Origin of the sequence: Myroides sp. (assembly GCF_032073645.1) — a bacterium.
Taxonomy (GTDB): Bacteria; Bacteroidota; Bacteroidia; order Flavobacteriales; family Flavobacteriaceae; genus Flavobacterium; species Flavobacterium odoratimimum.
Genome location: NZ_DAMANB010000007.1, coordinates 113,923 through 161,568, shown reverse-complemented (window position 1 = coordinate 161,568; position 47,646 = coordinate 113,923). Strand labels below are relative to the sequence as shown.

General features: G+C 34.6%; 43 protein-coding genes (1 of these 43 only partly in view). 11 read left to right on the top strand and 32 right to left on the bottom strand.

Annotated features, from left to right (window positions below; translation table 11 throughout):
- Nucleotides 1-906 precede the first annotated feature (906 nt).
- The 25 genes from RT228_RS07725 to hutH are packed head-to-tail and all read right to left on the bottom strand — an operon-like array spanning nt 907 to nt 20,920.
- The gene (locus tag RT228_RS07725) at nt 907-1,500 is read right to left on the bottom strand and encodes a porin family protein (protein ID WP_006257933.1); all 594 of its coding nucleotides are present in this window, start codon (nt 1,498-1,500) and stop codon (nt 907-909) included.
- Nucleotides 1,501-1,532: 32 nt separating this feature from the next.
- On the bottom strand, nt 1,533-2,129 hold the full coding sequence (locus RT228_RS07720; protein ID WP_006260471.1) for a porin family protein: 597 nt from the start codon (nt 2,127-2,129) through the stop codon (nt 1,533-1,535).
- A 9-nt stretch (nt 2,130-2,138) separates the two neighbouring features.
- Nucleotides 2,139-2,765, bottom strand: a complete 627-nt coding sequence (locus tag RT228_RS07715; protein ID WP_006260472.1) for a hypothetical protein — start codon at nt 2,763-2,765, stop codon at nt 2,139-2,141.
- A complete protein-coding gene (locus RT228_RS07710; protein WP_006257930.1) occupies nt 2,743-3,372 on the bottom strand; it encodes an outer membrane lipoprotein carrier protein LolA in 630 nt (209 codons plus the stop codon). Before RT228_RS07710 ends, RT228_RS07715 begins: the two co-directional genes overlap by 23 nt.
- A 4-nt stretch (nt 3,373-3,376) precedes the next feature.
- On the bottom strand, nt 3,377-4,138 hold the full coding sequence (locus RT228_RS07705; protein WP_006260473.1) for a polysaccharide deacetylase family protein: 762 nt from the start codon (nt 4,136-4,138) through the stop codon (nt 3,377-3,379).
- Nucleotides 4,132-5,145 carry a beta-ketoacyl synthase N-terminal-like domain-containing protein gene (locus RT228_RS07700; protein ID WP_006260474.1) on the bottom strand — a complete coding sequence of 338 codons (1,014 nt, stop codon included), beginning with the start codon at nt 5,143-5,145 and terminating at the stop codon, nt 4,132-4,134. Before RT228_RS07700 ends, RT228_RS07705 begins: the two co-directional genes overlap by 7 nt.
- A gap of 3 nt (nt 5,146-5,148) precedes the next feature.
- Nucleotides 5,149-6,345 carry a beta-ketoacyl-[acyl-carrier-protein] synthase family protein gene (locus RT228_RS07695; RefSeq protein WP_006260475.1) on the bottom strand — a complete coding sequence of 399 codons (1,197 nt, stop codon included), beginning with the start codon at nt 6,343-6,345 and terminating at the stop codon, nt 5,149-5,151.
- Nucleotides 6,346-6,351: 6 nt separating this feature from the next.
- Nucleotides 6,352-6,609 carry a phosphopantetheine-binding protein gene (locus RT228_RS07690; RefSeq protein ID WP_006260476.1) on the bottom strand — a complete coding sequence of 86 codons (258 nt, stop codon included), beginning with the start codon at nt 6,607-6,609 and terminating at the stop codon, nt 6,352-6,354.
- A complete protein-coding gene (locus tag RT228_RS07685; protein WP_006260477.1) occupies nt 6,609-7,235 on the bottom strand; it encodes a hypothetical protein in 627 nt (208 codons plus the stop codon). Before RT228_RS07685 ends, RT228_RS07690 begins: the two co-directional genes overlap by 1 nt.
- 2 nt (nt 7,236-7,237) lie before the next feature.
- Nucleotides 7,238-8,362 (bottom strand): beta-ketoacyl synthase N-terminal-like domain-containing protein, encoded by a 1,125-nt coding sequence (locus RT228_RS07680; protein ID WP_006260478.1) that lies wholly within the window; start codon nt 8,360-8,362, stop codon nt 7,238-7,240.
- Between the two features lies 1 nt (nt 8,363).
- The gene (locus RT228_RS07675) at nt 8,364-8,810 is read right to left on the bottom strand and encodes an acyl-CoA thioesterase (RefSeq protein WP_006257923.1); all 447 of its coding nucleotides are present in this window, start codon (nt 8,808-8,810) and stop codon (nt 8,364-8,366) included.
- Nucleotides 8,785-10,050 (bottom strand): ABC transporter permease, encoded by a 1,266-nt coding sequence (locus RT228_RS07670; protein WP_082213976.1) that lies wholly within the window; start codon nt 10,048-10,050, stop codon nt 8,785-8,787. Before RT228_RS07670 ends, RT228_RS07675 begins: the two co-directional genes overlap by 26 nt.
- A gap of 7 nt (nt 10,051-10,057) precedes the next feature.
- Complete coding sequence (locus RT228_RS07665) at nt 10,058-10,810, bottom strand: ABC transporter ATP-binding protein (protein ID WP_006260480.1); 753 nt, start codon at nt 10,808-10,810, stop codon at nt 10,058-10,060.
- Nucleotides 10,810-11,805: a BtrH N-terminal domain-containing protein gene (locus tag RT228_RS07660; protein WP_006260481.1), complete on the bottom strand. Its 996-nt coding sequence runs from the start codon at nt 11,803-11,805 to the stop codon at nt 10,810-10,812. Before RT228_RS07660 ends, RT228_RS07665 begins: the two co-directional genes overlap by 1 nt.
- A gap of 3 nt (nt 11,806-11,808) precedes the next feature.
- Nucleotides 11,809-12,216 (bottom strand): hypothetical protein, encoded by a 408-nt coding sequence (locus RT228_RS07655; RefSeq protein ID WP_006260482.1) that lies wholly within the window; start codon nt 12,214-12,216, stop codon nt 11,809-11,811.
- Nucleotides 12,217-12,219: 3 nt separating this feature from the next.
- On the bottom strand, nt 12,220-12,678 hold the full coding sequence (locus RT228_RS07650; protein WP_006257918.1) for a hypothetical protein: 459 nt from the start codon (nt 12,676-12,678) through the stop codon (nt 12,220-12,222).
- Nucleotides 12,679-13,119, bottom strand: a complete 441-nt coding sequence (locus RT228_RS07645) for a hypothetical protein (protein WP_006257917.1) — start codon at nt 13,117-13,119, stop codon at nt 12,679-12,681.
- Nucleotides 13,120-14,253: a beta-ketoacyl-ACP synthase III gene (locus RT228_RS07640; protein WP_006257916.1), complete on the bottom strand. Its 1,134-nt coding sequence runs from the start codon at nt 14,251-14,253 to the stop codon at nt 13,120-13,122.
- Nucleotides 14,254-14,261: 8 nt separating this feature from the next.
- On the bottom strand, nt 14,262-15,167 hold the full coding sequence (locus tag RT228_RS07635) for a flavodoxin (RefSeq protein ID WP_006257915.1): 906 nt from the start codon (nt 15,165-15,167) through the stop codon (nt 14,262-14,264).
- A complete protein-coding gene (locus RT228_RS07630; protein WP_006257914.1) occupies nt 15,167-16,051 on the bottom strand; it encodes a lipid A biosynthesis acyltransferase in 885 nt (294 codons plus the stop codon). Before RT228_RS07630 ends, RT228_RS07635 begins: the two co-directional genes overlap by 1 nt.
- A 5-nt stretch (nt 16,052-16,056) precedes the next feature.
- Nucleotides 16,057-16,305, bottom strand: a complete 249-nt coding sequence (locus RT228_RS07625) for a phosphopantetheine-binding protein (RefSeq protein WP_006257913.1) — start codon at nt 16,303-16,305, stop codon at nt 16,057-16,059.
- A gap of 8 nt (nt 16,306-16,313) precedes the next feature.
- Entirely contained in the window at nt 16,314-17,534 is a 1,221-nt protein-coding gene (locus RT228_RS07620) for a beta-ketoacyl-[acyl-carrier-protein] synthase family protein (RefSeq protein WP_006260483.1), read from the bottom strand.
- Between the two features lie 3 nt (nt 17,535-17,537).
- The gene (gene fabG, locus RT228_RS07615; protein ID WP_006260484.1) at nt 17,538-18,269 is read right to left on the bottom strand and encodes a 3-oxoacyl-ACP reductase FabG; all 732 of its coding nucleotides are present in this window, start codon (nt 18,267-18,269) and stop codon (nt 17,538-17,540) included.
- 14 nt (nt 18,270-18,283) lie between these two features.
- Entirely contained in the window at nt 18,284-19,393 is a 1,110-nt protein-coding gene (locus RT228_RS07610; protein ID WP_006257910.1) for a WG repeat-containing protein, read from the bottom strand.
- A 9-nt stretch (nt 19,394-19,402) separates the two neighbouring features.
- On the bottom strand, nt 19,403-20,920 hold the full coding sequence (gene hutH, locus RT228_RS07605) for a histidine ammonia-lyase (protein WP_006257909.1): 1,518 nt from the start codon (nt 20,918-20,920) through the stop codon (nt 19,403-19,405).
- 116 nt (nt 20,921-21,036) lie between these two features.
- Between hutH and RT228_RS07600 the strand changes: the two genes are divergently transcribed.
- From RT228_RS07600 to RT228_RS07575, 6 genes are all read left to right on the top strand, one after another.
- A complete protein-coding gene (locus RT228_RS07600) occupies nt 21,037-22,287 on the top strand; it encodes an NAD(P)/FAD-dependent oxidoreductase (RefSeq protein ID WP_006257908.1) in 1,251 nt (416 codons plus the stop codon).
- Nucleotides 22,288-25,051: 2,764 nt separating this feature from the next.
- Entirely contained in the window at nt 25,052-25,471 is a 420-nt protein-coding gene (ybeY, locus tag RT228_RS07595; RefSeq protein WP_058699211.1) for an rRNA maturation RNase YbeY, read from the top strand.
- A gap of 42 nt (nt 25,472-25,513) precedes the next feature.
- Nucleotides 25,514-27,391, top strand: coding sequence for a tRNA uridine-5-carboxymethylaminomethyl(34) synthesis enzyme MnmG (mnmG, locus tag RT228_RS07590; RefSeq protein WP_313138583.1), 1,878 nt, complete (start codon nt 25,514-25,516; stop codon nt 27,389-27,391).
- Between the two features lie 888 nt (nt 27,392-28,279).
- The gene (locus RT228_RS07585) at nt 28,280-29,128 is read left to right on the top strand and encodes a class I SAM-dependent methyltransferase (protein WP_313138582.1); all 849 of its coding nucleotides are present in this window, start codon (nt 28,280-28,282) and stop codon (nt 29,126-29,128) included.
- A gap of 268 nt (nt 29,129-29,396) precedes the next feature.
- Nucleotides 29,397-29,987 carry an OmpH family outer membrane protein gene (locus RT228_RS07580; RefSeq protein ID WP_313138581.1) on the top strand — a complete coding sequence of 197 codons (591 nt, stop codon included), beginning with the start codon at nt 29,397-29,399 and terminating at the stop codon, nt 29,985-29,987.
- Nucleotides 29,988-30,080: 93 nt separating this feature from the next.
- Entirely contained in the window at nt 30,081-32,360 is a 2,280-nt protein-coding gene (locus tag RT228_RS07575) for a helix-turn-helix domain-containing protein (protein WP_313138580.1), read from the top strand.
- A 243-nt stretch (nt 32,361-32,603) separates the two neighbouring features.
- Here RT228_RS07575 and RT228_RS07570 read toward each other — a convergent pair whose 3' ends face one another.
- On the bottom strand, nt 32,604-33,752 hold the full coding sequence (locus RT228_RS07570; protein WP_006257901.1) for an ATP-binding protein: 1,149 nt from the start codon (nt 33,750-33,752) through the stop codon (nt 32,604-32,606).
- A gap of 522 nt (nt 33,753-34,274) precedes the next feature.
- On the opposite strand from RT228_RS07570, the gene RT228_RS07565 reads away from it, so the two are divergent.
- The 3 genes from RT228_RS07565 to RT228_RS07555 all read left to right on the top strand — a co-directional run bounded on the left by RT228_RS07565 (nt 34,275) and on the right by RT228_RS07555 (nt 38,048).
- Nucleotides 34,275-35,465, top strand: coding sequence for a phosphoglycerate kinase (locus tag RT228_RS07565; protein ID WP_313138579.1), 1,191 nt, complete (start codon nt 34,275-34,277; stop codon nt 35,463-35,465).
- Between the two features lie 55 nt (nt 35,466-35,520).
- Nucleotides 35,521-37,029 (top strand): lytic transglycosylase domain-containing protein, encoded by a 1,509-nt coding sequence (locus RT228_RS07560; protein ID WP_006262475.1) that lies wholly within the window; start codon nt 35,521-35,523, stop codon nt 37,027-37,029.
- Nucleotides 37,030-37,094: 65 nt separating this feature from the next.
- Nucleotides 37,095-38,048 carry a DUF4837 family protein gene (locus RT228_RS07555; protein ID WP_313138578.1) on the top strand — a complete coding sequence of 318 codons (954 nt, stop codon included), beginning with the start codon at nt 37,095-37,097 and terminating at the stop codon, nt 38,046-38,048.
- A gap of 43 nt (nt 38,049-38,091) precedes the next feature.
- Here RT228_RS07555 and RT228_RS07550 read toward each other — a convergent pair whose 3' ends face one another.
- The 6 genes from RT228_RS07550 to RT228_RS07525 all read right to left on the bottom strand — a co-directional run bounded on the left by RT228_RS07550 (nt 38,092) and on the right by RT228_RS07525 (nt 46,293).
- The gene (locus RT228_RS07550) at nt 38,092-40,074 is read right to left on the bottom strand and encodes a KUP/HAK/KT family potassium transporter (RefSeq protein WP_006262477.1); all 1,983 of its coding nucleotides are present in this window, start codon (nt 40,072-40,074) and stop codon (nt 38,092-38,094) included.
- A gap of 98 nt (nt 40,075-40,172) precedes the next feature.
- Nucleotides 40,173-41,042, bottom strand: a complete 870-nt coding sequence (locus RT228_RS07545) for a tyrosine-protein phosphatase (RefSeq protein ID WP_006262478.1) — start codon at nt 41,040-41,042, stop codon at nt 40,173-40,175.
- Between the two features lie 251 nt (nt 41,043-41,293).
- Nucleotides 41,294-41,695, bottom strand: coding sequence for a ribonuclease P protein component (gene rnpA, locus RT228_RS07540; protein WP_006262479.1), 402 nt, complete (start codon nt 41,693-41,695; stop codon nt 41,294-41,296).
- A gap of 70 nt (nt 41,696-41,765) precedes the next feature.
- A complete protein-coding gene (locus RT228_RS07535) occupies nt 41,766-43,688 on the bottom strand; it encodes a M1 family metallopeptidase (protein ID WP_313138577.1) in 1,923 nt (640 codons plus the stop codon).
- A gap of 54 nt (nt 43,689-43,742) precedes the next feature.
- A complete protein-coding gene (locus tag RT228_RS07530) occupies nt 43,743-45,356 on the bottom strand; it encodes a S8 family peptidase (RefSeq protein WP_041888222.1) in 1,614 nt (537 codons plus the stop codon).
- Between the two features lie 76 nt (nt 45,357-45,432).
- Nucleotides 45,433-46,293: an MBL fold metallo-hydrolase gene (locus tag RT228_RS07525; RefSeq protein WP_016649938.1), complete on the bottom strand. Its 861-nt coding sequence runs from the start codon at nt 46,291-46,293 to the stop codon at nt 45,433-45,435.
- Between the two features lie 402 nt (nt 46,294-46,695).
- Here RT228_RS07525 and RT228_RS07520 point away from each other — a divergent pair, with 402 nt between their 5' ends.
- Nucleotides 46,696-47,133, top strand: a complete 438-nt coding sequence (locus tag RT228_RS07520; RefSeq protein ID WP_313138575.1) for a hypothetical protein — start codon at nt 46,696-46,698, stop codon at nt 47,131-47,133.
- A gap of 447 nt (nt 47,134-47,580) precedes the next feature.
- Nucleotides 47,581-47,646: the beginning of a HesB/IscA family protein gene (locus RT228_RS07515; protein ID WP_006257890.1), read on the top strand. The gene runs 264 nt beyond the window's last position; only the first 66 of its 330 coding nucleotides appear in the window; its start codon is at nt 47,581-47,583; its stop codon lies off the right edge, out of view.

Here is a 47,646-nt window from a genome sequence, read left to right as displayed (position 1 = left end):
TAGCGACACAAATTTCTATAACCCTTCTTTATTTTACAAAAGTCAAGACGACTTCTATATTCTTCAGCAAATAACAATAAAATTTCCCTGCATATTAGGTTAATTTTTAATTATACACAAAAGAAATAAATATATAATAGAAATTCATTATATCACCTCTATTCATCCTTTCACCACTCCTATACAGAATATAACACATTAATTACAAAACGATTAACACACTAAAACTCCTCCTTTCAAAACAATACGTAGCTACTTCTCTACTGACTGCATCACCCAATATTCATCACAGAAATAACAACACTCCACAATGCAGACTAGAAACACAAAGGTAAAAAACAGACTAAAATTCATATTTCGCCCTAATTTCTCTATTTTTCCGAGTATACAAAATCGGGGTCGTCGGCTTGTGGTCGGCATATGATAGGCATTTGGTCGGCTTAAAAATATTGTTTTAAGCTGACCACATACCCAGCACTAGCCTAGCATACTGGAAACATAGTGAGCTAAACATATCGTATTTTACACCTATTGTATCTTAAATAGCACACATTGCACTACTTATCTGTAAATAAAAAGTAGGTAATCAAGAAAATTATATACTTAAAAAAGGGATAAAATTGACACGCTAAACTGTCTAGAAAGGAGGCAAACACTAAAATAATGTAATACTAGTATCTGTCTGAATAAAACGATTTTATGATCTGTTCTCCTAATTTTAGGATGTGATCCTCCCTTATACAATGTCACACTAGGCTTCCTAATACGAACGAAATTTCAAAAACTACAAATACTATTAGCTCTGTATATCGAGTAAATAATCATGAAAAAACAGCCATAAAAAAAGTCGATTAAACGCAATGTTATTGCGTTTAATCGACTTTGAATATATTTATATACTGTGTACTAGAACTTCAAATAGGCTCCTATCTGAAATGTATTATTACGCATATAATCCGAATCATCATATCGACTACTATAGTGATACTCATCAGCAGATGCATTAATACTCACTATACCAGGCATCCAGCGAGCTTCTATCCCGATGCGCTTGGTAATATCGATACCGATACCGAGGTTAAGTGTTAAGTCAATAGGAGTGACATTATACTTACTGCTATTTGTTGCTATAGCTAAACCAGGTCCTGCTTGTAAATTAATCTTACCAAAATAGAATTTATTAATCACGTTAATGTCTATGTAACTAAGTTTTAATTCATCTGCATCTCGCTGATACGGATCATAATGTGGATTATTATTTGTTCCTTTCACTCCTTGACGTGAGTATATCAGCTCAGGTTGTAATTCATAAAATCTAGCAAAACGAATAGGCAATTGTATCCCTGCGTAAAAATCAGTGCGATAATCTCCACCTATATTAGTTACATTACTAATACTCCAACCACCGCGTATACCGGGATTAAGTATCTTTCTTTTCTCTTTAGCATAAGACTGACTTACCCCCATGACTATTAAAAGTGTAAGTAATAGTTTTTTCATAATTATAGTGTGTTTATAGTAGCCAAAAGAGATTAGAATCTAAAGTAAGCTCCTACTTGAAGTATATTGTTGCGCATTTCGCCATTATCACTATCATAGTAATAATCATTAATACCAATCAGACCAGGCATCCAGCGAGCTTCTATCCCGATGCGCTTGGTAATATCAATACCGACACCTAAATTAATAGTTAGGTCTACTGGGGTCATTTCTGATACGTTATTATGAGCTTGGATGGCAATACCTGGTCCTACCTGAAGATTCAATCGACCAAAGTGAAACTTATTAATCACATTGATATCAATATACCCCATTTTTAAATCAACTGAACGACCATGTCCATTCTCATAATAGATTCTGTCAACGATATTATCTGCCCCTTGACGAGAGTACACTAATTCTGGTTGAAGCGAATAAAACTTAGCTAAGCGTATAGGAAGTTGCACCCCTACATAGAAGTTTGTACGGGAGTCCCCCCCAGAGTTTACAACACTGCTAAAGTTCCATCCTCCACGAACACCAGGCGTTAGTATTCTTTGTTTCTTTTGTGCATAAGACTGACTTATACCCATGATTAATAAAAGTGTAAGTAATAGTTTTTTCATAATTATAGTATCTGTGTGGTTCATACTTCTTATTTACTCATCAGTCATAGGGGTAAGTATTATACGCATCGGAAAATTGTAATGTTCTATCGATAAGATAGGCTTATCATTCTCTGATTGTACATAATTATATGATACTTTAGCTTTCTTCGGTGTACCATAGACTAGGCGAGAAACTCTGCCTAAGGCATTGTCCCAAAACACTACAGTCTCTAACTTATTATACCTTCCTAAGAAGACTGTATCGCCTTCTCTTAGACTAAGTTTCTTCACAGGTAACTGAACAGCAGTAAACAACTGAAAATCTTTAGCTAAGATATTTAATATTAGCTTCTTATTTATATCACTCATCACATAATTAACAGCATATTTATCCGAATAAATAGAAAAATCAAATAATGTGTTTCCAAAATCAGAAGTCATAACCACTCTGTGCTGATTCTCATCCATGCGCTTAACCACTAAGAGCCCACTTAGTTCGTGTTTAAACACTGTCATATTTGCCCTAAAGATGTGTTCTTCACCTAGGGTAGCAAAATAGTTATTCTCGATAACACTCTCCTGAGTAATAAAGCTATCTGTATAAATACCATCGAGCTTAATACTTTTACACGATACCGCTAAAAGGCTACACAGACTAATTAGTAAAACTCGAATCATTTAGTTTGATATTCGTTTTCTTATTCTTAAATACGATGCGTGTGTAGTCATCCGAAGGCTCCACTAACTTCACTTCAGATACAGTACTCTGCCCTTCATCGAAGTATAAAACGATTTGTGAGATATACTGAGATATATCTTTACTTAGAGGGATAAGCTTCGCTATACTGCGTTTATTATCTCTGAAATAAGAAATTTTAAACTCCTTTTCATCAAACATATTCCCACTGATACTGCCTACAATAAGGTTATTGATCTTAGCGAACTTCTTGTTATTTCCTATATCTACCTTGTTTTTCTTGCCTTGATCATTGATGCTTATTTTATTGTCTTTAAAGGCAATGCTGTACTCAAACGGCGTACTGTATTTCCACAGTAGCTTATTAGGCACTTGTAATAGCATTTCACCTTTTGACTCGATGTCTTTTGACATAAAGCTCATGTGCTTATACTGCGTAAAGTCTGTAGATAAGCTTGTTATTTCTTTGGTTTTAGAGACAACCTCTTTCTTAAATGAAGCAATCTCAGCTTGACTCATTGCTTTTTCTTGTGCCAATGAGACTGTTGTCATCACCAGTAAAAACAATGTACTTAATACCTTTTTCATACGTTTAATCATTTAATAATTGGTCTAGAGTGACCATCTCATATCCCTGTTTAGTCAGTTCGATAAGCAGTAGCTCTAGCGCCTGTACACTCTTATCTGTCGTATCGTGTAGTAAGATAATAGCTCCAGGTCTAATCTTGTGTTTTATACGTTCAAAAATACGTTGTTCTGTTTCAATAACGGTATCTAAAGACCGAATATTCCATCCTGCTATTTTATAAGTTGTTCTAGCCAAGGCTTTGGCGATATTAGGATTAGTCACCCCAAAAGGAGGTCTGTACCACCTCGGTCTAATACCGGTGGTATCTACTATCGTCTGTTCTGCTGTTATTATCTCTTGATAAACCTCATCTGCTGAGAGAAACCCCATACGTGTAGTGTGTGTCTGGGTATGGTTGCCAATAAGATGACCTTGTGCTAACACCTGTAGAAGAATGTCAGGATGCTGTGCTACTTGATTGCCAATGCAAAAGAAAGTTGCTTTTGCCTTATACTGTGTCAATAATTCAAGTACTTTAGGAGTGAATAGGGTAGGACCATCATCAAAGGTAAGGGCTATGCGCTTGCGCTTCTCCTGTTTTTGATGAGATACAGCCTTTGTAAACACGTTTAATCTCATATCAAATGCACCCCAAGCAAGTAAGCCTATCCAAAGCACTCCACCTAAGATAAACCACCAACTGCGAACTGAATCTGTAAAAATAAGAATAACAACTACTGTGGAATACAAGATTCCAAAGAAGTTGATACGTTTAAATCTCAGCATTTTCTAAGTAAAGTTAAACTGTGGTCTTTTCCGTCAAACTGATTATACACTAAAACATACGTTATCGACTTGGACTCACCTGTGCTAAATAGTTGTTGGTATTTAAGCATTTCGCAGGCATTTAAAAGACCAAATGCCGAAGCAGTATGATACTCTCCACTAAACTCTTTGAACGTCTCTACGGCGCTATTTGCACACGTAGTTTGCGCATGTAAGTAATAATCTCCATCGTTCGAAGTCAGATTACTACCCAGTACTAAAACGTCAATCTGCTCAGTAGTTAAGTTATTTCGAGACAAGAAGCTTTCGATAAAGTCTTGTACTGAATCTATTCTGTTGCAAATATCTGTGTCGACAATCTCCGCATAAGACTGCTCAGACTGCTGCTTATCTAATACTAAGAAAGTAGCTCCCTCCCCATAGTTAACCCCTTTAGAGAATATCTCTTCTGGTGTATTTATCTTCTTCGCCAATTGAAGAAATCTCATCGTAATATCTCCTATCTCATCTACACCTCCGATTAAAGCATTATTTAACTCACCTGACTGTATCTGTAAAATACCGTCCAAAAGAGCAGACTCAAAAGAAGTATTTTGATGTACATAAGTAAAGTTATATCCCATACACTGTAGCTGTAGAGCTATCTGCCCACCTACTGTATTATGGGTAGATTGAATAAACGAAGTAGGAGTAAGGTAACTCTCGTTGTTCTCTAACATCGTAGATAAAAACTTCTCAGAGTCTATCAGACACCCTAATCCTGTGCCAGTAATCACAGCATCAGGTATCGTTATATTAGCCTCTTCTAATGCGGTATGTGAAGCGAATATCCCCATCTTCACCCCCTTAGCCATACGTCTAATCATCCCAGCAGGGATAAGATCTCTATAAGAAGGTTGTTTCGCTAGATTAATACCCTGAGACACCTGTGTTAAAGATGTAGCTTTAAAGTTTCTAGATCCCTCTTGACAAGAGACAGACCCTAGTCCATTTACATACACTTTCATAGCTTAGATTTTAGAGAATATAACAGTCGAACAATTACCTCCAAAACCAAAAGAATTTGATAATACAGTATTAATCTCTTTGTGCATTAGAGTAGTCTGTGGTCTTATCGAAAGTTCTTCCATTGGAGTAACGAAGTTTTGGTTCGGAAATACTACACCATGTGTCATTGCAAGTATACTATATACCGATTCTATAGCTCCTGCTGCTGCAAGAGTATGCCCTGTATAGGGCTTTGTAGAGCTAAACATAGGCATATCATCTTCGAATATGCGTTGCATCGCTCTTCCTTCTGATAAATCGTTGTTCGGAGTAGCCGTGCCATGAGCATTGATATAGTCTATTTGTTTAGGAGATAGATTAGCCATTTTTAATGCCTTTTGCATCGCTAAGTAAGCACCTTCACCATTCTCTGATGAGGCTGTCTGATGGTATGCATCATTGGCATTAGCATATCCACTTACTACACCTAGTATAGTTCTACCGTCTGCTATAGCGATATCTTCACACTCTAGTACTAAATAAGCCGCAGCTTCTCCAAGATTTAATCCTTTTCGATTCTGATCAAATGGCGTATTGTATCCATCCGTAAGAATCATCAAAGTATTAAACCCATTGACTGTAAACTTAGACAATGCATCAGTACCTCCTACGATGACACGGTCTAGCTTACCAGCTTTGAGCAATCTAGATCCTTGCATAATCGCATTCGCAGCAGAAGAACACGCAGTACTAATCGTAGTCACTAATCCGTGAAGTCCTAAATAATCTGCTATCTTCTCTGTGGAATCTCCAGCACCCTGCGTATCAATATACTTTCTACTCTCTACTTTAGTCTCAAATTCGTGAAAGAACTTCTCTGTATAATCCATCCCCCCCACAGAAGTAGAAGATATCAATCCCGTCTTACGGTCATTGATATCTCGTATTCCTGCATTGGCAATAGCCTCTCTAGCTGCATACGCTCCTAGTAAAGCTGTGCGCGTATAATTATTATCACTGCTCAATCCTAATGCAGTAATTAATTCTTCAGTAGTCATTTTGACTTCACCTACTTTAATTACTCCACGGTGAATAGAATCGAATAAAGTCAGTTCATCTATACCAGATTGACCTGAAATAAGGGCATTGTAGTTCTCTTCGACAGTATTACCTATCGCAGAGATAATTCCCATACCTGTAATAACGATACGCTTCTGCATAGCAAATTATTTAGTTCTGTTAGCAGCAATATATGTTGCCATTGTTTCAACTGACTGGAAGATACTGCGTCCTTCTTTTGGATCACTTAACTTAATCCCGTAATCTTTGTCCATTAATACAATTAATTCCAAAGCATCAATAGAGTCTAACCCTAGACCATCACCAAATAGTGGATCGTTATCTTGGATATCTTCCACTGCAATATCTTCTAAGTTTAATACTTCAATGATTTTTCCTTTTAATTCAATCTTTAAATCTTTCATTATATCTTATATATTTCTTTAATATTCTCTTTTGTGTGTTCTATTTTTCCTTCTTGTTGAGGTTCTACGACATACCCAAAGAACTGATACGTTCCTTCTAAATACTCTACCCAAGCACAGACAACCTTCTTCGCTCTATTAGTCTCTAGTAAATACGATGCTTGTGCATACATCAAATCAATATCGAAACGAGGCGAAATAAAAAACGTGTTCTCTGACTGTAGTTTATGTCTTATACTAACCTCTGCCAAACATATATTAGCCAATGTATAGACAAATACGGCAGGGCTAGGATAGAAGTTATCTCTGTCAACTATAGTCTCACTGTGTTTCAAGTCTGTATCTAGACTAGAACTAGCATTGCTAAACAACAGTGCAATATCATGGGTCGGTTTTTCAAATACCTCATCCATCAATAAACATTCTGCTCCAATAAACGCTAGCTTACTCATCGGATCCATTTTGAAAAACTTCGAATAATCTATTTCATTTGCTTTATAATATGCCTTAACAAAGGCAGCAAAGTCACCTTTATCTCCAGTAAATACGACTTTATCATTAAGGCTAACTACTTCGTCTGATACAGTACACCATTTGCTGATGCTATATTTATATTGTTCAGTCATATTTAATTTCGTTTAGCAATTAATAAAGCAGTATTAGACCCCCCAAAACCAGACGCTGTCTTCAAGGCAATATTTAAAGGTAATGTACTCTTCGTCGTAATCATATTCAAGACTCTAGATACACCTGATACTTCATAACCTCTAGAGACAACCAATTGATTGTGCAGCATACTTTCTATCACCATCACAAGTTCTAACAGTCCTGCAGCTCCTAGTGTATGTCCAAAATACCCTTTCAGACTATGAATAGGTGTAGTAGCCAAAGCACATCTATCAAAAGCGATAGACTCCATCTCATCGTTATAGTTAGTCGCTGTACCATGAGCAGATACTAAATCAACTTGCTCAGCTGTAATACCCGCTTCTCGCAATGCTCCTTGTATACTTAGATACAGTCCTTCTCCTGTACGTGAAGGGCCTGATATATGGTTTGCATCTGCTATAGAAGCTTCTCCTATCACTTCGAATGCTACTGTGTGCTCCTTGTGCTCTGATGATAAATGTATCGCTGCTGTAGCTTCACCTAGTGTAACTCCTTTTCGAGTAACATCAAAAGGTCTACATGGCTCATCACTCATCGCCTGAAAACTATTGAAGCCAGATACTACAAATGGCGTTAATTCATCCCCTGCTAGAATATAAGCATCGTCGCATTCTCCCATCTGTATCATTCTCTTACCGACTGACACTGCCAAGATACCCGATACACAAGCATTACAAACGACAATAGGTAGTGTACTAAATCCAAACAAATCTGCTATGCGCTGTATCATCACATTGATATCTGCACCTGTAGCACCTGTATGAGCTAGGTCGCTAATATTACCTTTAGTCGTAGCTAGAATCAGCTGTGACTTAGCAGAAGGTTTTTTTTTGTCTATAATAGGCTTAAGTGCAAGGATAAGCATCTTCTCTAAGCGTGTATATACACCTGATATATTCAGCTTACTCCACTGTACTTCTATACTAGTATCCTCTATCTGACCTGCATAGATATCCTCTATAAAGCCAAGTTGTTTGACTTTCTTTATTCCTGATCGACCTTCTTGTATTCCTTGCCATGTTAATTGCTTATCAGCGCCTACACTACTCAGACAAGAAGTAGATGTGATATATACTTTCTTCATATTACAACAAACCTACTGTTCTTTTCCACTCCTCATAAAAAGCAGGCAACTGCAAAGACAAGTTCCCTTCTTTATCTAAAAATACCTGTACGGTTTCGCCTGTACAGACTATTTCATCCTTCTGATTAAATATCTTAAATCTGAATATAATCTTAGCCGCCTGTGTATTGATATAACTCGTTTCTATACGCAATACATCCCCATACTTTACTGTTAGCTTATGTGAACAAGATGAAGATACAATAGGTGTCACATACCCATTATCAATAGCGTCTAAGTACGATATCTTATACTTGCGACCGAATGCTTCTCGACCATCCTCAAAATAGGTTAGATAGTTTCCATGCCACACAATACCTAAAGCATCCGTCTCATTAAAACGAACCCTTACTTCTGTTATCTCCACTAACGGAGATACTTCGTTATAAAGATCTTTTTTTCTTATCATAAAACAGAGCAATTAAAAGTATTAATAATGAGAACAAAAGTAGCAAAATAATCATATAGCGTGCTTGCCATAAGCCTCCATCCCTTAGTAGGATAGTATAGTACCCTTCTAATGCCCAATTCATAGGTGAGGCACTAGCGATATACTGCATAAAACTTGGCATCACAAATGTAGGTACCCATACACCACTCACTGCTGCAAGTATAACTACAAATGTAGCTCCAAAAGGAGAGGACTGCTCTTGTGTCTTAGCTATTATCCCTAACAATACACCTAGGGACACTGCAGCTAATCCTGAAAACAGTGTAACAATAGTAAGTCCAAATAGAGTATTACTAAACTCAAATGAAGCTAAACCTATCATCGGAAAGAAATACTTACCTACTAAAATGATAAGGTAAAACTGCAATAAACATATGGTTAAATAAGTAAATACCTTTCCTCCTAAAGTAACGATAGGTGAGGTAGGCATGGTATATAATCTAATATTTGTTCCTTGATTCTTTTCTTTGACAATATTCATCGCTAAGGGTACGATGATAAAGAAAATAGCAAATAGACTCCATGCAGGTACATTGTGTTGTACTGCATTTGGGATTTTATTAAACTCCTCATCTTTAGGCGCTATTTCTTTGAAGCTAATTAAGCTCTCCTGAGCGAATAATTCTTGTGGTTCTGAACTCTCGCTCAACTGAGTTGCAAAAGCACTGTATATCGTCTTATTCTCTATCGTAGCAACTATCTTATCAATTGCTCCTTTAATCCCTTCCTTAAAAGAAGTCTGTAGAGCAGGGTCAAAGTATAATTTAACTTCCTTCGGTGTGAATGTCTCTTGCGTACTAAGCGAATCTCCATCCATAAAGTGTGCGACTACGCGATTAACATTACTATCTATGCGTTCTGTTAAACTACTACTTAGATGCTCAGGAATTACGATAGCCAACTGATATTGCCCTTTAAGTACAGCTTCTCTTGCTCCTTGTTCTGTCAAAGGCCTATTGTTCATCTCACTAATAAACTCAAATGTACCAGACTGTTTTACTTCAGTGATTAGCTTATTAGATATCTCGCCTTTATCATTATCAACCAATAGAATTTCCATCTTTTGGTTAGTGATGTTCTCATAGGTGTTATTCTGAATTAAGGTAACTGTAATTACCAAAAATACAGGCATCACAAAGAGTATTGCCAATCCACCAAAGTCGCGAATCAACAACAAGAATTCCTTGCGTATGGTCATCCACAGTTTATACATCATCTCTTAAATTCGTTCCTGTTAGAGATAAAAAAGCTTGCTCTAAAGTCTCTGTATTGGTTTGTTCTTTTAATTCTTCACTGGTACCTAGTGCATAGATAGTTCCCTTGTCAATAATAGCAATCTCTGTACACAATTCTTCTACCTCAGCCAGATGATGTGAAGTATATAATATTGTCGTTCCTCCTTGGTGCAGTTGCTTTAAGAAGTCAACAATAACGAGTCTTGATTGTAAGTCTACACCTACTGTTGGTTCATCCAAAAACAAGATACTCGGTTTATGCAATATTCCTGCTATTAGATTAACACGTCGCTTCATTCCACCAGAGAATGTATCAACTCTTTTGTGTTTAAAAGCTTCTAGTCCTAAATAATCAAGGTAGTAATTAATTCTTTCTTTGAGTGCCTTCCCTTTAAGTCCGTACATACTCCCCAAGAAACACAAGTTCTCGTAAGCAGTGAGGGTAGGGTATAAGGCATACTCCTGAGGGACTACACCTATCTGTTGTTTGATAATACTAGCATGTGTACGATATGACAATTCATTAACTAGTAACTTACCTGATGTAGGTTTAATCAAACCACATAACATAGATATCAATGTGGTCTTCCCAGCACCATTAGGCCCTAAGAAACCAAAGAATGTTCCTTTATCAATACAAAGTGTCAAGTCCTTTACAGAAAAGAACTCACTCCCTTCATATTTCTTATAGAGGCATTCGATATCTATTATCTTCTGTTGCATTATATTGCTTTTTTCAATTTTTTAAAGAATTGTTCTTCTCTATCTGCTAAACTTAATAGTTCTTTAGATAGCGCGATATATACATCATCTCCATTCTTTCTCTTCTTGTATACCCGAGCAGCATTAACTGCAAAGTCACGCCAACTATCACCGATAGCAGTCATCTCTTGAGACAATTCTATTAATCTAGTATTGCTGATTTTGTTCCCTGCTTCTTGTAAAAAGGCAGCATAGATAAATCTAAAACCTCCTCCTCCAGTACCAATTTCTTCTTGCATACGCACCATTTGCGCTAAGTAATGATTTGCTTTAGCTCCACCGACCTTCTTAGGCCACTTCACAATAGCTCTTGCTACCATACGCATTCCCTTTACACCAACAATAGGTACAGGAGCAAGCATATCTGTACAAGTCTTTCTGATCGCTTTTTTGATTGCTTTTTCCCAATCTATGGATTGAGGTAGTTCTATAGGATAATAGATTTGTCCTTTAGGAGCAAAAGCCCCTTGTGCAAAACGTACACGCTCTAACTCTTGTGGAGTTAACACTGTCGTACTTTCCATCACAGGGTCACTTACTAAGAACCTTTCATCCTCTTTGCCATAAACAACTAAGTTATGTGCATTAAAATGGAATCTATATTCATCAGGAAAATAAGGTAAGTGATATACACCTACTTGTAATCCACATGGAATCCCTTCTGTTATCTTTTGTTCTAAGACTTGTTGTGCCTTAGCTTTATTAGAAAACTTAATACGCTTTACCTTTAGCCCTAATCGCTTTGCCAAACGATTAAAGATTAGCCCTGGTAAAGGGCGATAACTAATTGCAGGTGCATGATTTACTTTGATAAAAGGTAAATACACATAAAACAGACCAGAACCTAAACCAAAAGCCATTGGTTCGCTAATCTTTATCCCTTGATTAGTTAACAAATTTGAAGCAACACCGTTTTCACAGTGTGCTGATTGATGATGTATAAAATCTACAGTCATAACTTATTCCTTTCCCTTAAATGCTTTTAATTCAGCTACTGTGATACCAAAAGCATCTGCATATCTCTGTAATATCGTATTGCTTAATTTATTAAACACAGTTGGTTTAAAATGTCTTTTGACTCTCCACTTCCACATTGATACATAAGCACATAATGTTTGCATATCCATTCTATTCACTTCCATGTAGTACACAATAGGACTGTAAACACCTTCTATCACTTGCTGTCTCGCTTCATTCACTCTTTCTTCTATTTGAGACAGGGTAGCTTCTTGTACTATTGTTTTAGTTTCCCAACCTGAGCTTAATGCTGTCACATATTCTCCATCATCATTCACAGCATAGCACAGCTCCTTAATATCATTTTCTTTTAGACTACTCTTGTCTTGTGGTACATCAGACTCTTTCATAAGCTATTGTTTTTGTAGAAATAGATTGAGTTCAGCACTCATAATCTCATCCTCTCCTAATAAAGTACTAACCTGCATCACACAGATGACAGTATCTCCTCCATCTATTTTAGAAACCAAAGATCCCTTAGTAATAATCATTTCTCCGACCTTAGGTAGTTTATCTATCTTCACTTTTTTTATCGAACTAATAAAGCCTAGTACACTAACGTTCTCTCTTTCATTATCATTCTCATCAAAGAAAAATGACTGACCAACTATAGCAGCGCAAGTCTGAGCTGCATTCTCTATTAGTGCTACCTCTTGGAGTTCTCCTTTAGTGACGAATAAGTTATCTTCCTTTATTAAAAAAGTAGTACTTACCGTTTTACTCCCTATTTCACTAATGATATCTACCATAAGCATCGGTTCGCGATGAGGTAGATAATTTTGAATACTTACAGATCGAGTAGAACGTCCCATCTATTCTTCTTTAGCTAATACAGTCTTCATCGAACCTGAAGCAATTACTACTCCTTCACAATACGTAACTAATTCTACTAAGGTCACTCCCATAAATTCTTGTAGAATATCAACCTTTGTATATATTGTATCACCTACTTTAGGTAAGTTATGTATATCTATCTTCTTGATAGACCCAATATAGCCAACTGGTGCAGGCTCATTACGCAAATGAAACTGATACCCTGTATGTAGTGCTACAGACTGAGCCATATGTTCAATTATTCCTACCTCTCTCAGCACATCGCTATTTACACACAGATTATGTTCATCTATTGTTAGCCCAGCAGTTATACTAGTCTCAGTATATTCATACAAAGCATCTACCATAACTATTGGTTCACGTTGAGGTATCAACTGTTTGACTAAGTTGCGATCTATTATATCTACTAATTTATCCATCTATACCACTTTTAGATAAGCATATGCATAAGAGAATCTTCCACTCTCTGGAACGGACAACATAATGCGATCACCTGATTTTAATTTACCTGAATTCATCAGTTCTTCTAACATTAGATAAATCGAAGCTGACCCAACGTTACCAACACGCTTAAGGTTCATAAACCATTTGTCTTTTGTTATTTCTATACCTGCTTCAACAAATTTAGTATATAAATTATCTACAAAATAATGTGATGACACATGTGGCAAAAAATAGTCTATTTCGCCTGTTTTGACATCATATTTTTCCATTGCACGTTTCATACTATCCACACCTCTTTCCAAGATATTGTCATTTAGTATCTTCACATCTTGTTTTAAAGAGAATACAGATTCAGTCAACCATTCACTAGAAGAATAATCACTCCAAGGTTTGATAGAACCATCTTCTTGTTTATCTCCTCCAGCATACATACACGCTTCTAATTCATAAGCGTATGAGTAAGCATCCATCCACAATACTTCTAGAGAAGTAGTATCTCTAGGCTTATCCTCTAATAATAAAGCTGCCGCTCCATCAGATAACATCCAGCGCAAAAAGTCTTTTTTAAATGCGATAATAGGAGTCTGTTCCAGTTCCTTTAGATTGTCTATCTCAGCTTCAAAGCGGTCTGCTTTCATCCATGAAGAGACACGTTCAGATCCTGTACAAACAGCATTCTTAGAATTACCAGACTTCACTGACATATAACCAAATTTCAATGCACTCATCCCAGAACAACACACCCCAGAAGCAGAGTTTAGTTCTACTGATTTTGTTTTCATTAGACCATGTACCATAGCTGCATGAGAAGGCAACAAATGATCAGGTGTAGAAGTACCACATGACAATACCTCAATATCCCTTAAGGTAAATTGATTATCACATAATCCTTTTATTGATTCAAATGTCAAATCACTATTGTTATGTGTTACATAGCCATTACTATCAATAGCATAATAACGTTGTTCAATTCCATTGTTACGCAATACAATACGTCTCGCTTTTGATTCTTTATTGTCTATCTTACCTAATTTGGCTTCCATCTGATCATTATCAACAGCTTCATTAGGCAAAAACTTTGCACTTTTTGTTATATATACTTTATTCATAATAGTAACTAATCTATTCCTTGAAAATACTTTTCGTCCTTTTTTATCTTCCAATATTTCAATGGATATAACAAGAGGTGAATCATATGCACGATAGGTGAAATCAACCATATCGCGATAAATAAATAATAATTAAATATCTTTAATAATGTCTTTCTATTTTTACTCTTATAGATTAACGCTGACCATACCTTAAATATTCTATTGGCTTTCTTATCCATAGATACTAAAAAATGCCTAACTTCTACAGCCCCTATATTTACTAGCTCTGTCTGCATACCTTGATAATTTTCTTTAAAAAGATAATTTTTTATAACCGTTCCAAAACGGTTGCTATTCATTATCTCTTCATTTGATATACCTGGTTTAGGCAAAAAGCCCCAGACTCTACGTTGCTTACCACTAAACATCCAATCGACAATCGTAATAACACTTACCAAATTAATATGTCTATCTACAAGTGCTATATTACCAACCAACTGTCCATTGACATCCTTCAATAGTTTTTTCATCTTTTCTTGTGCCATAACCCACATATTACGGCTACCACTCACTGTCACTACAGGAGTATTAGCAAAAATATGCTGTGCATATTCACTCTTTAAAAATGAATTAATCGGAATAGATGGGGAGAGATACCACACTTGATACCCTAATATGATTAAATCATACTTAGTGTTTAATATTTCATCAACAGGAGCAATTACAGGTTGTGCTATCTGTCTAAAAGATTCTGGAAAAACATTAAAGAAATCTTCTTTGTTCCAAGGAAATAAAAAGTCTTGTTCTAACTGTATTTTACAATACGTAATTTCTACATTATCATCTAACTGAATAGGCTCAGTAAGTCTGTCTAAGACACGCTTAAGCTGTCCTGACTGAGAATAATATAAAACAAGTACTTTTTTTTTCATTATTTCTTACTATCTGTATCCCAAAAATCATAGTAATTAAACCACTGTAATGGATACTTCTTTACAATCTGAGTAACACTGTCACAATATGATTTTAATAGATGCTGCGCATCTCTATGTTTTACCTCTGCACGTCTAGTGTACAAATGGTAGTGTAAATTAGCTTCCTTCATCACATATACATACGCAACAGGTACCTTCATACGAGAAGCTATACTAAATGGACCAGCTGGAAATACAGCTTGTTCACCTAAGAATTCCTCTGTCAAGACCTTTGTCCCTGGAAAATATCTATCTCCAGTAAAACAAATGATCTCGTTATTAGACAAACAATTATTAATCTCAAAAATGTGAGACATATCATCTTTCACAATAATAAAATTAAGGTTTGTCTTAATAGATATACTCTCAAAATACTCTTTGATAAATGAGTGCTCTCTATCCGTTGTTACCAAATTTATTTGACATTCAAAATCTATATCTGCAAAGAAATATTCTGCAACCTCAAAATTCCCCACATGAGCACTAATCAGAATTGCTCCCTTTTTTTCTTCTAATAATTGCTTTAATATTTCTATGCCATCAAATTCGTAAGTAAAACGGTTGCGTAAACCTAAAGAGATAGCTGTTTTATCAATAAGTACCTGTCCAAATCTAAAATAACTCATATACATCATCATTACAGATTTCACTATTGAATATCTATGCCTATGATGTAAATAATAGTATAATGACTTATTTGACTTCCATGCTGTTATTAAATAATAAAAAGCTACAAATACTAGAACACTATAAGCTGTTCTAATACCGAGCTTCTTTATACAAAAAACAAATATTCTATATCCTAAAAGTGTCCCTTTAGATTTACCTTGCCATTGTGTCATTTTAATTACTTAGCTGCAACTTTTGTTTCTATAAGTGTATAAAAATCTTGAAATGTTACAATATTTGCAAAATCAGCTTCTACTAACTTTACCCCAAAATTTGACTCTATTAACACAACTAAGTCTACGTAATCTAAACTATCTAAATCAAGACTTTCTTTCAAGTTATTATCATTTGCAATAACATCCTCATCTACTTCAAATTCTTCTATTAAAATTTGATTAATCTTTTCTAAAATCTCTTCGTGATTCATTTCTTACTTTATATTTTTTTAACTACTAATGCTGAATTTGTTCCACCAAATCCAAAAGAATTAGACAAATATATATCAAATTTTTTATCTAAAGTTTGGTTAATTATATTTAATCTACTCGAGTCTTCATCTGGATTTTTAAAATTCAGGTTAGGAGCAATAAAATCGTTATTCATCATTAACGTAGAATACACAATTTCTGAAGCACCTGCCATCCAACATTCATGTCCTGTAAGAGACTTTGTAGAACTCACAGCAGGAGAATATCCTTTAAATACTTCATGGATTGCTTTAGCCTCATTAGCATCTCCTAGTGGAGTAGAAGTAGCATGTGCATTCACATATCCTATTTCATCTATAGCAACTCCTGATTGTACTATAGCTCTATGCATAGCTGTAGCTGGTCCTTCTACGTTAGGTGTAGAAATATGACCTCCATTAGAAGAAAAGCTATATCCCATAACCTCTCCTAGAATAGTAGCTCCTCGCTTCATAGCTGATTCATAACTTTCTAAAATTACTGTCGCACCACCACCACTAGGTACCAAACCATTACGACTACTATCAAATGGTCTAGAAGCCTTATCTGGTGCTACTCCTTCTTCTGCAAACACTCCTAATCCATCAAAACTAGCCATAGCATAAGGGTTAATCTCCTGTGCACCTCCACATATAACGATGTCTTGTAGCCCTCCTTTGATCATTAAGTATCCTAAACCAATAGCATGTGATCCACTAGCACATGCTGCACTAATAGTCATGTTAATACCTTTTAGTTTAAAGATAGTTGATAGATTCATTGTCACTGTAGAATTCATAGATTTGAATATAGCGCCAGAACCTATTAAGGCAGTATCTTTCTTCTCTCTAAAAATATCTGTTGCTTCTATAACAGCCCTAGATACACTGTCATTTCCATAAAGAATACCTACCTCATTCTGCTCTAAATACGCATCTGTAATACCTGCATTCTTCAGTGCTTCCACTGTAGCTACATAAGCATACTCTGTCTCTTCTCCAATAGAAATACGCTGTCTCCTACTCAATTCATTCTTAAGATCTGGACGAGGCACCATACCTGTATAGGCAGATCTAAATCCCTTATCATGACGCTCCTGATCATAAATAATACCTGACTTACCTGTATACAATGATTGCTTTACTTCATCTAAGTTTAATCCTAGACAAGAGTAAATTCCCATACCTGTAATTACTACTCTATTATCCATATACTAAGAATATATACCTCCATTAATATTAATCACTTCTCCTGTGATATAACCTGCCTTATCAGAAGCTAAAAAACCTACTAAATCAGCTACTTCCTCTGCTTTTCCGAAGCGATTAGCAGGAATCATCTTCACTAATTCCTTTTGATCTAATTCAGCAGTCATATCAGACTCTATAAACCCAGGTGCCACAGCATTCACAGTTATATTTCTCTTTGCTACCTCTTGTGCTAATGCTTTAGTAGCTCCTATCACACCAGCCTTAGCAGCAGAGTAGTTTGTCTGTCCTGCTGTACCTTTTACACCTGATACAGATACAATATTAATTACACGGCCATATCTATTGCGCAACATCTTTTGCATAAAGAATTGCGTTACATTATAGAATCCATTTAAACTTGTTTGCAGTACTTTATTCCAATCTTCTAAAGGCATCCACATAAATAGACCATCACTAGTAATCCCCGCATTATTAACAATAACTTCTATTACAGCTACAGGATTAGCCTCTACCCATTGTGTTAATACACTAACTACATTCTCATGATTACTAACATCAAACTTAATAATCTCTCCTGTTGATCCTAATTTATTTACTTCAGCTAAGGTCTCTAATGCCTTTTCTTCATTAGACTGATAATTAATTAATATATGATACTTTTTATCTGCTGCTAGACGCAAACATATTGCTCTACCTATTCCTCTTGATCCACCTGTAACTATAGCAGTTTTCATACTTTTAATAACTTTTATTTACTAAATAATTCTAAGTTGTCATACCATTTATTGCCTAACAACTCTCCTTGGGTATTGATATAGCCCCATTTACCCTTATATTTTACACGAGCTAGTCCATTAATAAATCCACTACCTCTCTTTCGATAAACATAGTTTCTAGCATTTATCTCATATTTAAAAGGGATTAACTCTTTACCCTCTTTATCTATAAAGCCCCACTTTTTATTGTAGCGAGCAGCAGCTAATCCTTCTGTTCCAAAAGCTAATACATAATCATACTTAAATGGTATTACTACCTCATTTTTAGTATTAACATAGCCCCATTCACCATTTACTCTAGCAGAGATTAATCCTTCAGATAATTCCCCCATGTTTTCATACATAAATGGGATAACCTCATGTCCGAGACTATTTATCATACCTACTAACTTTTCTTTTTTAGCAATGATATAATCCATATTCTCTATCGAAATAATCTTAGTTACTTCAGGTAATTCTATCTTCTGTTCATTGTTCCACAAATAAAATATCTCATTTTCTTTTACCCAAGTTATCCCATTGTGATATTCACCAACAGCATCATACATACACGATACTATAATATTACCTTTTGCATCGATTATACCCCATTTACCTTGAGATAATGCTTTAAAATATTCATCATTTAAATACATTATTTTCTCATAAGTAGGCGGTACTATGACTACTCCTTCCTGATTAATTAACCCTACTTTTTCTCCTGGTTTATAAAACGCTACTCCACCTTTAAAGTTATAAGTCTTTCCTAACGTTTTAAATGGTTGATTCTTCTTATCGATATAAAACCAATCTTTGTCATTCAACACCATCGCTATTCCATAATTAAAGTCTTTTACCTTATCATAAGAAGGCGATATAACCCATTCCCCTTTTTCATTAATAAACCCCCATTTATTTTTTTCAAAAACAGCAGCAAGTCCTTCATTAAAGCTTCTAGCTTCTTTAAACCTTGGTGGGATAACATGTACTCCCTTTTCATTAAGAAAACCTATCTTCCCCTTCTCCTTAAACAAGGCTAATCCTTGACTAAAACTACATATAGTAAGTAGTGATATACAGCATGTCAAAATAAACCTATTCATAGACAGATATTATTGTTTTAAATAATCTTTCACTTTTTGTAGATATGGATACATTACTACATCCTCAGCAAATGTTGGGATGATGTTACGTACTTCTTTATACCACTCTTGTGTTGGTAAAGATAAGTTATCTTTACAATTCAATGCATCTATTGCTTGAGCCAAAGTAATCATTTGAATAGATAATACTTCGAAGCTATTTTCTATCACCTTATCACATAATACTGCCGCATTAGTCCCCATACTTACGATATCCTGATTATCATTATTATTAGGAATACTGTGTACATACATAGAAGTAGATAATGTCTGACACTCTGCTGTAGTAGAAGTAGCAGTAAACTGTACTCCCTGCATCCCGAAGTTAAACCCGAGTTTACCCAGGTTTACGAATGGTGGTAACAGCTCATTAATCTTAGCATTCAGAAGATAGTTAAGTTGTCTCTCTGATAACATTGTCAATCTCGTCATCACTAACTTTAGTTTATCCATCTCTAATGAGACATAATCTCCGTGGAAGTTTCCTCCGTGATATACTTGTTTAGTCTCCATATCTACGATAGGATTATCATTAGCAGAGTTTATCTCGTTCTCTAATACTTTTTTTACCTCTTGTATGGTATCATACACAGGACCTAATATCTGTGGTACACATCGGATAGAGTAGTACTCTTGTACTTTATCCTTGAAGATACTTTCTTGATTCTCTCCAGTATATAAATGTTCGGCTCTTTTTCGCGCCATTTTACTACTCACTAATGTATCTCGCATTGCCTTTGCGATATACTGTTGACCTTTGTGCTTTTTAGCTTGGTTAAGTTCTACAGAATAGTGGTCATCATACGCACTTACAAGCTCATTAATAGCGCAAGACATCTTAATAGACCAATCTAATAACCTATTTGCATTTTGCCAATTCAGAATACCTATACCAGTCATAACAGAAGTACCATTCATAAGTGATATCCCTTCTCTAATGCGTATCTCTATTGGTTGTAGTCCTTCTAGTTCAAAGACTTCTTTTGTATCTCTTCTCTCTCCTTTATAGAATACTTCCCCTTCTCCAATTAATACTAATGCTAAATGCGCCAACTGTACCAAATCTCCACTAGCACCTACGCTACCGTGAGCAAAAATCAATGGTGTAATATGACGATCTAATAACTCCTTCATCAAGGTAATAACAGTAAGGTTAACTCCTGAATACCCTAATGACAAGGTATTCAAACGAGCCAATATAGCTGCTCTAACTTGTGCTACTGATAATGGTGTTCCGATACCTGAAGCATGACTTCTTATTAAATTATACTGTAGTTGAATACATTCCTCCTCTTGTATTCTATATTGAGCCATAGGGCCAAAACCAGTATTCACGCCATAGATTACTTTATTCTTTGAATAATCAAGTAAAAACGAGAAACTATTCTCTACACGTGTTACTAACTCTTTAGATAAAACTATTTCATTTTTATCATTTAGTATAGTTATAAAATTTTCTAAGGTTAAGAAGTCTTTTAAGATATTCATTATAAGTCTATTAATATTTTTTAATTAAATGCTTTCAAGAATTGAATATTGTCAATAACTTTGATAGTCATAATTTTAAGGCAAATTTAATACTATTAACAAAATAACAATATAAAATGTTAATTGAAAATGTAGATGTTCTAGTTATCGGTGCTGGACCATCTGGTAGTGTAGCTGCAAGTTACCTTCACAAGATGGGTATTAGTGTGAAAGTAGTAGAGAAAACTAAGTTTCCTCGAATAGTTGTAGGAGAGAGCCTTATCCCCAGAGTGATGGATCACTTCGCAGAAGCAGATCTATTCCCTTCTCTAGACAGTATGGGGTTCCAAAAAAAACCTGGTGCTCGTTTTATACGTGGTAAGGAGATTTGTATTTTTGACTTTAGCGATAAGTTTTCAGAAGGATGGGACTGGACTTGGCAAATCCCTCGTGCTGATTTTGACTTGGCTATTGCTAACGAAATGATTAAAAAAGGGGTTGATCTTGAATTCGAATCTGAAGTAACCCATATAGAATTTAAAGGCACAGACTCTATCACTACAGTGATTGACAAAAACAAACAAGAAAAACAAATACATGCCAAATTCTTAATTGATGCTAGTGGTTATGGTCGTGTATTACCACGTTTACTCAAGTTAGATGCGGCTTCGAAACTGAGCCCACATTCTGCAATATTTAGCCATATCAGAGATGTGAGGAGACCGGAAGGAGTAGAGGGTACACAAATCTCTTTTGACATTCTAGAAACAAAAGTGTGGCTATGGGTAATTCCATTCTCAAATGGTAATACTAGTGTAGGTATCGTAGGCCCTACAGACTTCATAGAATCATTATCGAATAACAATTCGACTAAAGAAGCACTAGAAAAAGCAATCACATTATCTGATTTCTATATAAAACGCTTTGGTGATTTACCATTCGAATTCGATCCAATTAAATTAGCCAACTATTCTATCAGTGTACAAAAAATGTTTGATGATGGCTATGTATTGACTGGTAATAGTACAGAATTCTTAGATCCTGTATTCTCTTCAGGAGTGTGTTTTGCAACAGAATCTGGTATGTTAGCAGCCAAACTAGCTATAAGACAAATCAAAGGAGAAAAAGTAGATTGGCAAGCTGAATATAGCGACCACATGAATAAAGGTATAGATGTATTCACAACTTATATTCAAGAATGGTATACGGGTAATCTACAAGAACTATTCTTCCACCAACCCGAAAATCCAGATGTAAAAAGGAAGATATGCTCTGTACTAGCAGGGTATGTATGGGATGATCAAAACCCTTTCGTTAAGAAACACAACAGTGTAATACGCAATATGGCACACCTTATCAAAATGGAAAAGGAAAGCAAAAACGTTTAAAATAATAGATAAAAAATAGCCGCTCTGTACAGAGTGGCTATTTTTTTGTGCCTATATATAGGTACACTAGAATCATTATTATAATCATATTTGATCAAAATGCCCTCTAATGGAGTGAATAGCGCTAATTGGTCAAAATGACTCTAAATGAAGTATATAAATAGTTATAACTAACTAAAACATAATAATATACACATTATCTTTTTTATTTTGTTCGGATAGTGTTCGGTAGTACCCAGTATTTACTTGGGATAGGAGGTGTTTTACCGAATCGTACTAAATCTCTACCCGAACAATCTACTAACTAAATACACTACATTTTCATCTACTAGAATTTAAAAAATCAAGAATATTCTTAATCCTAAATAGGCAAAATAATACCTTATTTTAAGGTCAAAAAAATGCGTTTTTTACTCTCAAAAAACACATCAAAAACTAGATCAAAATACAGTACCGAAATCTCTAAAAAAAGAGCAAAAAATACAGCTATAAAAGCTTGCTTAAAACTCAAAATAGAGAGCATATTTCAATAAAAAAATTATCTATTCGATAAAGAAATAAAAGGTAAAAACAATACAAAAATCTTAAAAAGACACTTCATTCTACCCCCCGTCATGGCTAAAAAAACTCCTGTCCATACCTCAAAAATGAGTACGTAATCTCTCCAATCTTACCCCAAATTCCACTAACCAACTAACCCAAATAATAACCTCGGGACACTTAATTTTGAACTCTAAAATACAATCGAAACTCTGTTTACAACGTCAATTAGGAGTACAAAAGGTGCTAAAACACAGATAGTAACTAAGTTTACTATATTTTATAATCTATTAGAATACAACGATTTATCTCCATACACCCCATTGTTAATAAGAAACAGTATAACACTGATATTAAACAAAGTAAGAACTAACAATTTGCGTTGATAACTGTAAAAAGTTTAAAAAAAGTATTTTTTGTTTATTTCAAAAAAATTACAATACAACTCATGCACACATATTTGCAAATTTATTTTCTAAAACATATTGTGTGGATATTAAGATCAAAAGTATAGGTTGTGAACAGTTTTAGACACCCTCATTTATCTAAAAATAACTGTTGATAACGAAAAAGTCTCTTGTTAATAACCAATCTAAACTATTTATTTTAAATGATTTGTGAATTAACAACCTGTTGATAAGTATTAATAATCAACTTTAAAGAATTTATAGAGAAAAGTTATTGTACATATTAACAGACAATACTATACTATTAGTTTATTTTAAAATTTTAAAAAATCTATTTATATATATTATAGTTGTTAATAACGTTGATAAGTGTTTTTGTTTTTCATATTTGGTATTATGTATTGTTGAGTGTGAAATATTAAAATTATAAGGCGTTGTTTTTTAAAGGAGACTTTAGAAGGATGACGGTTAAAATTTTCGAAGCCTCTGAGGTTTGCTTATAAATTTTTGATAGGGTAGTAGGTCGCTATATGAAAAATATAGACGGTTGATTTTTTTGAAAAGTAGAAATGTTCCACGAGAAACATTCCGAAACATCGCCTTGTATTTTGCGTATATTTTCTGACAGTGGAAGTGGGGTAAAATATCTAAATTATGAGAGGTTGTTTTTAGTAAAATTTGGCTCTGATTTTTTAGTGTTTTTTGTATCGTTTTTAAGACTGTTTCTTGCCTATTTTTTTGCTGTGATTTTTAGGTTCGATTAGAGGGATTATTTTAGAATTTTATTTCTCTATTTTTATTAGCAGGATCATATTTTTTGACTGAGAAATTTAAGAGGTAGGTTGTTTTCATATTGATTAAAATCTCTGAAGATGTAATCCGATTTATTGATCCAGGTGATATTTATATTTTTCTTTAAAAGAGAAAATCTTAGTCTTTTTTGATTTTGTGTTTTTTTCTCCTTGAGTCTTTATTAATGAAATGCTAATTGTTCCTCGTGGAACATTTTTGAAGGTTTTTATATTTTTCTTTTTTCATTGGATTGATTTTAGACTTTACTTATTTTTTATCGTTGGTCGGGAAAAATTTGTCAAGTAGTATTTTTTTGTTTTTACTAGATAATAAAAATCCTTCTAGATTTTGATATTTGAGTCTCGGATTATTTTTCTTCAAAATATGAGTTTGTGAGGAGGATAATTTTTAAGAGAATTAAATTTTGTTGTTTTTAGTCTATTTTTTCAACGCGCTGAGAATCGCGTATATTTTTTTTTTCTGACCATTGGTACGTTTTATCGAAAATATGGAAAGGAGATATTTTAAGCTTTTTTATTATTTTAGTTTCCTCATTGTTTTTATTTTTTATTTTGATATTGGATAAAAAAAAGGAAGCGCTGAGATTGTCATATTTTGTTTTTTGTTTCACGTGAAAAAAAATAGAGTAGTGGTAGTGTGTTGTTTTTATGTCACTAGATTTATTTTCTAATTGTTATAGATCTAAGTAGGATTTTCGTTTTCTATTTGCGTAACTTTGGTACTTTAGAAGGCTGTATATTTTATAGAAGTCTTTTTTTACAAGAAAACAACGCTGTATAATTTCAATATATTATTTTAATCAAGTGTTCGTATTAGATATCAAAAGCTAAGCGGGTTGTTTTAGAATGGAGAAGGCTTTTTAAGTCTATTTTTAAGCTTTAGGAGCTAAAGGATTAACTATCTGTGTTTTTAGTTTGTAAATTTGATATTTTAAGGGCTTTTTAAGTCTATTTTTTATTTTTCCGTGTACCTTTGCAACAATTATTTTTTAATAGAGAAAAAGTATGATATTTTTTAACTATGAAACTGATTTTCAATTAGTTGATGAGACTAAATACGAAGATTGGATTGAAGAGATAGTGACTTCAGAAGGATTGTTCCCTGGGGATATCAGTTATATATTTTGTGACGATGCTTACTTACATGAGATTAATGTTAAGTATTTAGATCATGATACATTGACAGATATTATCAGTTTTGATTATTGTGAAGGAAAGATTGTCTCTGGTGACATCTTTTTATCTATAGAGAGAGTACGTGATAATGCTAAGGATTTTAATGTTGATTTTGACGTTGAGTTACTGAGAGTTATGTCTCATGGTGTCTTGCATTATTGTGGTTATAAGGATAAATCTCCTGAGGATGAACGCTTAATGCGTAGTAAAGAAGAAGAGAAAATGGCTATGTTCCACGTGGAACAATAGTGTTTTTTCGAGTATTTTAATTTAAATGTTTCACGTGGAACAATGAGTATATTCGCTGATAAATATGATGTAATAGTAGTAGGTGGTGGGCACGCTGGTTCAGAAGCTGCTGCTGCTGCTGCAAATATGGGTTCTAAAACTTTATTGATTACAATGAGTTTGCAGAACATCGCTCAGATGTCTTGTAATCCTGCAATGGGAGGTATCGCAAAAGGGCAAATCGTAAGAGAGATAGATGCATTAGGAGGTTACTCTGGTATTGTATCTGATAAGACTGCGATCCAGTTTAAGATGCTTAATAAGTCTAAAGGACCTGCTATGTGGTCTCCTCGAGTGCAGTCTGACCGTATGCGTTTCTCTGAGACTTGGAGGCTTATGTTAGAGGGAACACCTAACCTTGATTTTTATCAAGATATGGTGAAATCTTTGATTATTAAGAATCATAAGATTGAAGGTGTAGTAACTAATCTTGGGTTAGAAATAAAGGCTAAGACTGTTATCTTAACTAATGGTACCTTCTTAAATGGGCTTATCCACATCGGAGAAAAACAGTTCGGTGGTGGTAGAGCTGGAGAGGGGGCTGCTTATGGAATAACAGAAGACCTAGTGAAAGCTGGTTTTACTTCTGGCAGAATGAAAACAGGTACACCTCCTAGGGTAGATGGTCGATCATTAGACTATAGTAAGATGGAAGTACAAGGTGGAGATATTAACCCTTCTAAGTTTTCTTACCTAGATGTGACACAACCATTAGTTCAACAAAGAGACTGTTTTATGACGTATACTTCTCCTGAAGTACACGATTTATTAAGAGAAGGATTTGATCGTTCTCCGATGTTTACAGGTAGAATTAAGAGTATAGGACCACGTTATTGTCCATCTATAGAAGATAAGATTAACCGTTTTGCTGATAAAGATAGACACCAAATATTCGTAGAACCTGAGGGGTGGAATACTTGTGAGATCTATGTAAATGGATTCTCTACTTCACTACCAGAAGACGTACAGTTTAAAGCTCTTCGTTCGGTAGCTGGGTTTGAGAATGCTAAGATATTTAGACCTGGGTATGCTATCGAGTACGATTATTTTCCACCTACACAGTTAAAGCATACGCTTGAAACTAAGCTTGTAGAAGGACTATATTTCGCTGGGCAAATCAATGGTACTACAGGTTATGAAGAGGCAGCTGCACAAGGGCTAATGGCTGGTATGAATGCTGCTTTAAAAGTAAGAGAAGAAGGGGAGTTAATCCTTAGAAGAGACGAAGCATATATAGGTGTATTGATAGATGATTTGATTACGAAGGGGACAGAAGAGCCTTATAGAATGTTTACATCTCGCGCAGAATACCGTACATTATTACGTCAAGATAATGCTGATTTTAGATTAACACCGAAGTCTTATGAGCTAGGTTTAGCGTCTGAAGAACGTATGAGAAGAATGGAGCATAAGCAGACAGAAGCAGAAAACTTCGTTCAATTCTTTAAAGAAACAAGTGTGAAAACAGAGGAGGCTAATCCTATTTTAGAACAGAAAGGATCGTCTCTAATGAGTCAACCTGATAAGATGTTTAAGGTATTCTCTCGTCCACAAATCGAGTTAGAAGATATCCTTAAATTCGAAAAGGTAAAAACTTATATAGACGAGCATGATCTAGATCAGGAGATCATAGAGCAAGCAGAAATCCAAGTGAAATACTCAGGGTATATAGAGAAAGAAAAGAACAATGCTGATAAACTTAATAGACTAGAGGATGTAAGAATCCCTGCTAATTTCGATTATGATAAGATAGTATCTCTATCGTTTGAGTCACGTGAGAAGCTTAAAAATATTAAGCCTATTACGATATCTCAAGCTTCTCGTATCAGTGGTGTAACGCCTACAGATATCTCTATCTTGTTAATCCATATGGGTAGATAAGCAGGTTTAGCAGGCTTGAAAAAATATAGAAGGCTGGTATGTTCCACGTGGAACATACCAGCCTTTTTTTATGGATGGAACTGTATAGAATAATATAGAAGTAGTGTAGTAGGTACATATATTAGAGCATAGAGTAGGTAGATGTATAGTGTATCATATGTAAAGTTCAGAATACTTATTTTGGAGTTGTTGTTGGTAGTTAAGGGTAGGAGATGCTCTTAATAGTTATTGAGTTTTATATTGTAATGGATAGTTTAATACGTTTGTGTTTTTACTTTATAAGAGGTATTGAGTAGATAGTATTTGATGCTTTATTTTTTACTTTCTTTTATAGGAGAGGATGAGTTTATACCTTAATACTATATTAGAAAGTACTCTTATCTATATGCTTATTTACTTTCATAGTGATTATATAATTTTACTACACAGTACTAATTTGAGTAGATAGAAGAAAGTAGATTATTCATAAAAGTTTCTATTTATGTATAACCATCTTGGTTGTCTTGTATCATTTTTTATGTTTAGAGTAGAGGATAATATTATGTAATGAGTTTGTGTTTTATTAGCCTATTATGATTGGCTATTTTAAAGAATCAAAATGAAGTTTAATGAAAGGAAGGAACGAATCTTTCTAGTTATCTACTTTATATTTTTAGTTAGAGTAATTGTTTAAGTTATACATTTTAGTTTAATACTTATTGCTTATAAAGTGAGTTTTCATGTAATACTCTTTGGAGTTAAATAATAACTTTAAGTATCATTTTTAGAATTAGGTTCACTCTCTTTTTATTTTTAGAAGCTCGTTAATTAAGCCATTATTTTTTTGTGGTTTTAGAATCATAGCCGATATATGTTGTTTATATTTGTGTGGCTTTTAAAACTTCATTGATGGAAATTAATGCAACTATTAAATATATAGAAGTAGAGGATCATTCTGTTTCTAAAGAGAAATTTGAACTTTATTTAGATGAGAAGTTTCAGTTATTAAAAACTGAACCAGTTCCTGATTTGGATAAATTAGATAGTTATTATGAAAGCCCAGAATATATTTCTCATACAGATAGTAAAAAGACTTTCTTCGATAAGGTATATCAAACGATCAAATCAAAAGCAATTCAGAATAAGTACAAAATACTTGAAGATATAAAAAGTGATCAAGGTGTACTTTTAGACATAGGATGTGGAACAGGGGAGTTTCTATTAGAAGGAAAAAATAGAGGTTGGTCTGTTTTAGGTTTTGAACCAAATAAAGGAGCGAGACAATTAAGCCTAAATAAGGGAATCACATTAGTAGATTCTCTAGATGATATTGAAGATCATTCTGTAGATGTTATTACGATGTGGCATGTGTTAGAACATATACCTGATTTAGATAAACAAATAAAGACACTTCAACGTATATTAAAAAAAGAAGGAACACTGATCGTAGCTGTACCTAATTATAATTCTTACGACGCTAAGTATTATGGTCAATATTGGGCAGCTTATGATGTACCTCGTCACCTTTGGCATTTTTCTCAGAAGTCGATTCCGTTACTTTTTAATCCTTACCAATTTGAATTAGTAGAAACATATCCAATGTTGTTCGATAGTTTTTATGTTTCACTTTTATCGGAGCAATATAAAATAGGAAAAAAGAATTGGTTTAAAGCTTTTCGTGTTGGACTAAAATCAAATATTGAAGCAAGAGCAAATTTAGAGTACTCTTCACTGATTTATTACTTAAAAAAGAACTAAGCTACTTTTTAGTAGGATATGATGCCTTTTTAGCTCTTTAGAAGTGCTATTTCTTATTTTAAAGCGATTTAAGCGAGTTTCTACTTAGTAGTGAGGTCTATGTATTCCTTTTTTGAGATAATAGTTATTTTAATGGTTTAAAAAAGGGGTTCTGTATTAAGTTTATCTATATAGTTAATATGTATTGATAGATTTTTATTATATCTTAATTATTTTTATTTAACTGTAAAAAGTTTATTACATTTACAACTGGTTTAAAAAAGCGAAAATGAAAAAAACTATTTTAATGCTAGGTATAGCTGGATTATTATTTTCATGTAATAATAATGCAACTCCTGCTACTGAATTCAAAACTGCTTATGTAGATTCTGCTAAGTTGATGAAGGAGTATGAAGAGATGAAGGATATGGAATCAAAATATAAGATCCAATCTGAAGAAAAAGGAAAAAGCTTAGAAGCTGAAGTTGCTAAGTTCCAACAAGAGGTTCAAAACTTCCAAGCTAATGCTCGTCAAAAAGGACAAGCATGGGCTGAGCAAACTGCTGCTAACCTTCAAAGAAAAGAGCAAGAATTACAGTTTAAACAACAAACTTTAATGCAAGCTTTACAAAAAGAGAGCGGTGAGGAAATGGAAGCTGTAGTGAAAAAAGTAAAAGAACATATCGCTGAGTATGCTAAAAAGAATAACTTAGACTATGTATTCAATACTGAGGATGCATCTACTGTTATCTATAGTAAAGACAGTAATGATGTTACTGAAATCATGATCAAAGAATTAAATGCTAAATATAAAGGTAGCGCTACTCCTGCTAAATTAGAGGAGACAAAACCTGCAGAAAGCAAAGAAGATAAAAAGTAATATCTTTGAATTACTTTAGAGAAAGCCCTTGTTTTAACAGGGGCTTTTTTCGTTTAGTACAGTTTTATTATCGTATTTTGTAAAAAAAAAGGAATGACTAATTTTTCAGAAGAAGCAGAATACGTTTTAAAGTTTATCAATGAGACGAATAGATCTCTTTTTTTGACAGGAAAGGCTGGTACTGGTAAAACTACCTTGTTAAAAGAAATTATTAATACTACACATAAGAATGCAGTAATAGTAGCTCCTACTGGGATAGCGGCTTTGAACGCAGGTGGAGTGACTATACATTCTTTTTTTCATTTGCCTTTTGCTGCTTTTGTCCCTGATACTAAGAATCCTCCTATTTTTACTGATACAATCAAGTTTGAAAATCGCGTATCGCTAAGGCGTCATATGCTGATGAGTAATGCTCGTAGAGCGTTGTTCTTAAACATGGATTTGTTGATTATAGACGAGGTTAGTATGTTGCGTGCAGATGTATTAGATGCGATGAACTTTATGTTACAGACTGTGCGTAAAAGTCAACAACCTTTTGGTGGAGTACAGGTTCTTTTTATAGGAGATTTATTACAGTTGCCACCCGTAGTCAAGAACCAAGAATGGGATGTGTTGAAGCGCTATTATGACGGGGTATATTTCTTCCATTCAGAAGTTGTTAGACAGTATCCTCCCTTGTATATCGAGTTAGAGAAAGTGTATAGACAGTCGGATCAAGTGTTTATTAACTTGCTAAACAATCTTCGCAATAATCGCGTATCTAGAGAGGATTTGGCACTCTTAAATCAGTATACCAATCCTAACTTTAATATAAAAGATAACCCTGGTTATATCACTCTAAGTACACATAATGCTAAGGCTGACAAGATTAATGAGGACGCACTTAGAGGATTGTTTACGAAGGAGTTTAGTTTTATGCCTGAAGTAGTGGGAGATTTCCCTGAAAAGATATATCCTATCGAGGCTAAAATGACGCTTAAAGAAGGTGCTCAGGTTATTTTTATTAAGAATGATATATCTCCAGAGAAGCGATTCTACAATGGTAAGATGGGGATGGTGAAGACCTTGACTAAGCATGAGATATTCATAGAGTTTGAAAATAAAGAAGTCATTGAAGTAGAACGATACGAGTGGCAGAATATAAAATATACGGTCGACCCTAATACTAAGGAAATCGTAGAGGAGGTCTTAGGTACCTTTAGTCATTATCCTCTTAAGCTAGCATGGGCTATTACGGTGCACAAGAGTCAAGGGCTTACCTTCGATAAGGCTGTTTTAGACGTATCTAAGGTGTTTTTACCGGGGCAGGCTTATGTTGCCTTATCTAGACTTCGTTCGTTAGAGGGACTAGTCTTATTATCCCCTATACAGATGAACGGCTTAGTCAATGACGAGGATGTAATGAGCTATGCTGAGAATAAGGCTGGCACAGAAGAATTAAATCTGCAATTAAAGATAGAGACAAAGAACTTTCTTCGAAACTATCTGATACAGACCTATTCTTGGTTTAACCTTAGTACACAATGGCATACGCACCTTTATAGTTATAATGCCGAGGCGGAGAGAAGTAAGAAAAGTGCATTTATGGGCTGGGCTCAGCGTATGACAAATCACTTAGATGAAATGGTTGTTCACTCAGAGAAATTTGTCAATCAGTTAAGAGCATTGTTTGAAGAAGAACCTTTCAGATTTGAGTTTACTAAAGAACGTGTACTTAAAGCGTATGATTACTTTTTTCCTCGTTTAGATCACATGGTTTTTGAACTATTGTTCACTATAGCACAGGTAAAAACTGCGAAGAAATCAAAGGCGTTCTACGAAGAATTAGTACCGTTAGAAGAGTCGTTATTGAAGACGGTTATTCAGATGAAGAAGGCTTCTATTATGTTGAAGTTAATAGAAGAGGATAAGAAGATATGCAAGGAGAATCTGCGCTCACTAGAGATCAGTGAGTATAAGATTAACCATTTAGTCAATATCGCTAATCTGATAAGAAGTACTAAACTAGGAGTAGAAGAGGAGGAAGATATAGAAGTGTATTCTTCTAGTCCGAAGACGAAGTCGAAAGAGAAAAAGAAGTCTACGTTTGTCATTACTCTAGAGATGTGGAAAGAGAAGATGAGTATAGAAGATATTGCATTAACTAGAAAACTGACTACGACTACAATCTATTCTCATATCGGTAAGTTGATTATGGATGGGCATATTACCTTAGAAGAAGTATTGCCAAAAGAACGTATAGAGGAGTTAACTGCTTTATTTGAGAAGAGTAAGGGAATGACGTTATCTGAGATTAAAGCGAATGCAGAAGAGGACTTCTCATGGGAAGAATTAAAGTTGTATCAACGTGCAATGGCTCAGAAAGAGGAGTAAGGTATATATTGAAGTAAGTATACTGTCATTATAGAATGAATTAAGTGTGGGGCTTATTTGCTTTTGCTTTGCTAGGAGAGTGCTTGCAGTATTCTAGCACATTCCTTCGACAAAACACCTGTTTTGCCTAGGATTCTCCAAGGAAAGTCCTAGGAAACCGCAAGAAAGTGCAAGCTAAAGCAATGCTCTTCTAAATAGAAACAATAAAAAAAAGGTCGTATTCATCGAATGCGACCGTTTTTATTACTTCTTATGTATTAACCGTGTTAGCTTTATAGATAGATCTGTGAAGATCATTTTAGCATTACCATTTCGTTCTATATGGTAGATAGCATCACCTAGCTCTTGGTATATTTCATTTATATTTTCTCCGTTGACAAAGGGAGCAAAGTTTTCTAGTTTAAACTTATCTACTGTCGTTTTATAATATACTAGTTCTGGAGTTTGATAGTTTAACAGTAGAGCCTGTCTGAATAGTTCTATACAAAACTCTATAAACTGTTTTTGCTGTTCACGTCCTAGAGCAGCTAGTTCCTCACTCCATTCTATTAGTTCCTGAATTACAGCAGCGTTTCCCTTCGCTCTAAAGGCTGCTCGCACCCATTGTACAAACCATTTCTCATAAGGTAAGGCATTCGCTTTATTATGCAGTAAGCTCAGTGCTTTGTTATAACTTCCTTGAGATTGATTAGCGATCATGATGGCTTCCTGTGGATCACATTGTTCGCGTTGTATTAAAGCTTCTTGTATTTCGATAGCGTTAAGCGGAGGAAACTTTAGTACTTGACATCTAGAGAGGATAGTCTGTAGAATATTTTTCTCGTTCTCTGCGATTAGTATGAACACTGTTTTAGCAGGTGGTTCTTCTAATAGCTTTAGTAGTTTATTAGAAGCCTCAGTATTTAGCTTATCTGCCATCCAGATAATCATAATCTTATAACCACCTTCAAATGATTTTAAGGCAAGTTTCTTCAGTACTTCACTCGCTTCATCTACTCCTATTTGTCCTTGTTTATTCTGTATATCAATGTGGGTGTACCAATCGAAAAGGTTTCCGTATTTATTCGTTTTTAAAAAACTGCGCCATTGTTCTGCAAATAGATCACTAGTAGCATTCCTTTTTACAGCTTCTGTCGTAGCTACAGGATATACAAAGTGCAAATCTGGGTGAGCAAGATTGTTGAATTTGATATTACAGGCATCATTCCCTCCTGTGTTTTCATTACCCGTATTTTTGCATAGTAAATACTGCGCGTAGGCGATAGCCATGGGTAAAGTACCTGTACCTTCTCCACCAATAAATAACTGTGCATGAGGTACACGACCTGATGCAGCTGACTGTATCAAATGATTCTTTAAAAAGGATTGCCCTATAATATCTGAAAATTGCATAAGGCAAAGATAAATTAATTATCAAGTGTTTAAAATAATCAGATTCATAATTGTACAACTATTTTATTTCTGTTTAGAGAATATTTACCTTCACAAAATAAGGTTTGTTCTATAACAATGTATTGTAATAATACAGCTTATTATCAGGGACTAAATCTATGAAGTGATGATTAAGTCAATGTCTTTTGCGTTTAGTTTTGTGTTAGGAGTATCTATTTTGTTTGTTATTTAGAGTTTTTTAGACAAGTTCTAGTCTATAAGTGTTCTAAAATTAAAAATAGTTTAAATATTTATTTGCGCTTATTATTTTGTATTTCTGTCTGTAAATACTATAATATTGAATAATTAATATATATAAAGTGTGATATAATTAATAATTATATGGTTTAATGGTGTATTTATAAAAGACTAATGAGTGTAATATGTTAAAATTTTCGTTTAACAATATAATAATCAGGTAGTCTGATATCGAAAAAGATTTATATTTGTGTAACTTATCGTAAAATATATAAAAAAGTAAAGATGAAATCTATTGATAGTTTTGATTTTAAAAATCAAAAGGTGTTGGTTAGAGTTGACTTTAATGTTCCCCTAGATGAGAATTTTAATGTTACAGATACAAATAGAATAGAGGCTGCAAAACCTACTATTGAAAAAATAGTAAAAGAGGGTGGTGTAGCTATCTTAATGTCTCACTTAGGAAGACCTAAGGGAGAGCGCAATGACAAGTATTCACTACGTCATATCGTTGCAAAAACAGAAGAGATTTTAGGACATAAAGTTACTTTTGTGAACGACTGTGTAGGAAGTACTGTTAAGGAAGCTATCGCAGCTAGTAAAGCTGGTGATATCATCTTATTAGAGAATCTACGTTTCTACGCAGAGGAAGAAAAAGGTGATGAAGGGTTCTCAAAACAATTAGCGGAGTTAGCTGATTTTTATGTGAATGATGCTTTTGGTACTGCACATAGAGCACATGCTTCTACTACTATCGTAGCGAAGTACTTTGCTGATAAAAAATGCTTTGGTTATTTATTAGCTAAAGAGATAGAGAGTTTAAATAAAGTATTGAATAGTACTGATAAGCCTGTTACAGCTGTATTAGGTGGTTCTAAAGTATCTTCTAAAATTACGATTATCGAGAATATCTTAGATAAGATAGATCACATGATTATCGGTGGAGGGATGACTTTTACATTTATTAAAGCTCTAGGTGGTAAGATCGGTAATTCTATTTGCGAAGATGATAAGCTAGAATTAGCTTTAGATATCTTGAAAAAAGCGAAAGAGAAGAATGTACAAGTACACTTACCTGTGGATATTTTGGCTGCTGATGCATTCGCTGCTGATGCAAATGTACAAGTGGTAGCTGCTAATGAAATTCCTAATGGATGGCAAGGTTTAGACGTAGGTCCTAAGACATTAGAAAGCTTAAAACCTGTGGTAGCTGAGTCAAAAATCATCTTGTGGAATGGTCCTTTAGGAGTATTCGAGATGGAGAAATTCGCGAATGGTACGATCGAGTTAGGTAACTTCATTGCTGAAGCTACTAAAAATGGTACTTTTTCTTTAGTAGGAGGTGGAGACTCTGTAGCTGCTGTAAAACAGTTCGGTCTAGCGCCTAAGATGAGTTATGTTTCTACTGGAGGTGGAGCAATGTTGGAAATGTTGGAAGGTCAAGTATTACCAGGAATTAAAGCAATACAAGAATAATAGTAGGTCCCTATGCTTATATATTAAGCATAGGGATTTTATAATACATAGCGCGATGAATTACAAAGTATTAACTTTATTAGCATGCGGTCTTTTTTCGTACTCAGTCATGGGACAGAATGAGCCTAGTACGCTTACAGAAGTATCAAAGAAAGAAATGAGCCCAGAGGTGTATCTGGACTCTATTAAAAAGACATTCGTTAACCATGCTAGTAGTGCCTCTATAGAGAAGCGCTGGTTGAATGAGTTATTGAACCAAGATTTATTTAATGAGCTAGAGAATGAGTTAGCTGATGCAAACTTTGACGAAGGAGATGTTCGTTTTGATGAATTACCTACTGAGCTTTTAAAAGAACGTTTAAAAAGATTAAATGAGAAAACACCTTTTAATGTTGAATACAATGAAACATTAGAGCGAGTGATCAAGTCATTTTTAAAGAATAGAAAACGTTCTTTTGAGAGGTTATTAGGCTTATCAGAGTACTATTTCCCGATGTTTGAGGAGCAATTAGCAAAACAAAATGTTCCTTTAGAGGTTAAATATTTATCTATAGTAGAATCTGCACTTAATCCTGTAGCTCGTTCTAGAGTGGGAGCTACTGGTCTATGGCAATTCATGTATCCTACAGGTAAACAATATAATCTAGAAGTAACTTCTTATATAGATGATCGTATAGATCCATTAAAGTCATCTGAGGCAGCTGCTAAGTTTTTATCAGACTTGTATGGTATGTTTGGTGATTGGGATTTAGTATTAGCATCATATAACGCTGGACCAGGTAACGTGAGTAAAGCGATTCGTCGTTCTAATGGATATACGAATTACTGGAATATTAGACCAAATCTTCCACGTGAAACACAAAACTATTTGCCTGCATTCTACGCTACTATGTATATTTTTGAATATGCAAAAGAGCATGGTATCACGTCTAAAAATGCACCTATAAAGGTAGTGGAGACTGATACAATAGCGATTAAGAAAACAATGTCTTTTGACCAAATCGCTAATTTATTAGATGTATCTAAAGAAGAAATAGAGTTCTTAAACCCTACTTATAAGTTACAAGTGATTCCTTATGATAGTGGTAAGTTGAACTTCTTAAGACTACCTATAAAGAAAATAGGTTTAATGGCCTCTAATGAAGAAAAGATGTATGCTTATGTAGATTTTTTAGATTCTAAAAAGGAACAACCAAACTATGCTGTAGTTGCAGAATCTATAGTAGAAAGTAGCTCTGTTAATCCGCGTTATCACACGATACGCAAGGGTGAGAGTGTAGGTACTATTGCTAATAAATACGGTATTTCGGTTGCACAATTAAAGAAATTAAATAATCTAAAAGGAAATCTAATTTACCCTGGTAAGAAATTAGTAGTAGGTAAAAAAGCGGTGGCTCAAGCGTCAGGCGGTACTAAGAATAATTTCTATACTGTGCAGAGAGGAGATTCATTATCCTCTATAAGTAAGAAGTTTGCTGGAGTGACTGTGACTAAATTAAAGTCCTTAAATAATATGAAGGACTCAGATGACATTCGTCCAGGTATGAAGTTAAGACTTAATTAGAATAGAAGATAGGAGAGTATAGTGTGAAGTATCTAGGTTGCTTATTGTTAGTATTATTTGCCCTTATGGGGTGTAGAGATCGGTCTGCTAAGAATAGATCTAATAATCCTATGGACGAACCTCATCAGATACTTATAGTGATTAATGACAGGTTATGGTATGGTAGTGTAGGAGATAGTATAAGAGAACATCTGGCTGTACCTATAGAAGGAATTACACCACCAGAGTCTACTTTTTCTTTAGAACAGATCTCACCTAATCTATTTTCTTCACGTACTAAGAATAGAAGAAATATAATCGTCTTTTCGGATAACTATAGTAATAATAGTATTCTGTTTGAGAAAGATAAGTATACTGCTGGTCAGATGTACTTTACAGTTAGCGGAGATTCTAGGAAGGGGCTAATAAGCGAGTTTAAGAAGAATTCAGACTCGATTGTGAGTTCTATTTTGCGATCTGAGTTTGATGTCGTTGCAAAGCGTATTCTTGAAGGGAAGATAGTTGATATTGATTATTTTCAAGACAAGTTTCAGGTAAGCCTTAATTTGCCCACTACGTATAAGTTGGTTGGAAGTAATTACCACTTTGTATGGTTTAAAAAGAATATTGCTTCAGGTAATAGTAATATTCTGATTTATGATGTGCCAATGGATAGAATAGAGAATAGAGATGATACTATTCTAAATAACTTATTAGCAGTAAAGGACTCCGTAAATGGAAAGTATATACATTCTATAGAAGATAATTCGTATCTAAGGCTCAATGAAGGGTTTATTCCAAACAATAAAGAGTTTGTAAGACAAGGAAGAAAGGTATATGAGTTCACTGGAGATTGGGACATGCATAATAGCTTTATGAGTGGTCCTTATATGAGTTATGTATTCCGGGATGAATCAGCTAGTAGGTACCTGTTTATAGAAGGGTTAGTATATAATCCTGCTATGGGAAAGAGAGGTATCTTAATGGAAGTAGAATCAATCGTAAACTCATTAAAGTTTAATGAGAGCGAAACAAATTAAATAGAAGTAAAAAGGCGTTCATCACTGAACGCCTTTTTATGTATTAATACCTTCTGTGTAAAGGTAATTCTTCTATTGGGTTTATCACCATAGGGAATCGTTCTACTGTTACAGCACTACTGTCAAGACCAAAGGCCTTTTCTTCTGATAGTGCTAGTTTTTTAAGCCATTCATATAGTGTAAGTATGATTGTTTCATGAGCAGGTAGTTCATTGTCATAAGACAATTCTTTCTCTATCAATACATATTCAAAGTCTGTATAGATATTGTTTTTTTGTAAAGAGGTGTATTTACTGATTACATCTACTTCTCCTGTTTCTGTTAGCTCTTTAAGTACTTGTTTCATGAGTACACTGATCTTTTGGTCATTTCTAAAACCTAGATAAAAGTCAACACGGATAATATTATCAGCACCCATCTTCTGTATTTTGTATTCTAAGTTATAAGGTTGATCACTTACATTCACATGTATGAACCAATAGTTATCTGCTCTTTTAGGTCTACGTTGTGTGATAGAATACAGCGCTTTGTACTCTATTTTAGAGCATGTATTGGAGTTGGTTAGATAGATTAGATTAGAAGCAAATTTAGGAATGCTTGTATCTCCACTGATATCTAGAAGAATGTCTTTATACTGTTCTATATTGACAAACTCAGTATAGTTCTTTCTAATTTTCTTAGCTAAGTAGTTTATAATCATCGTACCTGCTAGTAAAGACGCTATGATAACAGTAACATAACCACCATGAGTGAACTTCTGAACGTTAGCAATAAAGAATGAGACCTCTAAGCTTAGGTATATTAGTTCGACTAATACGATTACAACAATATGTACACGTTTTAGGTACATATAGTAGCCTAGTAAGATTGTAGTCATGATCATACACAAGGTAATTGCTAGTCCATACGCAGCCTCCATATTACCTGACTCTTCGAAGTGTAGTACCACGAATACACAGCCTAAGAATAGTAACCAGTTGATAGAAGGAATATATAATTGACCTTTTACATTGGTCGGGAATTTTACTTTTACTTTTGGCCATAAGTTAAGTCTTATCGCTTCATTGATTAGTGTAAATGATCCGCTTATTAGGGCTTGTGATGCGATTACAGCCGCTATTGTTGCAATGGCTATACCAAATGGCAAGAACCACTCAGGCATAACTAAAAAGAAAGGGTTTGCGGGGTTTTGATTATCCGGTGATAGTTGTAGTAGTGTTTGGTTAGAAAAGTTGATTAAATAAGCTCCTTGTCCAAAATAACACAATACTAGCATCGCTTTTACAAATGCCCAAGTGATGCGTATATTCTTTATCCCACAATGTCCTAGATCACTATAAAGTGCTTCTGCACCTGTAGTACATAGAAAGACAAATCCCAATACAAAATATCCTTCTGAGTGTATAGAAAGTAAATGAACTGCATAATAAGGATTTAAAGCCTTTAGTACTGTAAGGTTATCCATTAAGTGAAATAGACCAATTATCCCTATCATTAAGAACCACAAAGTCATCATAGGGCCAAAGAATTTGCCAATAGCCTTGGTACCAAATTGTTGGATGACAAAGAGAATAAAGATAATTCCTATCACTATCGGAATAGTCTGTAGGTTTGGTTCATATATTCTAAGTCCTTCTATAGCAGATGATATAGAGATAGGAGGGGTGATGATACCATCGGCTAATAGTGCACTACCTCCAATAATAGCAGGAATGATTAACCAACGTTTCTTCAACCTCTTGACTAAAGTATAGAGTGAGAATATACCTCCTTCACCATTATTATCTGCCTTTAGGGTTAGAAAAACATACTTAATGGTCGTCTGTAAGGTTAAGGTCCAAAAAACGCATGAAATAGCTCCTAAGACAATATCCTCTCGGATAATCTCTTTTCCTATGATGGCTTTCATTACATAAAGTGGGGATGTACCAATGTCTCCATAGATAATACCTAAGGTCACCAGTAGTGTTCCTAAGGTTATTTTATTCAATTGAGAACTGTGGCCATGTGATGACTGTGCTTGCATAAAAGTGTCGGATTTAAACTTGTAATTTGTAACGATATGGTTACTAATAAGCTAATAGTCAGAATAGGAATATATACCACTCCATGGCTAGTCTTAGTTTAGTAAAGATATTTTGCTTTTAATAAAGCGATATCCACTTCTAATATTTCTGTTAGGTACTGTTCTACAGAATTATAATATTCTTCTATAGTATTCAATGCTTTTGCTAAGAATTGTTCTTGTACTGTGAATAGGGTTAGAAGTGTTTCGGCTTGTTGTGTTTCTAGATTAAATTGTTGTTGTATCTGTTGTATATCGAGATTGACATATTGATTAGTCAATAGGTAATCTTCTATCACTGTATGTTGATTCACACCTAGAGCAGATAGGAGTAGAGCAGCAGCGAAGCCTGTTCTATCTTTACCTGCAGTACAGTTAAACATTAGTGGAGCCTCAGAACATTCTACCTCTCTAAAGAAAGCTTTGTATTGACTTTGGTTGTGGAGTACCAGTTGTTCATTGATATCCACTAAGAGTTTAGTAGCTAGGTTTATATCTCCTTCTTGTACGATCTGCATGACCTGATTCTTACTAAGATTACCAGGAGTGATTGGTAGAAGTACTTCATTAGTAACTGTCTTAGGTAACAGTGTTTTTTGTTCTTGACTTTCTTCTTCACTTCTAAAGTCTACTATTGTAGTCAGCGGAAGTGAGCTTAGGTAGTTTAGATCTACGTCAGTTAGGTTGCTCAATTGTCCTGAGCGAAATAAGCATCCCCATTTGACTGTTTTGTTGTCCTCTGTTTGATATCCGCCTAGATCTCTGAAGTTAGACTGACCTTCTAAAGGTAGTTGGCGCAATCTGTTATTCGCTACTTCAAGAGCTTTGTGTGTAGTATTAAGGTCTAGAGTGCTTTTGTTAGGTGTAGAGATGTGTTCTACATCACTATCTGTTTCGATTAAACAATTTCCTTTTTCTAAATTTTGCATAGAGCTATCACTATTTTAAAGCCTGAACAAACTCAGGTATATTTATAACAATGCTTTTCTGAACTCTTACATGTAAGTAGCATTAGATGCTAGATATTGTAAAAATGATCAACTCAATCAAGAATAAACAATACCTTTAAACAATAAAAAGATACTTATTTATTAGTATTTAATGATTAATAATCAGAAAACTATTAAGTTAAGTGTATTTTTAATATAGTGCAAATATAAGATGTAAAAAAGACAAACTATTAAGAGTTGTCTTCTTTTTTTTCTGTTGTAGCGTCTATGAATTTCTCGAAAAGCTTAATCATCTTCTCGTTTACATCTTTGAATGTTAATCTATCTTTAGATTGATAGAATAGCATCATTGCATAAGGCTTATCTATATTTTCTAGTAGTAAGTGTTTATTCTGCCTATATGCTTCGCGTAGTAATCTTTTAAAATAGTTTCTATCTACCGCCTTTTTAAAATGGCGTTTAGATACAGATACTCCTACTTTTAGAGGGAGGTCTTCTTGATTAGCTATTTGCACGTATACCATTCTCAAAGGGTATTTACTCACAGTTTTACCAGTTGTAAATAACTCTTCGATTACAGTTTTGCTTTTTAGCTTTTCCTTTTTAGGATAATTGTATTTTTTTTGTTCCATATAGACTGCAAAGGTAGCAAAGGAATATGAAATATTTATAAATAAAATAGGCCGCTACTGCGGCCTATTTCTATTTTGTATAGATACTATTTTCTTGATTTACATCAGCCATAAACTGGCTTGGGTCGATCACTATTTTCTTAATAGCACCTTTTGGTTTATTGATTGTGAACTTATATTCTGGTTGAGCCCATCCCCATCCATCTAACACTGTTCTTTCGTATTGTACGTACTGGTTAGGTTTGATCCAGTGCATTGAAGTATAAGGAATATAGAATGTCTCTATAGAACCATCTTCGTATTCTACTAAAATATCTAAAGGCATACCCATTCTTCCCATTCTACCTAAAGTAACTAAAGTTTGGTTTTTCTGTACCTCTTCTACGAATAAGATAGAGTAGTCTATCGTGTTGTTCGTCTGTGTCCAGTCGATTAAATATTGGTCTAATACAGCACCAGATACTTTCTCAGCTACACGCTTGAAGTCATTAGGAGTAGGGTGAGTGAACTTGTATTCATTATAGTACGTTCTCAGTGTAGTCATCATATTATCCCACCCGATTAAGTAAGCTAATTGAGTTAAGAAGATAGACCCTCTGCTGTATGCAGAAGTAGAATAAGCTCTATTGGTCAAGTAATGATCTGCATGTGTGCTTAATGGCTCTTGCATTCCCTTAGACACTAAGCTATAGTAGCTCTTATAAGTAGATCCGAACGGGTTCACATCTTCTTGTTGGTCTTTAGGTAAGATCTTTAGCATCGCTAGGTCAGAGATAAATGAAGTAAACCCTTCATCCATCCATTCGTGTTTCGTCTCATTAGTAGCTAAAGCATGTTGGAACCAACTGTGCGCTAACTCATGAGCTGTCACTCCTGCTAAGCTTGGGAATGATCTCTCGCCTGTGATTAGGGTACACATAGAGTATTCCATACCTCCATCACCACCTTGTATTACAGAGTATTGGTTATAAGGATAAGGACCTACATTCTCATTGAAGAATTTCATTAACTCTGCTGTTACAGGCTGTAGTTTTTTCCAGTTATCTATAATAGCAGGATTGTTTTTATATAAGAAGTGAAGTTTCACTCCATCAGGTCCATCATACGTATCGTGTATGAAGTTAGGGTCTGCTCCCCATGTAAAGTCTAGTACATTCTCAGCTTTAAAGTGCCATGTAAGCTCTTTACCTTTTTTGATAGAATTATCATCGATACCAGCATCTTGGTATCCATATCCTACCTCATTATTATTTACGATATTACCTGTACCACCCAAGATATAGTTTTTATCTAACGTAATTTTTACGTCGAAGTCACCCCATACACTGTGGAACTCTCTACCTAGATACTGCTCAGCATGCCATCCTTCGAAGTCATATTCAGCGATCTTAGGGAACCATTGAGACATAGACAGTGCTACACCCTCTTTAGAGTTTCTACCAGCTCTACGGATCATTACAGGAGCTTGTCCATCGAAGTTCATTGTGAATACAGTAGATGACTTAGGAGCGATAGGTTTTTTTAGAGTCACCTCTAGTACAGTACCTACTTCTTTCGTCTCTAAAGCCTCACCATCTTGCATCATTTTAGATACCTTTAGGTATCCTATTTCGTTATCTTTTAGCTTTGTGATTCTACTTTCAAATACTTTTCTTCCTCTCACTGTTTTAGTATCTACCATACGAGAGTCAGGATCAGCGATATTTGATAATAGCGCATCCATATCACTATTCGGTTGGAATGCGTTGTAGTAAAGGTGGAAGTATACTGCTTTTAAAGTATCAGGTGAATTGTTTGTGTAAGTTAACTTTTGAGTACCTGTATATTGGTACTTTTTCACGTCCATCTTTACGTCCATTTTATAGTCAACATGTTGTTGCCAATAACCTGGATTTGGGTTGTTTTGAGCGATTGCGTCTATTAGGGCAATAGAGCAAATAGCTAGAGTTAGTAATATTTTTTTCATAATGTGTTTGAAATCAAAACTCCACATATATTATGCATAAATGTGGAGCTTTTTATATTAAGGGTTACTTAGTTACAAGTTTTATTTTTTAGCTTTTGACAATTTCTCAGCTAATAATAATGCATTGTACGCATTTACAAACTTACCAGAAGTAGAGATAGATTGGAAATTTCTGATTTCTTTTTTCTCACCTACTACTACGTCGAAGTTTACCGCTACACCTGAGTCCATGATGATTTTCTTCACTTCTCCAGCTGTAAACTCTGGGTAATAAGCTCTCACTAATGCTGCAACACCTGCTACGTTAGGAGAAGCCATAGAAGTACCTTGTAAGTACTCATAACTATTCGTTGGTACAGTAGCATAAATTTTCACTCCAGGAGCGAATACGTCTACATCATAATCACCATAGTTAGAGAAACGAGCCACCATATTTTTACCAAACTCTGGGTTAAGAGCTCCTACTACTAAGAAGTTGTTAGAGATCTCTGGTCCCATCTTCACGTTATCGTTAGGGTAGCGCTCTACACCTCCAGGGATGTTTAAGTCCATAGCATCATTACCTGCAGCTACTACGATAAGTACGTCTTTCTCTTCTGCATATTTAATAGCGTCACGTACCCACTGACTGTTTTCTTCATAGTATTTACCGAAGCTTCCGTTGATTACTTTAGCACCGTTATCTACTGCATATCTGATACCTAATGCGATATCCTTATCATACTCATCTCCATCAGGTACAGCTCTTACAGCCATGATCTCTGCTACGTCAGATGCTACACCGTCTCCACCTAAGTTATTACCACGAGTCTGAGCGATAATACCAGCTACGTGAGTACCATGTTTAGCCTCTTCTCTTACAGGTCCGATCACGTTGTTATCCCCATAGATTCTATCATTGATATCTGTATGGTCATCACCTACTATCTTTCTACCGTCGAACTCTAAGTTTAAGTGGTGTTTTGCTTTACTTTCTACACTGTTTTTGTAAGCTTCTAACCAAGATAACTCTCTTCCACCTGCTAAGATATTATACATAACATTCTTAGAATGGATGATCTCTTCATTAGCGTCTAATGGAATACTGTTTAAGTCATCCATTGTGTAGTCTTTTTTATCTAGGTATTTTGCGATACGCTCATTTGCACGCAATAGCATATCTACACGTAGTTTGCTCTCTTGGTTGCTTTTTATTTCTTCGTCGTATTCCTTCACAGCTCTTTTGTACTGATCAGAACCGTCATCACCTCTACGGATCACACGTACCATCTCTACATTTTCGTGTACAGACTGTCCTAAGAAGTTCCATCCGTGGATGTCATCGATGTATCCATTATTATCATCATCGATACCATTCCCCGCTATTTCATTAGGGTTTGTCCAAACTTGAGTCTTTAAATCATCGTGATCAATCTCAACACCTGAATCTACAACTCCTACAATTACTTTCTTAGGTAATTTCTTTCCTTTAAGAATTTCTTCATACGCTCTGTCAACAGACATTCCAGGAACAGTATCATTAATGATGTCTAAATGACTCCATCTGCGTAATTGTTCTTCTGTAAGTTTTGTTGTTCTCTTCGGTAGATTATCTACACCCGAGATTGGTGTATTGGTAATCGTACTCGTTGTACCACAGCTAGTTAAAGCTAATGCTAAAGCAGCTGATAGGTATAAAGGTTTAATCAATCGCATTATAGTTAAATTTAAATTATCAATGTTATTCGTGCTAAAAATATAAATAAGTTACATCTTGAAAGTGTACTTAACACTAAATTAAGATTTCATTAGCTTTTAAATTCTCATTTAGTCTCACTCCTTTTTCAGTATGTTGCACAGTGATGATTTCATTATGAGCATCGTGTTCTAAGAACAAATACCAATTCTCATCAGCTGCCATCTTTAAGAATTTCTCTTTTTCGTCTAGTGTTAGCAGAGGTCTTGTATCGTATCCCATTACATAAGGAAGTGGTATATGTCCTACTGTAGGTAGTAGATCGGCTACATAAGCTATTTTTTTGCCTTTATAGTTCAGTATAGGGATCATTTGCTTCTCAGTATGTCCATCTGCGAAGAAGATATCAAAGCCTAATTCGGAGTTGTGCAGTATGTTTCCTTCAGCCTTTGGGATGAAGTGAAGTGCACCGCTATCCTGTATAGGAAGGATGTTCTCTGATAAGAAAGAAGCCTTCTCTCTCGCATTCGGTTTAGTTGCCCATTCCCAGTGATTCTCATTCGTCCAGTACTTCGCGTTTTTAAAAGCATTTACATATCCTGTCTTATCACTATTCCAGTTTACAGCACCTCCTACGTGATCGAAGTGTAAGTGTGTCAAAAATACATCTGTGATGTCATCTCTGTGAAAGCCATGCTTAGCTAGAGACTTATCTATGCTATGGTCTCCCCATAGATTATAATAACCAAAGAATTTATCAGATTGTTTATTTCCCATCCCCGTATCGATAAGGATCAGTCTGTTGCCCTCTTCGATAAGGAGTAGTCTAGCACCTAAGTCGATGAGGTTATTAGCATCAGCAGGGTTGGTTTTGTTCCAAATCACTTTAGGAACAACGCCAAACATAGCACCACCATCTAGTTTAAAGTTGCCACTTTCTATAGCGTATAGTTTCATAATTGTTTTAGTTTATTTGAGTTAGGTGCAAATTACTAAAATTATTTCTCCTAGTCTCTCTTTTTTGCAAAAGTCTGTCACTGGCCTTGGTATAGCAGAGGATCTAATCGGTTATCTAAGGAAATGATAGTAGTATATAGATGCTTCGGGTAGAGATTTAGTACGGTTCGGTAAAAGGGTACTTATCCCAAGTAAACACTGCTCATTACCGAACAGCTTCCGAACAAATTTTTAATTAAAAGTGGTAAAGTGTTTATTAATAGCTGTTTATGTTGGGATGAAATAACCAAAGGAAGGCAATATCTCCAATATTAACCAAAAAGGGCAAAAGAGGGCGATAGTTAATGAAGAATTAGAAATTAAGTATTATGTTTATTTTTATTATGGTGTAAAAGGGTAGATATGAGAGTTTTATTTATAATCTGTTTTGTTTTTTTTGGTCAACAAATTAGTGCTCAGGTATTTGAAGTAAAATTGGAAGCAGCAAAGGAAGAGGATATTAAGGAAGGTGTAAATGAGGAGAAGGATGTTTTTACGGCAGTAGAGTTTAGAGCAGAATATCCTGGTGGGATAAAAAGATTTGAAGAAGATTTTAACAAGGAATTTAGTTTGTCTACAATTTTTATAGATAGAGATTCTTTGTTGTTAATCATTAGTTTTATAGTTGAGATAGATGGTTCTGTTAGTAATGCGAAAGCTCTTAGATATGGTGATAAAGAGGTTAATATTGAAGTAAAACGAGTGTTTGATTTGCTTGATGTATGGAAGCCAGCCCTTAATAAGGGAGTAATTGTTCGAAATAAGATAACTAGAGCAATTAAAGTATTTAAAAAAGAATAGGAGAAAATTCCTTTTCGCTAAGAATTAGTTTTAGCTCTTAAAATTCTTCCAAGTTAGAATTAGTATCTGTTTTAGTGTTCAAAATATTATCGATTCTTGCTTTTATATTTTATTGATAAAGGATAACTTTGTCTTTTTGAAAAAATATTGCCTTGATTTGTTCAATACATTCTTTTAAATGTCCTTGAATAGTATAATTAAAGGTACAATATTTGCAATAAAGTATTTTAGTAGAGCAAAATAATCGAATTAAGTGATTAGTTTTCAGTAGGTTTTTTACTAAAGTAGTTAGGAAAGAATATCAAAAAAGGAGTTCTAACGATAGTTTTTATCGATATTAGTATTAAAACTTCTAATCGTTATAAATATGTTAGTTAGTACAAGAAACCATTTTTTTATAATACCTTTGTAAATCAAATTTTAGAACTAATCTATTTTAAAAAAGGTATGATAAAAGTTTCAGATATAGCGAGTAAACGCGTGGCCCTTTTGATGGAAGATGAAGGGTTTAAC

What these genes read in the sequence shown, in the direction of transcription:
- RT228_RS07575 (WP_313138580.1), top strand. Translation starts at nt 30,081, where the DNA reads ATGACTAATTTTTCAGAAGAAGCAGAATACGTTTTAAAGTTTATCAAT.
- RT228_RS07525 (WP_016649938.1), bottom strand. Translation starts at nt 46,293, where the DNA reads ATGAAACTATACGCTATAGAAAGTGGCAACTTTAAACTAGATGGTGGT.
- rnpA (WP_006262479.1), bottom strand. Translation starts at nt 41,695, where the DNA reads ATGGAACAAAAAAAATACAATTATCCTAAAAAGGAAAAGCTAAAAAGC.
- RT228_RS07690 (WP_006260476.1), bottom strand. Translation starts at nt 6,609, where the DNA reads ATGAAAGATTTAAAGATTGAATTAAAAGGAAAAATCATTGAAGTATTA.
- RT228_RS07720 (WP_006260471.1), bottom strand. Translation starts at nt 2,129, where the DNA reads ATGAACCACACAGATACTATAATTATGAAAAAACTATTACTTACACTT.
- RT228_RS07520 (WP_313138575.1), top strand. Translation starts at nt 46,696, where the DNA reads ATGAGAGTTTTATTTATAATCTGTTTTGTTTTTTTTGGTCAACAAATT.
- RT228_RS07725 (WP_006257933.1), bottom strand. Translation starts at nt 1,500, where the DNA reads ATGAAAAAACTATTACTTACACTTTTAATAGTCATGGGGGTAAGTCAG.
- RT228_RS07680 (WP_006260478.1), bottom strand. Translation starts at nt 8,362, where the DNA reads ATGAAGAAAGTATATATCACATCTACTTCTTGTCTGAGTAGTGTAGGC.
- RT228_RS07565 (WP_313138579.1), top strand. Translation starts at nt 34,275, where the DNA reads ATGAAATCTATTGATAGTTTTGATTTTAAAAATCAAAAGGTGTTGGTT.
- RT228_RS07630 (WP_006257914.1), bottom strand. Translation starts at nt 16,051, where the DNA reads ATGACACAATGGCAAGGTAAATCTAAAGGGACACTTTTAGGATATAGA.
- RT228_RS07600 (WP_006257908.1), top strand. Translation starts at nt 21,037, where the DNA reads ATGTTAATTGAAAATGTAGATGTTCTAGTTATCGGTGCTGGACCATCT.
- RT228_RS07665 (WP_006260480.1), bottom strand. Translation starts at nt 10,810, where the DNA reads ATGCAACAGAAGATAATAGATATCGAATGCCTCTATAAGAAATATGAA.
- hutH (WP_006257909.1), bottom strand. Translation starts at nt 20,920, where the DNA reads ATGAATATCTTAAAAGACTTCTTAACCTTAGAAAATTTTATAACTATA.
- RT228_RS07715 (WP_006260472.1), bottom strand. Translation starts at nt 2,765, where the DNA reads ATGATTCGAGTTTTACTAATTAGTCTGTGTAGCCTTTTAGCGGTATCG.
- RT228_RS07585 (WP_313138582.1), top strand. Translation starts at nt 28,280, where the DNA reads ATGGAAATTAATGCAACTATTAAATATATAGAAGTAGAGGATCATTCT.
- fabG (WP_006260484.1), bottom strand. Translation starts at nt 18,269, where the DNA reads ATGAAAACTGCTATAGTTACAGGTGGATCAAGAGGAATAGGTAGAGCA.
- RT228_RS07625 (WP_006257913.1), bottom strand. Translation starts at nt 16,305, where the DNA reads ATGAATCACGAAGAGATTTTAGAAAAGATTAATCAAATTTTAATAGAA.
- RT228_RS07610 (WP_006257910.1), bottom strand. Translation starts at nt 19,393, where the DNA reads ATGAATAGGTTTATTTTGACATGCTGTATATCACTACTTACTATATGT.
- RT228_RS07655 (WP_006260482.1), bottom strand. Translation starts at nt 12,216, where the DNA reads ATGAAAGAGTCTGATGTACCACAAGACAAGAGTAGTCTAAAAGAAAAT.
- RT228_RS07570 (WP_006257901.1), bottom strand. Translation starts at nt 33,752, where the DNA reads ATGCAATTTTCAGATATTATAGGGCAATCCTTTTTAAAGAATCATTTG.
- RT228_RS07695 (WP_006260475.1), bottom strand. Translation starts at nt 6,345, where the DNA reads ATGCAGAAGCGTATCGTTATTACAGGTATGGGAATTATCTCTGCGATA.
- RT228_RS07635 (WP_006257915.1), bottom strand. Translation starts at nt 15,167, where the DNA reads ATGAAAAAAAAAGTACTTGTTTTATATTATTCTCAGTCAGGACAGCTT.
- RT228_RS07535 (WP_313138577.1), bottom strand. Translation starts at nt 43,688, where the DNA reads ATGTGGAGTTTTGATTTCAAACACATTATGAAAAAAATATTACTAACT.
- RT228_RS07710 (WP_006257930.1), bottom strand. Translation starts at nt 3,372, where the DNA reads ATGAAAAAGGTATTAAGTACATTGTTTTTACTGGTGATGACAACAGTC.
- RT228_RS07530 (WP_041888222.1), bottom strand. Translation starts at nt 45,356, where the DNA reads ATGCGATTGATTAAACCTTTATACCTATCAGCTGCTTTAGCATTAGCT.
- RT228_RS07700 (WP_006260474.1), bottom strand. Translation starts at nt 5,145, where the DNA reads ATGAAAGTGTATGTAAATGGACTAGGGTCTGTCTCTTGTCAAGAGGGA.
- RT228_RS07645 (WP_006257917.1), bottom strand. Translation starts at nt 13,119, where the DNA reads ATGGATAAATTAGTAGATATAATAGATCGCAACTTAGTCAAACAGTTG.
- RT228_RS07660 (WP_006260481.1), bottom strand. Translation starts at nt 11,805, where the DNA reads ATGACTGTAGATTTTATACATCATCAATCAGCACACTGTGAAAACGGT.
- RT228_RS07560 (WP_006262475.1), top strand. Translation starts at nt 35,521, where the DNA reads ATGAATTACAAAGTATTAACTTTATTAGCATGCGGTCTTTTTTCGTAC.
- RT228_RS07675 (WP_006257923.1), bottom strand. Translation starts at nt 8,810, where the DNA reads ATGATAAGAAAAAAAGATCTTTATAACGAAGTATCTCCGTTAGTGGAG.
- RT228_RS07580 (WP_313138581.1), top strand. Translation starts at nt 29,397, where the DNA reads ATGAAAAAAACTATTTTAATGCTAGGTATAGCTGGATTATTATTTTCA.
- RT228_RS07555 (WP_313138578.1), top strand. Translation starts at nt 37,095, where the DNA reads ATGGGGTGTAGAGATCGGTCTGCTAAGAATAGATCTAATAATCCTATG.
- RT228_RS07650 (WP_006257918.1), bottom strand. Translation starts at nt 12,678, where the DNA reads ATGGGACGTTCTACTCGATCTGTAAGTATTCAAAATTATCTACCTCAT.
- mnmG (WP_313138583.1), top strand. Translation starts at nt 25,514, where the DNA reads ATGAGTATATTCGCTGATAAATATGATGTAATAGTAGTAGGTGGTGGG.
- RT228_RS07545 (WP_006262478.1), bottom strand. Translation starts at nt 41,042, where the DNA reads ATGCAAAATTTAGAAAAAGGAAATTGTTTAATCGAAACAGATAGTGAT.
- RT228_RS07705 (WP_006260473.1), bottom strand. Translation starts at nt 4,138, where the DNA reads ATGCTGAGATTTAAACGTATCAACTTCTTTGGAATCTTGTATTCCACA.
- RT228_RS07685 (WP_006260477.1), bottom strand. Translation starts at nt 7,235, where the DNA reads ATGACTGAACAATATAAATATAGCATCAGCAAATGGTGTACTGTATCA.
- ybeY (WP_058699211.1), top strand. Translation starts at nt 25,052, where the DNA reads ATGATATTTTTTAACTATGAAACTGATTTTCAATTAGTTGATGAGACT.
- RT228_RS07670 (WP_082213976.1), bottom strand. Translation starts at nt 10,050, where the DNA reads ATGACCATACGCAAGGAATTCTTGTTGTTGATTCGCGACTTTGGTGGA.
- RT228_RS07550 (WP_006262477.1), bottom strand. Translation starts at nt 40,074, where the DNA reads ATGCAAGCACAGTCATCACATGGCCACAGTTCTCAATTGAATAAAATA.
- RT228_RS07620 (WP_006260483.1), bottom strand. Translation starts at nt 17,534, where the DNA reads ATGGATAATAGAGTAGTAATTACAGGTATGGGAATTTACTCTTGTCTA.
- RT228_RS07640 (WP_006257916.1), bottom strand. Translation starts at nt 14,253, where the DNA reads ATGAATAAAGTATATATAACAAAAAGTGCAAAGTTTTTGCCTAATGAA.